The sequence below is a fragment of the Paraferrimonas haliotis genome, from assembly GCF_002282895.1.
GTDB lineage: Bacteria > Pseudomonadota > Gammaproteobacteria > Enterobacterales > Shewanellaceae > Paraferrimonas > Paraferrimonas haliotis.
This window is the reverse complement of record NZ_NRRB01000002.1, coordinates 57072-114742: the sequence shown is the minus strand read 5'-3', so window position 1 is coordinate 114742 and position 57671 is coordinate 57072. Positions and strand designations below refer to the sequence as shown.

At 47.2% G+C, this 57671-nt stretch carries 58 protein-coding genes (1 of these 58 only partly in view); 42 read left to right on the top strand and 16 right to left on the bottom strand.

Going from position 1 to position 57671, the window contains the following annotated elements; translation table 11 throughout:
• Positions 1 to 173: 173 nt before the first annotated feature.
• Entirely contained in the window at positions 174 to 1196 is a 1023-nt protein-coding gene (tsaD, locus tag CLC91_RS04415) for a tRNA (adenosine(37)-N6)-threonylcarbamoyltransferase complex transferase subunit TsaD (RefSeq protein ID WP_095498011.1), read from the top strand.
• Here the strand turns inward: tsaD and plsY are convergent.
• The gene (gene plsY / locus CLC91_RS04410; protein ID WP_095498012.1) at positions 1193 to 1783 is read right to left on the bottom strand and encodes a glycerol-3-phosphate 1-O-acyltransferase PlsY; all 591 of its coding nucleotides are present in this window, start codon (positions 1781 to 1783) and stop codon (positions 1193 to 1195) included. The two genes, tsaD and plsY, sit on opposite strands and share 4 nt — an antisense overlap.
• 130 nt (positions 1784 to 1913) lie before the next feature.
• Here plsY and folB point away from each other — a divergent pair, with 130 nt between their 5' ends.
• From folB to CLC91_RS04395, 3 genes are read left to right on the top strand one after another with little or no spacing between them, the layout of a single operon-like run.
• Entirely contained in the window at positions 1914 to 2273 is a 360-nt protein-coding gene (gene folB / locus CLC91_RS04405) for a dihydroneopterin aldolase (RefSeq protein WP_095498013.1), read from the top strand.
• A complete protein-coding gene (gene folK / locus CLC91_RS04400) occupies positions 2270 to 2773 on the top strand; it encodes a 2-amino-4-hydroxy-6-hydroxymethyldihydropteridine diphosphokinase (RefSeq protein ID WP_095498014.1) in 504 nt (167 codons plus the stop codon). Before folB ends, folK begins: the two co-directional genes overlap by 4 nt.
• A gap of 9 nt (positions 2774 to 2782) precedes the next feature.
• Positions 2783 to 3580, top strand: coding sequence for an undecaprenyl-diphosphate phosphatase (locus CLC91_RS04395; protein WP_095498015.1), 798 nt, complete (start codon positions 2783 to 2785; stop codon positions 3578 to 3580).
• Positions 3581 to 3722: 142 nt separating this feature from the next.
• Here the strand turns inward: CLC91_RS04395 and CLC91_RS04390 are convergent, their stop codons facing one another.
• On the bottom strand, positions 3723 to 4949 hold the full coding sequence (locus tag CLC91_RS04390; protein WP_095498016.1) for a multifunctional CCA addition/repair protein: 1227 nt from the start codon (positions 4947 to 4949) through the stop codon (positions 3723 to 3725).
• Between the two features lie 139 nt (positions 4950 to 5088).
• Here CLC91_RS04390 and CLC91_RS04385 point away from each other — a divergent pair, with 139 nt between their 5' ends.
• Both CLC91_RS04385 and CLC91_RS04380 read left to right on the top strand, forming a co-directional pair.
• Entirely contained in the window at positions 5089 to 6714 is a 1626-nt protein-coding gene (locus tag CLC91_RS04385) for an ExeA family protein (protein ID WP_095500056.1), read from the top strand.
• A 1-nt stretch (position 6715) separates the two neighbouring features.
• On the top strand, positions 6716 to 7630 hold the full coding sequence (locus CLC91_RS04380; protein ID WP_095500055.1) for a general secretion pathway protein GspB: 915 nt from the start codon (positions 6716 to 6718) through the stop codon (positions 7628 to 7630).
• 57 nt (positions 7631 to 7687) lie between these two features.
• Here the strand turns inward: CLC91_RS04380 and putA are convergent, their stop codons facing one another.
• Positions 7688 to 10858, bottom strand: a complete 3171-nt coding sequence (putA, locus tag CLC91_RS04375; RefSeq protein ID WP_095500054.1) for a bifunctional proline dehydrogenase/L-glutamate gamma-semialdehyde dehydrogenase PutA — start codon at positions 10856 to 10858, stop codon at positions 7688 to 7690.
• A 371-nt stretch (positions 10859 to 11229) separates the two neighbouring features.
• Between putA and CLC91_RS04370 the strand changes: the two genes are divergently transcribed.
• The 4 genes from CLC91_RS04370 to CLC91_RS04355 all read left to right on the top strand — a co-directional run bounded on the left by CLC91_RS04370 (position 11230) and on the right by CLC91_RS04355 (position 13183).
• Positions 11230 to 11523, top strand: a complete 294-nt coding sequence (locus CLC91_RS04370) for a hypothetical protein (protein WP_095498020.1) — start codon at positions 11230 to 11232, stop codon at positions 11521 to 11523.
• 103 nt (positions 11524 to 11626) lie between these two features.
• On the top strand, positions 11627 to 11839 hold the full coding sequence (locus CLC91_RS04365) for a PspC domain-containing protein (protein WP_095498021.1): 213 nt from the start codon (positions 11627 to 11629) through the stop codon (positions 11837 to 11839).
• Positions 11840 to 11912: 73 nt separating this feature from the next.
• Positions 11913 to 12383 carry a copper chaperone PCu(A)C gene (locus tag CLC91_RS04360; protein WP_095498022.1) on the top strand — a complete coding sequence of 157 codons (471 nt, stop codon included), beginning with the start codon at positions 11913 to 11915 and terminating at the stop codon, positions 12381 to 12383.
• A 59-nt stretch (positions 12384 to 12442) separates the two neighbouring features.
• The gene (locus tag CLC91_RS04355) at positions 12443 to 13183 is read left to right on the top strand and encodes a TIGR04219 family outer membrane beta-barrel protein (RefSeq protein WP_095500053.1); all 741 of its coding nucleotides are present in this window, start codon (positions 12443 to 12445) and stop codon (positions 13181 to 13183) included.
• Between the two features lie 81 nt (positions 13184 to 13264).
• On the opposite strand, the gene tolC is transcribed toward CLC91_RS04355, so the two are convergent.
• Positions 13265 to 14596 carry an outer membrane channel protein TolC gene (tolC, locus tag CLC91_RS04350; protein ID WP_095498024.1) on the bottom strand — a complete coding sequence of 444 codons (1332 nt, stop codon included), beginning with the start codon at positions 14594 to 14596 and terminating at the stop codon, positions 13265 to 13267.
• 278 nt (positions 14597 to 14874) lie between these two features.
• On the opposite strand from tolC, the gene CLC91_RS04345 reads away from it, so the two are divergent.
• From CLC91_RS04345 to CLC91_RS04300, 10 genes are all read left to right on the top strand, one after another.
• Positions 14875 to 15489, top strand: a complete 615-nt coding sequence (locus CLC91_RS04345; protein ID WP_233132577.1) for an NUDIX domain-containing protein — start codon at positions 14875 to 14877, stop codon at positions 15487 to 15489.
• Positions 15470 to 15904: a DUF1249 domain-containing protein gene (locus CLC91_RS04340; protein ID WP_095498025.1), complete on the top strand. Its 435-nt coding sequence runs from the start codon at positions 15470 to 15472 to the stop codon at positions 15902 to 15904. The genes CLC91_RS04345 and CLC91_RS04340 overlap by 20 nt, the downstream gene beginning before the upstream one ends.
• Positions 15905 to 15921: 17 nt before the next feature.
• Positions 15922 to 16743, top strand: a complete 822-nt coding sequence (cpdA, locus tag CLC91_RS04335) for a 3',5'-cyclic-AMP phosphodiesterase (protein WP_158220693.1) — start codon at positions 15922 to 15924, stop codon at positions 16741 to 16743.
• 34 nt (positions 16744 to 16777) lie between these two features.
• Entirely contained in the window at positions 16778 to 17362 is a 585-nt protein-coding gene (locus CLC91_RS04330) for a YqiA/YcfP family alpha/beta fold hydrolase (protein ID WP_095498027.1), read from the top strand.
• 74 nt (positions 17363 to 17436) lie between these two features.
• Positions 17437 to 19326, top strand: coding sequence for a DNA topoisomerase IV subunit B (gene parE / locus CLC91_RS04325; protein WP_095498028.1), 1890 nt, complete (start codon positions 17437 to 17439; stop codon positions 19324 to 19326).
• A 29-nt stretch (positions 19327 to 19355) separates the two neighbouring features.
• Complete coding sequence (parC, locus tag CLC91_RS04320) at positions 19356 to 21620, top strand: DNA topoisomerase IV subunit A (RefSeq protein ID WP_095498029.1); 2265 nt, start codon at positions 19356 to 19358, stop codon at positions 21618 to 21620.
• Positions 21621 to 21735: 115 nt separating this feature from the next.
• Positions 21736 to 22476 (top strand): 1-acylglycerol-3-phosphate O-acyltransferase, encoded by a 741-nt coding sequence (locus CLC91_RS04315; protein WP_095498030.1) that lies wholly within the window; start codon positions 21736 to 21738, stop codon positions 22474 to 22476.
• A 35-nt stretch (positions 22477 to 22511) separates the two neighbouring features.
• A complete protein-coding gene (rraB, locus tag CLC91_RS04310; RefSeq protein ID WP_095498031.1) occupies positions 22512 to 22889 on the top strand; it encodes a ribonuclease E inhibitor RraB in 378 nt (125 codons plus the stop codon).
• 121 nt (positions 22890 to 23010) lie between these two features.
• The gene (locus CLC91_RS04305; RefSeq protein WP_095498032.1) at positions 23011 to 23817 is read left to right on the top strand and encodes a crotonase/enoyl-CoA hydratase family protein; all 807 of its coding nucleotides are present in this window, start codon (positions 23011 to 23013) and stop codon (positions 23815 to 23817) included.
• A gap of 42 nt (positions 23818 to 23859) precedes the next feature.
• Positions 23860 to 24129 (top strand): DUF1289 domain-containing protein, encoded by a 270-nt coding sequence (locus tag CLC91_RS04300; protein ID WP_095498033.1) that lies wholly within the window; start codon positions 23860 to 23862, stop codon positions 24127 to 24129.
• Positions 24130 to 24145: 16 nt separating this feature from the next.
• Here CLC91_RS04300 and CLC91_RS04295 read toward each other — a convergent pair whose 3' ends face one another.
• The 8 genes from CLC91_RS04295 to gltB form a co-directional block, all read right to left on the bottom strand.
• Entirely contained in the window at positions 24146 to 24544 is a 399-nt protein-coding gene (locus tag CLC91_RS04295) for a DUF3019 domain-containing protein (protein ID WP_095498034.1), read from the bottom strand.
• A complete protein-coding gene (locus tag CLC91_RS04290; RefSeq protein ID WP_095498035.1) occupies positions 24544 to 25404 on the bottom strand; it encodes a MipA/OmpV family protein in 861 nt (286 codons plus the stop codon). Before CLC91_RS04290 ends, CLC91_RS04295 begins: the two co-directional genes overlap by 1 nt.
• Positions 25405 to 25595: 191 nt before the next feature.
• A complete protein-coding gene (locus CLC91_RS04285) occupies positions 25596 to 26030 on the bottom strand; it encodes an ester cyclase (RefSeq protein WP_095498144.1) in 435 nt (144 codons plus the stop codon).
• A gap of 52 nt (positions 26031 to 26082) precedes the next feature.
• Entirely contained in the window at positions 26083 to 26718 is a 636-nt protein-coding gene (locus CLC91_RS04280; RefSeq protein WP_233132576.1) for a trimeric intracellular cation channel family protein, read from the bottom strand.
• Positions 26719 to 26761: 43 nt separating this feature from the next.
• On the bottom strand, positions 26762 to 27463 hold the full coding sequence (mtnN, locus tag CLC91_RS04275; protein ID WP_095498036.1) for a 5'-methylthioadenosine/S-adenosylhomocysteine nucleosidase: 702 nt from the start codon (positions 27461 to 27463) through the stop codon (positions 26762 to 26764).
• A gap of 107 nt (positions 27464 to 27570) precedes the next feature.
• On the bottom strand, positions 27571 to 27819 hold the full coding sequence (locus tag CLC91_RS04270) for a GlsB/YeaQ/YmgE family stress response membrane protein (protein WP_095498037.1): 249 nt from the start codon (positions 27817 to 27819) through the stop codon (positions 27571 to 27573).
• Positions 27820 to 27859: 40 nt separating this feature from the next.
• Complete coding sequence (locus CLC91_RS04265; protein ID WP_095498038.1) at positions 27860 to 29275, bottom strand: FAD-dependent oxidoreductase; 1416 nt, start codon at positions 29273 to 29275, stop codon at positions 27860 to 27862.
• 4 nt (positions 29276 to 29279) lie between these two features.
• Positions 29280 to 33728 carry a glutamate synthase large subunit gene (gltB, locus tag CLC91_RS04260; RefSeq protein WP_095498039.1) on the bottom strand — a complete coding sequence of 1483 codons (4449 nt, stop codon included), beginning with the start codon at positions 33726 to 33728 and terminating at the stop codon, positions 29280 to 29282.
• Positions 33729 to 34170: 442 nt separating this feature from the next.
• Here gltB and CLC91_RS04255 point away from each other — a divergent pair, with 442 nt between their 5' ends.
• Complete coding sequence (locus CLC91_RS04255) at positions 34171 to 35163, top strand: TIGR01212 family radical SAM protein (RefSeq protein ID WP_095498040.1); 993 nt, start codon at positions 34171 to 34173, stop codon at positions 35161 to 35163.
• Here CLC91_RS04255 and folE2 read toward each other — a convergent pair.
• Entirely contained in the window at positions 35098 to 36024 is a 927-nt protein-coding gene (folE2, locus tag CLC91_RS04250; RefSeq protein WP_095498041.1) for a GTP cyclohydrolase FolE2, read from the bottom strand. The genes CLC91_RS04255 and folE2 overlap by 66 nt on opposite strands.
• Positions 36025 to 36264: 240 nt before the next feature.
• Between folE2 and CLC91_RS04245 the strand changes: the two genes are divergently transcribed.
• On the top strand, positions 36265 to 36630 hold the full coding sequence (locus CLC91_RS04245; RefSeq protein WP_095498042.1) for an Hpt domain-containing protein: 366 nt from the start codon (positions 36265 to 36267) through the stop codon (positions 36628 to 36630).
• A 17-nt stretch (positions 36631 to 36647) separates the two neighbouring features.
• Here CLC91_RS04245 and CLC91_RS04240 read toward each other — a convergent pair whose 3' ends face one another.
• Both CLC91_RS04240 and mutH read right to left on the bottom strand, forming a co-directional pair.
• Positions 36648 to 37652, bottom strand: coding sequence for an adenylate/guanylate cyclase domain-containing protein (locus CLC91_RS04240; RefSeq protein ID WP_095498145.1), 1005 nt, complete (start codon positions 37650 to 37652; stop codon positions 36648 to 36650).
• 177 nt (positions 37653 to 37829) lie between these two features.
• Positions 37830 to 38513, bottom strand: coding sequence for a DNA mismatch repair endonuclease MutH (gene mutH / locus CLC91_RS04235; RefSeq protein ID WP_095500052.1), 684 nt, complete (start codon positions 38511 to 38513; stop codon positions 37830 to 37832).
• A gap of 605 nt (positions 38514 to 39118) precedes the next feature.
• Here mutH and rppH point away from each other — a divergent pair.
• The 11 genes from rppH to CLC91_RS04180 all read left to right on the top strand — a co-directional run bounded on the left by rppH (position 39119) and on the right by CLC91_RS04180 (position 48504).
• Positions 39119 to 39637, top strand: a complete 519-nt coding sequence (gene rppH, locus CLC91_RS04230) for an RNA pyrophosphohydrolase (RefSeq protein ID WP_095500051.1) — start codon at positions 39119 to 39121, stop codon at positions 39635 to 39637.
• The gene (gene ptsP / locus CLC91_RS04225) at positions 39637 to 41871 is read left to right on the top strand and encodes a phosphoenolpyruvate--protein phosphotransferase (RefSeq protein WP_095498045.1); all 2235 of its coding nucleotides are present in this window, start codon (positions 39637 to 39639) and stop codon (positions 41869 to 41871) included. Before rppH ends, ptsP begins: the two co-directional genes overlap by 1 nt.
• Before the next feature lie 96 nt (positions 41872 to 41967).
• Entirely contained in the window at positions 41968 to 42768 is an 801-nt protein-coding gene (locus tag CLC91_RS04220) for a sulfite exporter TauE/SafE family protein (RefSeq protein WP_095500050.1), read from the top strand.
• A gap of 3 nt (positions 42769 to 42771) precedes the next feature.
• The gene (lgt, locus tag CLC91_RS04215; RefSeq protein WP_095498047.1) at positions 42772 to 43584 is read left to right on the top strand and encodes a prolipoprotein diacylglyceryl transferase; all 813 of its coding nucleotides are present in this window, start codon (positions 42772 to 42774) and stop codon (positions 43582 to 43584) included.
• Complete coding sequence (locus CLC91_RS04210; protein ID WP_095498048.1) at positions 43581 to 44432, top strand: thymidylate synthase; 852 nt, start codon at positions 43581 to 43583, stop codon at positions 44430 to 44432. Before lgt ends, CLC91_RS04210 begins: the two co-directional genes overlap by 4 nt.
• Positions 44433 to 44544: 112 nt before the next feature.
• On the top strand, positions 44545 to 45120 hold the full coding sequence (locus CLC91_RS04205; RefSeq protein ID WP_095498049.1) for an LON peptidase substrate-binding domain-containing protein: 576 nt from the start codon (positions 44545 to 44547) through the stop codon (positions 45118 to 45120).
• Positions 45121 to 45296: 176 nt separating this feature from the next.
• Positions 45297 to 46481 (top strand): Na+/H+ antiporter NhaA, encoded by a 1185-nt coding sequence (gene nhaA, locus CLC91_RS04200; RefSeq protein WP_095498050.1) that lies wholly within the window; start codon positions 45297 to 45299, stop codon positions 46479 to 46481.
• Entirely contained in the window at positions 46472 to 46855 is a 384-nt protein-coding gene (locus tag CLC91_RS04195) for a hypothetical protein (RefSeq protein ID WP_095498051.1), read from the top strand. The genes nhaA and CLC91_RS04195 overlap by 10 nt, the downstream gene beginning before the upstream one ends.
• Before the next feature lie 6 nt (positions 46856 to 46861).
• Positions 46862 to 47773 (top strand): transcriptional activator NhaR, encoded by a 912-nt coding sequence (gene nhaR / locus CLC91_RS04190; RefSeq protein WP_095498052.1) that lies wholly within the window; start codon positions 46862 to 46864, stop codon positions 47771 to 47773.
• A 79-nt stretch (positions 47774 to 47852) separates the two neighbouring features.
• Positions 47853 to 48110: an FAD assembly factor SdhE gene (locus tag CLC91_RS04185; RefSeq protein WP_095498053.1), complete on the top strand. Its 258-nt coding sequence runs from the start codon at positions 47853 to 47855 to the stop codon at positions 48108 to 48110.
• Between the two features lie 40 nt (positions 48111 to 48150).
• Entirely contained in the window at positions 48151 to 48504 is a 354-nt protein-coding gene (locus tag CLC91_RS04180; RefSeq protein ID WP_143812003.1) for a protein YgfX, read from the top strand.
• 1 nt (position 48505) lies between these two features.
• Here CLC91_RS04180 and nadB read toward each other — a convergent pair whose 3' ends face one another.
• Positions 48506 to 50107 (bottom strand): L-aspartate oxidase, encoded by a 1602-nt coding sequence (gene nadB, locus CLC91_RS04175; RefSeq protein WP_095498055.1) that lies wholly within the window; start codon positions 50105 to 50107, stop codon positions 48506 to 48508.
• A 220-nt stretch (positions 50108 to 50327) separates the two neighbouring features.
• On the opposite strand from nadB, the gene rpoE reads away from it, so the two are divergent.
• The 9 genes from rpoE to recO all read left to right on the top strand — a co-directional run.
• Positions 50328 to 50906, top strand: a complete 579-nt coding sequence (gene rpoE / locus CLC91_RS04170; protein ID WP_095498056.1) for an RNA polymerase sigma factor RpoE — start codon at positions 50328 to 50330, stop codon at positions 50904 to 50906.
• Positions 50907 to 50926: 20 nt separating this feature from the next.
• Positions 50927 to 51547 (top strand): sigma-E factor negative regulatory protein, encoded by a 621-nt coding sequence (locus CLC91_RS04165; RefSeq protein WP_095498057.1) that lies wholly within the window; start codon positions 50927 to 50929, stop codon positions 51545 to 51547.
• 17 nt (positions 51548 to 51564) lie between these two features.
• Entirely contained in the window at positions 51565 to 52527 is a 963-nt protein-coding gene (locus CLC91_RS04160) for a MucB/RseB C-terminal domain-containing protein (RefSeq protein WP_233132575.1), read from the top strand.
• Positions 52524 to 52985 (top strand): SoxR reducing system RseC family protein, encoded by a 462-nt coding sequence (locus CLC91_RS04155; protein ID WP_095498058.1) that lies wholly within the window; start codon positions 52524 to 52526, stop codon positions 52983 to 52985. Before CLC91_RS04160 ends, CLC91_RS04155 begins: the two co-directional genes overlap by 4 nt.
• A gap of 64 nt (positions 52986 to 53049) precedes the next feature.
• Entirely contained in the window at positions 53050 to 54840 is a 1791-nt protein-coding gene (gene lepA / locus CLC91_RS04150; RefSeq protein ID WP_095498059.1) for a translation elongation factor 4, read from the top strand.
• A 6-nt stretch (positions 54841 to 54846) separates the two neighbouring features.
• Positions 54847 to 55758 (top strand): signal peptidase I, encoded by a 912-nt coding sequence (gene lepB, locus CLC91_RS04145; protein WP_095498060.1) that lies wholly within the window; start codon positions 54847 to 54849, stop codon positions 55756 to 55758.
• Entirely contained in the window at positions 55758 to 56429 is a 672-nt protein-coding gene (rnc, locus tag CLC91_RS04140) for a ribonuclease III (protein ID WP_408634208.1), read from the top strand. Before lepB ends, rnc begins: the two co-directional genes overlap by 1 nt.
• Positions 56419 to 57360: a GTPase Era gene (era, locus tag CLC91_RS04135; RefSeq protein WP_095498062.1), complete on the top strand. Its 942-nt coding sequence runs from the start codon at positions 56419 to 56421 to the stop codon at positions 57358 to 57360. Before rnc ends, era begins: the two co-directional genes overlap by 11 nt.
• A 17-nt stretch (positions 57361 to 57377) precedes the next feature.
• On the top strand, positions 57378 to 57671 hold the 5' portion of the coding sequence (recO, locus tag CLC91_RS04130) for a DNA repair protein RecO (RefSeq protein WP_095498063.1). The gene runs 408 nt beyond the window's last position; 294 of the gene's 702 nt are visible here — the first part of the coding sequence; the start codon lies at positions 57378 to 57380; its stop codon lies beyond the right edge, outside the window.

Sequence of the window (57671 nt, the reverse complement as noted above, 5' to 3'; positions counted from 1 at the left end):
CCGTTGAGGTGACCAAACGAGTGGCCACACAGGGTTCAAAAAATGGTGCGGAATTCTAAACCGAATTTATGGCCTTTGTAAAGTGTAAAGTTAAACCAAGTTCTAAAAAACTAGCTTAAGCTATGATTGCAGAGTAGAATTGCGGCCTTTAATTTCAACGAGAGTGTCTGTTCATGCGAGTGTTAGGTATTGAAACCTCATGTGATGAAACCGGTGTTGCTATTTACGATGACCAACAAGGTTTGATGGCGCACAGCCTATACAGTCAGGTCAAATTGCACGCTGATTATGGCGGAGTGGTTCCAGAACTCGCGTCACGGGATCATGTGCGTAAAATTATTCCTTTGATTAATGAAACCATCACACAGGCCGGTCTTTCGGCAGACGATATCGATGCTGTTGCTTACACAAAAGGACCTGGCCTTATTGGCGCCGTTTTAGTGGGGGCCTGTGTAGGTCGAGCTTTAGCATTTGCATGGGATAAGCCCGCCCTCGGTGTTCATCATATGGAAGGCCACTTGTTAGCTCCCATGCTTGAAGACAATCCGCCTCAATTTCCTTTCCTAGCTTGCTTGGTTTCCGGCGGGCATACTCAACTGGTGGCCGTTGAAGGTATTGGACAATATCAATTGTTGGGTGAGTCGATTGACGATGCAGCGGGCGAAGCTTTTGACAAAACCGCAAAATTACTGGGGCTTGATTACCCCGGCGGACCTTTGCTGGCTCAATTAGCCACTCAAGGCGTGGATGGCCGCTTTAAATTTCCCCGTCCAATGACGGACCGCCCGGGTCTTGATTTTAGTTTCAGTGGTTTAAAAACGTTTGCGGCCAATACCATTGCCGCTCATAAGGACGACGTTGATGCGGACCAAACTCGCGCCGATATTGCGTTAGCGTTCGAACAAGCTGTGGTGGACACGCTTGCAATTAAATGCAAACGGGCGCTCAAGCAAACCGGCTATAAGCGTTTGGTTATCGCGGGTGGTGTTTCAGCTAACAAGCGCCTGCAACAAGGGCTTGGAGATCTGATGAAATCCATAGGCGGTAGCGTTTATTATCCCCGTAATGAGTTTTGTACCGATAACGGTGCCATGATTGCTTATGCTGGACTGCAACGTTTGAAAGCGGGTGAAAGAGAAGGGTTGGCAGTGCAAGGCAAGCCGCGTTGGCCTCTGACTGAGTTAGCGCCCCTTTAATTTCCCCTCTTGAACTTTCCCTCTTGACCCCGCATTAAGCGGGTAATGTTGGCGCGATGGCGAACAATGATGAGTGTTGAGAGCATCGCCATCGGGATGGTAAATCGGTCATCTAAAAAGTGGCTGTAAATCGGCGCTAACAATGACGTGATGATGGCGGCAAGGGATGAATATCGGCAAATTGCAAAGGTCACTATCCAGGTCACAATCAGCATTAACGCGAATGTTGGACTTATCGGAGCCACCGCACCAAAGGCAGTTGCTACGCCTTTACCGCCTTTGAAGTTGAAAAAGATGGGGTAAATGTGCCCGAGACAGGCGGCAATAGCAATGATACCTAACCACACCGGCTCGATTCCTAAAAAATAAGAACCGTATACTGGAATTGTCCCTTTTAGTACATCCACCAAAAGCACTTGAACCGCATGGAAGGGGCCGCCAAGTCTTAACACATTGGTGGCTCCGGGATTTTGAGAGCCCTGTGCTCGTGGATCCGGAAGGCCGTAGATTCGACAAATGATGATGGCACCAGACAGCGAGCCCATCAAATAAGCTGCTACGATTACAATCGCTATTAAAGGTGTCATGTTTCGTTTGTTGTCCTGTGCGTTTCTCGATATGATGCGCGCAACTTATTTTAATGCGGTTTTGCATTGCGAATTCTATCCCTAGTTAGGATACCCTAACCTAGCACATAAGTACCAGAGCGGAGGCACAGTGGATCGCGTAATCATCGAATCTTTACGAGTGGATACCATCATCGGTATTCTCGATTGGGAAAAAGAAGTCAAACAAACGCTGTTGTTGGACTTGGAAATGCTTTGGGATCAGTCTAAAGCGGCCGCCACTGATGATTACCAGTATGCTTTGTGCTACGCATCGGTGTCACAAGCCGTTTCCGATATGATTACGGCGCAACCAATTGGTTTAGTTGAAACGGTTGCTGAGCGGACCGCAGCTTTAGTTATGGAGCAGTTCAAGGTGTTAGGCATTAAAGTTCGCGTCCGTAAGTTAGCCGCCATTGCTAATGTAAATTCAGTGGGCGTAGAAATCGTAAGAGGACAGTGGAGTAAATGACGCAGCAAATATACATCTCTTTAGGCAGCAACATTGATGCTCGTTATCATCTAACACAAGCGCTTGATGCACTTGCGGCTGAATTTGGAGAGTTGACGTTATCGAGTGTATTTGAAAGCGAAGCAGTTGGCTTTAGGGGCGATAATTTCTTGAATATGGTGGTTGGTGCTAAAACCGACAGAAGCATCGAGCAAGTTGTTGCCTGTTTTAAAAGCATTGAAGCGGCTAATGGGCGCATTAAGCAAGCGCAAAAATTCAGTCCAAGAACCTTAGATCTGGATTTGCTTACTTATGGCGATACCGTTTGTCAGCACCCCATAGAGTTACCTCGGGATGAAATTACAAAGAATGCCTTTGTTTTGTGGCCATTAGCCGAGATTGCAGCGCTCGAATTGCACCCGATTCTTAATCAAGACTATCAAACGCTATGGAATGAGTACGATAAAGCTCAGAAGCTTTGGAAAATCGAATTTCAGTGGCCAAAAGACCCAACCAATTAGGACTTAATCATGGATATGTTTCAGCTCATCGTATTAGCGCTTGTTCAAGGGTTTACTGAATTTCTTCCCATTTCATCGTCAGCTCATCTCATTCTGCCGTCGGCACTGCTTGGTTGGCCTGACCAAGGCTTAGCCTTTGATGTATCGCTGCACGTAGGAAGCCTACTCGCAGTGATTTGGTATTTTAGAAAAGAAGTGGTGGAGTTGCTGCAATCTTGGTTTGCCTCTTTGACGGGAAAGCACACCCCTCAGTCGCGTTTGGCTTGGTTGATCATATTAGCAACCATACCGGCGGTTATTGCAGGGCTATTGCTTAACGATTTAGTCAGCACTGTTTTACGCGGACCTTGGGTCATTGCAGCGACCACCATAATTTTTGGCTTACTGCTGTGGTATGCCGATCGCAATCCGCCTCAACAACAAGATGAAATGTCATTGAGCTGGAAGCAAGCCTTGTTTGTAGGCATCGCCCAAGCCATCGCCATTGTTCCTGGAACCTCTCGTTCCGGTATCACAATTACCGCAGGCCTTATGCTCGGGCTTACCCGCACAGCCGCGGCTCGATTTTCATTTCTAATGTCTATTCCTACCATTCTTGGCGCGGGTACACTTATGACGGTCAAGCTGGTTGAATCTAAAGTGGATGTCATTTGGCATGAGCTGTTTTTGGGAGCGGTTATTAGTTTTGTCGCCGCTTACGTATGTATTTACTTCTTTATGAAGATCATACAGCGCATGGGTATGATGCCATTTGTTATTTACCGGCTAGCGCTTGGTATCGTTTTACTGTACGTGTTCGTTTTTTAGTATTCCTTAGGGGACGTACCCCGGCACCACGCAAATTCCGTCGGGGGGACGTACCCCAGCCTTATAATCGCTTAATTATTAAGCATTATCGAGAGTGGGGTACGTCCCCTATCGATTTTGGGGGAAATAGGGGGTACGTCCCCTATTGGTGCTGAGCTTTGTATTGCTTAAGCGCGTGGATGCGATTTTGGGTGAGCTGGGTGCGGATGTCGGCACCTTGGTATCCGGCGGCGATGATGTCCTGCACAGAGACCGCACTTGCGCACTCGAACGCTTGGTTTAAGTAGCTACGTTGGCCGTATTCGATGCGCTCAAATCCCAATCGGCCTTGGCTATCTGCTTGGCAAGCGTCCAGCAACTTCTCTAATCTGTGCGGCTTTCTCCAAAAATCGGCTTTGTCGAATATTTTCAGCAGTGTTTCAGGTCTTAACTCCGTGACCTTGTGAATATTTCCATGCTGATCCGATACCAATAACGCCAAATCGCGACAATCGTTAGGAACTCGTAACCGCTTGCACAGTTTTTTTATGGGCTTTAATCCTAACTGGCCATGACCGTGATGTTTGGGCCAGTTCGACGAAGGTGTTAGGGCTTTGCCAAGATCATGAGTTAATACCGCAAACCGAGTCGGCAAGTCTTGGGTTATCAAGGCACAAGCTTGCAAACACAATAGGGTATGTATGCCTGTGTCTATTTCTGGGTGCCATTTTTCTGGTTGTGGTACACCAAACAAGTTATCTACCTCGGGCAACACTTCAGCCAGCGCACCGCAATCACGTAATACTTGAAAAAATACATGAGGAGAGCGGGCCCGCAAGCCGCCTTCTAGTTCCTGCCAAACTCGCTCAGGGGTTAGGTGGCTTAATTCTCCCCGTGCTACCATCGATTGCATCAAGGTTTGAGTCTCGTCGGCGACGCTGAATCCTAAGTGATGGAGGCGGGCTGCGAAACGAGCTACTCGTAATACACGCAATGGATCTTCACTAAAGGCGGGAGACACGTGCCTAAGCAGTTTCAGCTGAAGGTCTTGTTGGCCATTAAAGGGGTCGTATAATGTTCCCGCTTGATCTTGAGCAATGGCATTTATGGTGAGATCGCGACGCTGTAGATCTTGTTCTAACGTAACGTCTGGGGCAAAGTGGCAGTCAAAGCCGGTATAGCCGACGCCTGACTTACGCTCGATGCGAGCCAATGCATATTCCTCACCACTCTCTGGGTGTAAAAAAACAGGGAAGTCTTTACCGACCGATTGAAAGCCTTGATTGATCATTTGTTCGGCGGTAGCCCCGACAACCAAATAGTCATTGTCTTTACTGGGAAGCCCGAGCAACTGATCTCTTACGGCGCCACCGACTAAATATACTTGCACTTGGAAAACCTTGTTTCTGGCGAATAGCGTCAGTCTACACAGGGCGTGCGCTTGAGCGCAAATCAGCGCTCGTTTTTTGACATAGTCCTATCAGCAGGATACTTTTATCTTTAGTCATTTATTTAGAGTTAACTACGCCATGTATCAGGCTTTTTATGGGTTATCGGAAGGACCATTCTCTATTGCCCCGAACCCCAAATATCTTTTTCAAAGTGCTCGTCATCGCGACGCGCTCACCCACTTAACCTACGGGCTCGGCGAAACCGGTGGTTTTGTTTTGTTGACCGGAGAAGTCGGTACGGGCAAGACAACCGTTTCGAGAACCTTGTTACAACAGTTGCCGGAAAACACGGATACGGCCTTTATTCTTAATCCCAGTCTGACCGAGTTGGAATTGTTGGCCACCTTGTGCGATGAACTAGGTATCAAGTACCCACAACAACCCAGCTTAAAGCAGTTAACGGATTGCATAAGCGAATTTTTGAGTAGCAATCACCAAGCTGGTCGCAATACGGTGCTCATCATCGATGAGGCTCAACATTTGCGAGCGGAAGTCTTAGAGCAACTGCGATTGCTCACTAATCTGGAAACGGATACCAAAAAACTCTTACAGGTGATTCTGATTGGTCAGCCTGAACTGCAACAGCTGTTGCGGCGCAAAGAGCTTAGGCAGCTCGCACAGCGCATTACGGCCCGTTATCACTTAATGCCACTAACCGAGAAAGAGGTGGCAAGCTATGTGGGGCATCGTTTGCAAGTGGGCGGGCGTGCGCAACCGCTGTTTGATGCCGGTGCTATTAAGGCACTTCATAAAGCCTCATCAGGCGTTCCACGGTTAATCAATTTGATAGCAGAACGCTCGTTACTGGCCGGCTTTGCAAATCAATTGGCCGTTATTGATAAGAAAACGGTTGCCGCGGCAGCTGTCGAAGTATTGGGTGTAGAGGAGCCTGCTGAGACAAGCTCTCAATCATGGGTACCCTGGGCCATCAGCGGTGTATTATTGGTGTTACTGATAACCTCATTTTTGTGGCGTCATGGTGACCTGTTTTTACCGGAAGAGCATCAGCAAAATCGCTTCCCTAAAAAGCAAGTTGTTAGCCCACAGCCTCAGTTGCCAGCTGCTACGCAGCCGCCGCAACAGACCAGCCTTACCACACCGAGTGAACCGGATTTAACGGCCATTATTGAGCAAGCTGAAGACATTGATTTATCGTTCGCAGCCTTATTTGATCTTTGGCAGCAACCACTCTACAAAGGCTTGACGCCATGCCAATCAGCTAAACGCAATGGTTTAAGCTGTTACCAACAACAAGGAAATTTTCGCACCATTGCTCGCATTGACTATCCGGCTGTGGTTTATATGCAGCAACAAAATCAACGCTTTTACGCGGCTCTGATCGCGGTTGATGGTGAGCAGCTGCTATTGCAACTCGCTGAACAACGGATTTGGGTATCACAGGCTTGGTTCGATCAGCGATTCAGCGGGACTTTTGAGATTTTATGGGTCAAGCCGGCAATGCCGTTGCAGGCAATAGGTCCAGGCTCGCAAGGCAAGCAAGTTCAGTGGTTGGAAGACAGTTTAGCTCGTGTTGCGGGTACCACCCCCAAATTGCGCCAGCAATTTGATCAAGAGTTGGCTAATCAAGTTGAAACATTTCAACAAGATAACGGCTTGATCGTCGATGGCATTGCAGGACGAGAAACCCTAATTCACCTTAATTTACGAGTCAGTAATACTGGCCCGCGCTTAGGGACTTTGTAATATGTCGATATTACAAGATGCACTGGATCGCAGTAACAACCGCTTGCCACGTCAACCGACCGCGACACCTAGGCGAACTGGGTTTTGGTTGTTAATTGCAGCAGTGGCATTGACGACTGCCGGTGTCAGCGTTGCTGTTACCTGGTGGATAATGCAGCCGTCTACGCAGTCAGCAGCGGAGCACTCGGGCTTACCTAAAATCCAAGAAAGCAACAGCCCAAGTCAACCCTTGAACGCCCAACAACAAATGCAAGCGCAACCCCAGCCTCAACCCCAACCTCAACCAAGGGTGCGTCTAGCCGGACGTGTTACATTGCCGGAGCAACAACCGCTGCGGGAGTCTAGACCACAGCCACCAACTCAAGCCGAGCAGGTAGAACAATCGCAACCTTATAGACAAAGCGAACCTGTTTCGCCTCAGTCCAACGGCTACACCTTGGCCGATGGCTCATTGGTTTTGGGGGCTAAGCCGAGTGAACAGCAGCAGCAACAGCTACAGCAAAGTGCAAATCAAGCGTCAGTGGGTACTAGTCAAAACCCGCAAGTGAACGATGAAACAGCGCTCATCGCTGCGCTTGAGGCGGCATTGGCGGATGTGGAAAAAGAACGAGCGTTGGAGAAACCTATGGTGGATCCCCAGTTAGACCCGCTTCCCAAAGACGCCCCACAGGCCACCGATATTCCAAAGCCCAGCCAACTGCCGCAAGCTTTCCAAGATCGGATCCCAAGATTTAATATAAGCGCTCACATCTACGCAGCCAAACCACAAGATCGCTGGCTAAGTGTTGATGGGGTTGAGTTGCAGCAAGGGGATCGCATTCAAGGAGCGCTTAGAGTGGTAGAAATTCGGCCACAAGATGTGGTGTTAGAACTGGATGGCACCGAATTTCGTGTCGACGCCTTAGCCGGGTGGTAAAAAAGCCAGCGATAATCGCTGGCTTATTTCTATTACAACACGCTAACTTGTTGGTCGTTAACCATCGCCTAAAATTAATAGACTTGCGTTACCACCAATGGCAGTAATGTTATTGGTAAAGGTTTTTTCGGTAATAAATCGAGTTAAATAGTGTGGTCCACCGGCTTTGGGCCCGGTACCACTTAACCCTTGCCCGCCAAAAGGTTGTACTCCAACCACAGCGCCTATTTGATTGCGGTTAATGTAAACATTGCCCACATTTATACGCTCTGCCAATTGTTGAGCATGGCCTTCGTTACGGCTATGAATGCCTAAAGTTAATCCATAACCAGTACCATTCACCTGTTCAATCACCTCGTCTAAAGCGCTGGCTTTATAGCGAATAAGGTGCAAAATTGGGCCGAACTGTTCCTTTTCCAGCACGCCAATGTGATCGATTTCAGCCGCCAGTGGGGCGACAAAAGTACCGTTTTCACAACATGGTGGTAAGGTCATTTCGCCAATTACTTTAGCGTGTTGCTTGAGCCATTCGCCGTGTTTCAGTAGGCCATCTCGAGCACTTTCATCAATAACAGGACCTACGTCGGTCTTGATGCTATTAGGGTCACCAATCGTCAATTGCTCCATAGCGCCCACCAACAGTTCACTGATGCGATCGGCGATATCTTCTTGAACAAATATCACTCGGCACGCTGAACAACGTTGACCGGCTGAGGTAAAGGATGAATCTACCACATCTTGTACAACCTGCTCCGGTAGTGAGGTGGAATCGACAATCATGGCGTTTTGACCGCCGGTTTCAGCAATTAACGGAATAATTGCGCCTTGGCGATTGGCGAGGGTTTGGTTGATCAGTCGCGCTGTGGCGGTCGAACCGGTAAAACACACACCGGCAATATTTTCGGCACTGGTTAGCCAGTGCCCAACCGTTGCACCGCTGCCCGGCAGAAGCTGCAACGCCGCTTTTGGAATGCCTGCTTGGTGGGCTAACTGCACCGCACGAAACGCCACCAAACTGGTTTGCTCGGCAGGTTTTGCAAGCACCGTGTTACCGGTAGCCAAAGCCGCCGCTACTTGCCCTAAGAAAATGGCGAGCGGGAAATTCCAGGGGCTGATGCAAACAAATGCACCGCGACCTTGTACATGCAGTTCGTTGCGTTCTCCCGTGGGCCCCGGCATAACTTGAGGTGCCATCAATTGTTGTGATTGCGCACCGTAGTAGCGAAGGAAGTCGACGGCTTCGCGAACTTCATCAATGCCATCTTGAACGCTTTTACCAGCTTCTCGAGAACATAAAGCAATGAGCTCTTCGCGATGTTGCTCGAGCAGATCCGCAAGGCGAGTCAAGCAGGCTGCACGCTCAGAAACTAAAGTCGCGTTCCATGCTGGAAAAGCTTGATTAGCCTTTTCAATGGCTCGATTAACCATGGCTTGATCAGCAAAACTCACACTTCCCACCGTTTGACGACGGTCGTATGGGCTCGTAACCGATGCGGCTTCTCCGGAGTAGATTTCACCGTCAATGAGCGGCCCGGCCTGCCATTGTTGTGTTGCAAACGTATTAAGCTCTTGTAAGAAAGGCAGTGATTCAGACTCAATGTTGAGATTCATCCCTTGCGAGTTCAATCGCTCCTCGCCGAAAATATGCGGCGGTAGCGGAATTTTGGTGTTACTCAGGCTTGGATACGCTTTTATGGTTGTCAGTGGGTGCTGAACCAAGCTATCGATGGATACACTTGGGTCTACCAACTTGTAGACAAAGGAGGTATTCGCCCCATTTTCCAGCAGTCTACGGACTAAATAGGGCAGTAAATCTTTATGAGCTCCCACGGGCGCATAAATTCTCACCCTTTGGTTAGGCTGATGTTTCAGTAGAGTGTCGTACAATTCCTGGCCCATGCCATGCAATCGTTGGAACTCGTATAAACGATCGCCAGCCATATCCTGAATTGCCGCCACGGTTTGAGCATTGTGGGAGGCAAACTGCGGATAAATCGCGCCTTTAGTGTGTTCGGATAACAGATAGCGAGCGCAGGCTAAATAGGAAATATCCGTACCCGCTTTGCGGGTGAAGACTGGGTAGCCATGTTCTCCCGCTACCTGACACCACTTAATTTCGCTGTCCCAATAGGCGCCTTTAACTAAGCGTACTGGAATTTCATCACCATGAAGTTTACCAAGTTGGGCGAGCCAAACCAGCACAGGCAAGCAGCGTTTCGAATAAGCTTGCACCACAATACCAAGTAAATCCCAGCCTTTGGCCGCATCACTTAAATATACTTTTTTGAAGAGTTTAAGTGACAGTTCTAATCGATCCGCTTCTTCGGCATCGATAGAAATGCCGACATTGAGGCTGCGAGCTAGGGTTACTAGCTCTATTAAACTGGCGTATAACTCGCTTAATACGCGATCTTCGTTGGCAACTTCATAGCGAGGATGCAAAGCCGATAGCTTAATTGAAATGGTTGGGCGAGGGGCTTTCGCTTCATCGTAACGTCCACTGCCTAAGGTTCGAATGGCATTGGCATAGTCGTTAAAATACTTATCGGCATCGGCTGCGGTCAGGGCTGCTTCACCGAGCATATCGTAGGAGTGGGTATAGCCGATGCTTCGATTTTTCTCGCTATTGGACATGGCTTCTGCAATGTCTCTCCCCAACACAAACTGTTTACCCATGATTTTCATGGCAGCGTACATGGCTTTACGAATAACCGGTTCGCCCATTTTGTTAACCAAACGGGAAAGCAAATGATTAGGAGAGCCATCAATCTTCTTATCTAGGGTAATGATTTTCCCCGTGAGCATTAATCCCCAGGTTGAGGCGTTAACCAAGGTGGAGTCACTTTGCTTGATGTGATCTTCCCAGTCGGCACCTTGCAGTTTGTCTTCAATAAGCGCGTTGGCGGTGGCGGCGTCGGGAATTCTAAGCAGTGCTTCGGCAAGGCACATTAAAATAATGCCTTCTTGAGTATCTAAACTGTACTCTTGCAGAAAGGCGTCAACGCCAACCATAATGCCTTTCTTCTCGTATTGGCGCACCTGCGCTACCAATTCATGCGCGCTGGTGGTTACTCGGCTTATGGTATTGCTATCGCCTGGCACCATTTCGATTAACTGAGCTAAATAGGCGTCTTCATCAACAGTATAATTGGCACTGATTTGAGCAAATAGTGAGTCGAGGTCTTCGGCTTGATAGTCAGCCGCTAATACATTCTTCGCGTTAAACATAAGCGCTGTTTCCAATTGATTTGATGGGGCTGCATTGCTTGTTTTTGTTTATGTTGTGTTGGGCAACGCAGTAATTCGCAGCGATTATAACTGCAAAATGTGAACTAGAGTAGAATTTTTGAGTTTTGGTGACGTCCGTAAGTATTAGGCGAAACTCAACGCACCAATGTTACCGATTTAAAAAGTAGTTAATTTAACCAAATAATGGTTAAAGCGCGTTTGTGAGTATTATTTGTACAAAATGCTCAGTACCCACCTGGCGATTAATTATGCAATTTAATCAATAGGTTAAGGTTTTCTGTAAAAGTTGGCACGAGGGTTGTAATAGCTTTGATAGCTAAATCATCAAACAACGAAAAAGGGTAGATATCATGAAAACACGTACTGCAACCACCATCGCCATCGGTTTTATCGCCGCCTTTACAGCCGCTGTAAGTGCCAATGCAGATGCCAGTGAATTGAACACTCAAGAAATTCAACGTCAGTTGTCATCTAACATTCAACAAGGCATTTCCGAGTTTGTTTCTCATTCACAACAAGAGTTGAAAAAGCAGATTCAAGTTCAGCTAGAACGCTTTCAAACTGAATCAGACTTACCACTGGCCAATACCAAAAAAGACGAGGCCAAAACCGATTCGCCAGTAAAGTACAGCGCTCGGTGGTAAACCATGATTTCAACAAGCTTTCTGATTGCACTTTTTATAGCGCCCGTTATCAGCTTTTTCATGTTGGCCAGCGTGGCGCATTTTTTAGAAACTTAGGAGAAGAATGATGAACAGCATACGTCGAGCAAGTCGAGATTCTTGGTTAGCTGGAGTGTTAAGCGGCTTTGCCAATCAGTGGGGCTGGTCTCGCTTTTGGGTTCGAGTGGTGTTTATGTGTGCGATGCTCGTTGAGCCGGTAAGCCTAACGCTTGGCTATTTAATACTGGCTGTACTTATGCCCTCAGAAAACCAGCAAAGTCACTATCGACACCGTTAAGATGGTTTAAGCTGCAATCGAATTAGGTTATGCTGCTATCGAAAAATAACGATAACAAAGAGCAACTAACCTAATGAAGAATAAACTACTGTCTACAGCATTTGGCTTACTATTTAGCTGCTTCGCAATCTCCGCCCAAGCAAAATTGATGATCACCAACGAGGTGGTAAGAGCGTTACCGCCGTCGGTACCCAATACGGCTGCTTATTTGGACATCATGAACCATTCAGAACGTCCGATAAGCCTAATTGGCGTTACTACTAAAGTCGCTGAAAAAGCCGAGCTGCATACCTTGGCAGAGCAAGACGGCGTGATAAAAATGACCCAAGTCGATCACATATTTATTCGCCCCATGGCTCGCGTTGAATTATCGCCAGGTGGCTTTCACATCATGCTGATTGGGTTAACGTCGCCCTTAAAACTTGGCGCTAAGGTACCAATGACACTAAGCTTTGATGATGGCTCGACTCGAGACATTGAAGCGGTAGTTACCGACTTGAATGATGCATCAGCTTCTCACGAGCATCATCACCATAATCATTAAACAGAATTGCTATTAAACAGAACTATCATTAAATAGAACTATCACGGAAAGAGTGTTACATGAAAAAACTAAGTTATGCCGCTTTAGCTGTCAGTCTTGGGCTCTCCTCAGCGTCAGCCAGTGCTGATGTTATTGGTTTTAAGGTCGGTGGCGACTATTGGAAAGCCGACTCAGAAATGGCGTTTGCCGACGCCGGAACACCGCGCCAGACCTTTGAAACAGATTCTGAATCACAAATGAGTCTATGGTTGGCGATAGAGCATCCGGTGCCGATATTGCCCAATGTCATGATTCGTGAAAACCGCATTGAAACCAAAGGCTATGCTGACAATGCAGACATGCGCTTCGACGGTCAAGATTTTACCGGTGGCGTTACTGCGGATGTCAATCTATCCAATACGGATTTCATTTTATACTACGAATTGCTTGATAACGATTTGATTGAATTGGATTTAGGTGGCGCCTACAAGCGTTTTCATTCGGATTTTGCAATCTTACCGGACGACGAAGTCGGACGGCGTTACAGTCGAGATCTGAGCAGTGGTGTTGCGATGGCCTATGCCCGCAGTCAAGTGAAAGTGCCTGGATTTGGTCTTTATGGTTTTGTTGATGTAATGACTGACGGTAGTAAAAACTACGATTATCAAGGCGGTGTTGGTTGGATTTTCGATACCATAGCGCTGGATTATAAACTTCGCGTTGGCTACCGAGAAATGGGCTTCGAAGACACCAGTTTCGACTCAGTCAATGCTAAGACTAATTTTAAAGGTGCCTTTGCAGGCATCGAGCTGCACTTCTAATTTGATTCTCGACGATTCGGGTTATTGATATAAAAAAGCCGCTTCATTTGAAGCGGCTTTTCTGTTGTCGTTCATAAAATATTACGGTTGCTGTTGCTGCAAAGGCTTAAGGCCATTGTTCACAGCGATTACGTCATCTTCATTGAGCGTGCCGGCAGCCGCTTTAAGCTGCAAGATACTGTTAATGTATGCATAACGGCTGTTGGACAGCTGAGTTTTCGAGTTATAAAGGTCTCGTGTACGGTTAAGTACTTCAACAATGGTACGAGTTCCTACTTCAAAGCCTGCTTGTGTTGCTTTAAGCGCACTTTCAGCTGAGATAACCGATTGCTCGTAAGCACGAATCGAGCTAACAGTAGCATTTACGGTATTAAAGTTTGAACGAATGCTTTTCACGACTTGGCGATGAGTCTGCTCTAACGCTTCGCTGGCAATCACATAGTTATATTGAGCTTGTTTAACTTGTGAACTTACCCGCATCCCTTCGAAAATCGGAATCGACATAGTAACCGCAATATTTTGGTCATTGTAATTGTCTGGACGAGGAATGGTGTTGTTGCCGTATTTACGCTCTTGACCTGTGGTCGCGTTGGCTTGGAAGTTCAAACTTGGTAAATGCCCGGATTTCGCCAAAGAAATAGATTGTTCTGCAATGTCTTTACCTAAACGGCGTTGCAACAAAGCGAGATTGGAATCTTCAGCAATTGTTAACCATTCAGCACTGCTGGATGGGGTGGTTTTACCCGCGGAGAACCGATCGGTATCGAGAACATTTAAGTTAGCGTGATCAATTCCGGTAATTTCACGAAGGGCTTCGTAGCTGTTTTCCAGTTGATTTTGCGCGGTAATTAAATCTGCGGTAGCCAAATCGAACTGGGCTTGAGCTTCATGTACACCGGTAATGGCCGTAAGCCCCACTGCAAAGCGTTGCTTGGTTTGCTCTAATTGTCTTTCAATCGCTCGTTTTTCCGCTTCCTTAAATTCCACCGTATCCTGTGCCGCTAGTACGTTAAAATAAGCCGTGGATACTCGGGTGATAAGGGTCTGAAGCGCTTCAGCGTATGTCGCATCCGCTTGTGAGGCGGTTTTTTCTGACAAACTCAGGTTTAACCAAGCTCCATGATCGTAAATGACCTGATTCAAACGTAATCCGCCGGTGAAACCAGAGTTTCCACCTTGATTGTCTCCCCATGCTTTGTCATAACCAATGTTTCCACTAATCGTAGGCAGCAAAGGTGATCGATTTTCAGTAATGCTCTCATACAAGCGGTCGCGATCGGCTTTGGCTTGAATGACAACCGGGTCACTGGCTAACGCTTGCTGATAGATTTGTAGAATGTCATCAGCGTTAGCTGTGCCAGCCACGGACAACAGTGCGATAGATGCGCATAGTGAGCGAATTTTGAATTTCATTAGCTATCCTTCGTAGATAGAAACGTCTATCTTGTGAGTCGATATGGAACAAGTTAACTATTATTATGAATTTACACTACTTGCTCGCCTAAGTTGACTACAAATGGCGTAAAACTGTGTAAATTAGCGTTGTTAGTTAGCTTACTCTAATTTCTTGAGTTAACAATTATTTGTTCAACTTACAATTGTAACAGGTTTTAATTTGCCTCTAAAGATCACAGTTTAACCATCAACTGGATAATGAACCGGCTTAATAAAAATATGAGAGGAGTGTCACGTTGAGGAATAAAAATTCCACATTTTTTGCTAATAAAAGCCTCTCTGTTCGTCATCAAGAAACCGTGTTTGACGGCTTTTTTAAGATGCGTCGTTATCGTTTTGTGCATCAGTTGTATCAAGGCGGTTGGAGTAATGAGGTTGAGCGTGAAGTTTTTGAGCGAGGCGATGCGGTAGTGGTGTTACCCTACGATCCAGTACGCGATGAAGTGGTGTTGATTGAACAACTCAGATTTCCGGCGCTAGATAAAGTATCGTCCCCTTGGTTGGTGGAACTGGTTGCCGGTATGATTGACACCGATGAACAGCCAGAGGATGTAGCTCACCGTGAATTGCACGAAGAAACCGGCTTGCTGGCTCAGCGTTTGCAGTTTATCTGCAAGTTCTTACCCAGCCCAGGTGGGTGCAGCGAGCTGCTTCATCTTTACTTCGCCAGCGTTGATGCGACCTCGATTCAACAGCACGCAGGCTTGGCTGAGGAGAATGAAGACATTCGGGTATTTGCGTTACCGCGGCAACAGGTTCTGCAGCAATTACAACAAGGCGAAATCACTAATGGCGCTACAATCATTGGTTTGCAATGGTTGGCATTGAATTATGACAAGCTCAAACTTTAAATATCAGCCTAATGTGTCGGGCTTTCTTACCTTATGTTCACGTAATTACTTGGATCTAATTCGGGTGCTGCCGGTGCAATGGAACGTAAAGGAAAGCGTTGATTGGCCGGAATCCGGTAAAGGGCTACGTTTCGAATTAGCTGAAGTTAGTCGTTATACCGAAACGGTTTTAGTCACACCGTTATTACCTAAAAGGAAGTATTTTACCGACTTTGTGATGAGGGTTCGGGTCTATCATGACGCCCAATTAGCAGAAGTGTTAAGTTGCCAACAGAATTCTCAGTTTAAGGCAGTGTATGATTATCCGAATGCTGCCATGCATCAACGAGACGAAAAGCTGCAGCAGAATATTTTCTTAGCAGAACTGCTTCGTCAACCGATGCATCGAACGGAGCAGGGCGCACAAGGTCGATAGGTTGGGTAGATAGGTACGTGAAAACGCCGTTAACAACAGTTTCAGTAAACCATCACAGCACAGTAAATGTGTTGCAGATTACTGATCCACATTTGTTTGCGGATAAAACCAGAGATCTGCTCGGTATTGTAACCTGGGATAGTTTTACTTCAGTCATTAATGCCGCAATTGGCAAGGTTTACGATTTTGTCGTAATCACAGGTGACATCAGTCAAGACTATTCAGTGGAATCCTACCAGCATTGCGCCGAGGCGTTGTCTGTATTCGATTGTCCGGTATTTTTACTGCCGGGTAATCACGATGAGCTAAGCATGTTAGAACGCCATGTTGTGGCTGATAACTTCTATCACCAAGCACGAGTGCAAGCGGGCAATTGGCAATTGCACATGCTGAACTCTACGTCCGGTACTCGACCTGGCGGAGAGTTTTGCCAACAGCGCTTGGAAATGATCGAGCAAAGGCTGCAATCGGGGCAAGACCATCACCAAATGCTACTGATGCACCATAATCCTGTACTCAGTGGGAGTCATTGGTTGGATCAACATTGCCTCAAAGACGGCCCTCAGTTTTTAGAGCGGTTAAGTGGCTACCCTCAGGTTAAGGCCATTCTTTGGGGGCATATCCATCAAGCCTTCGACCAGATCCAGAACGGCATTCGCCTATTAGCAAGCCCGTCAACCTGCGTGCAATTTTTGCCCAACAGCCACGACTTTGCTCTTGATACGCTGCAGCCGGGTTATCGTTTGCTGCAATTGCACACAGATGGTAGCATCGATACACAAGTTCACCGCCTTGAAGGGGCTCGATTTATCCCCGACAGTGCTGCACAAGGCTACTAATTAACACGCCAATTGCGAAGAAACTATCAGGACGATGCTGTTATATTTACACGGGTTCGCAAGTTCACCAGAGTCGTTAAAAGCCCAACAAACCTTGGCTTTCGTAACTCAACATTTTCCCAAGTTAAGGGTTCACATCCCACAGTTAGGCAGTGAGCCTTTGCAGGTTCAACAGCAACTGTGCGATATAGTGGAGTCGGAACTTGCTCGGGGTGAGCCACTGAGGTTTATTGGTTCATCGCTTGGTGGATACTTATCCAATTACCTTTGTCAGCGATACGGCGGTAAAGCGGTATTGGTAAATCCCGCCGTTCGTCCGTATGAATTGCTAGAAGATTATATTGGAACACAGGTCAACTCGTATTCAGGAGAAGCGTTTGAAGTGAAGCCTGAGCATATGCAACAGCTCAAGCAAATGGATACCGAAGTTGTCGAACAACCGGCTAATTATTTAGTTTTGCTGCAAAGTGCCGATGAGGTACTGGATTATCGACAAGCTCTGTGGAAATATCAATCAGCAGAGCTTATTGTAGAACCTGGCGGGGATCATAGTTTTCAAGGTTATGAACGCCATTTAAGCGCCATCGCCAAATTTTTAGAGCTTAACGCAATCGAATAATAACGCTCGATACACCATAAATTATAAAAGGCAGTCACAAAACTGCCGCATTATCACAAGCTAGAGTAGACCACATGAGCAATCAATATACCGCTGATGCAATTGAAGTATTAAACGGTTTAGAACCGGTCAAACGTCGTCCCGGCATGTACACCGATACCACGCGTCCGAATCACCTTGGGCAAGAGGTTATCGATAACAGTGTTGACGAAGCGTTAGCCGGACACGCCACAAAAATTGAAGTCATCTTGCATAAAGACAATTCTCTAGAAGTGATTGATGACGGGCGTGGGATGCCGGTGGATATCCACCCTGAAGAAGGGATCCCTGGGGTTGAGCTCATCTTAACTAAGCTGCATGCTGGTGGTAAATTTTCAAATAAGAACTACGAGTTTTCCGGTGGTTTGCACGGTGTTGGTATTTCAGTAGTGAACGCCCTGTCGACGCGAGTAGAAGTAAATGTTCGTCGCGACAGTCAGGTGTATCAAATGGCATTCGAAAACGGCGACCGCGTTGAAGAGTTAAGCGTTGTCGGCACTTGCGGTCGTCGCAATACCGGAACATCGGTGCACTTTTGGCCGGATTCAAGCTATTTCGATTCCGCGAACTTTTCACTGACGAAACTCACCTATCTGCTGCGTTCTAAAGCGGTTTTATGCCCCGGATTAGCGATTAAGTTCGTTAATAAACAAAATGGCGAGACTCAAGAATGGTTATTTAAAGAGGGATTGAAAGACTATCTTGTTGACCGTTTAGGGGCTTGGCAGCGATTACCTGAATCACCTTTTACCGGCAGTTTTGCCTCAAAACAGGAAGCCGTTGATTGGGCGGTAACTTGGTTGCCAGAAGGCGGTGAAAGCTTATCCGAAAGCTATGTTAACTTAATTCCTACCCCGCTTGGGGGGACGCACGTTAATGGCTTACGTCAGGGACTGTTAGAGTCGATTCGAGAATTCTGCGAGTTTCGTAACCTGTTGCCAAGAGGGGTGAAACTGACCCCGGACGACATCTGGGATAAATGCTCTTTCGTGTTGTCAGTGAAAATGCAAGACCCACAGTTTGCAGGACAAACGAAAGAAAAGTTATCGTCGCGACAGTGCGCTGCCTTTGTCTCTGGCGTAGTCAGAGACGCCTTTAGTTTGTGGCTGAATGAACACACAGATCAAGCGGAGTTAATTGCTGACTTGTGCATTAACAGCGCCCAAAAACGCTTGCGAAGTGCTAAGAAAGTGGCGCGTAAACGAGTCACTTCAGGACCGGCACTTCCGGGCAAACTCACCGATTGCACCTCAGGCGAACCCATGCGCTCCGAGCTGTTTTTGGTGGAAGGGGACTCAGCAGGGGGCAGTGCTAAGCAAGCGCGCGACCGAGAGTTTCAAGCCATCATGCCGTTGCGTGGAAAAATTCTGAACACGTGGGAAGTCGATGCATCGCAGGTGCTGGCGTCTCAAGAAGTTCATAACATCTCGGTCGCTATTGGCTGCGATCCAGACTCGGACGATTTTAGCGAACTGCGCTACGGCAAAATATGCATCTTAGCGGATGCGGATTCCGATGGGCTGCACATTGCAACCTTGTTATGCGCCTTATTCCTTAAGCATTTTAGTGCGTTAGTTGAAGCAGGTCACATTTACGTTGCGATGCCTCCCTTGTATCGAGTGGACATAGGTAAAGAGGTGTTTTATGCCCTCGATGAAGAAGAGAAGCAAGGCATTCTCGATAGAATTCAGGCGGAAAAGCGCAAAGGTAAAATTCAGGTCACTCGCTTTAAAGGATTGGGTGAAATGAACCCCGGCCAACTGCGGGAAACCACCATGGACCCCAATACCCGACGTTTAATTCAATTGACGGTAGACGATCAAGAACAAACCATGGCCATTATGGATATGCTTTTGGCTAAAAAGCGCAGTGGCGATCGCAAGACTTGGTTAGAGTCGAAAGGCGATATTGCCGAGCTGGCTTAACAACGAATTTAAGATAAAGGAACTGGATTATGAGTGATGCCATTGAGCTAAGTCTTGATGGGGTAGAACAACTGCCCATACGCCGCTTCACTGAAGACGCTTATTTGAACTACTCCATGTACGTTATTATGGACCGCGCCTTGCCTCACATCGGTGATGGTTTAAAGCCGGTACAGCGTCGTATTATTTATGCCATGAGCGAGCTGGGCTTGAACGCAGGCGCGAAAGCTAAGAAGTCAGCCCGAACGGTCGGCGACGTCTTAGGTAAGTATCATCCCCATGGCGATAGCGCCTGTTATGAGGCCATGGTACTCATGGCGCAACCATTCTCCTATCGTTACCCCTTGGTAAATGGCCAAGGAAACTGGGGCGCACCGGATGACCCGAAGAGTTTTGCGGCGATGCGTTATACCGAAGCTAAGTTGTCTAAATTTTCCGAAGTGTTGCTCTCTGAGCTGGGTCAAGGCACGGTCGAATGGGGCCCGAACTTTGACGGTACCCTAAAAGAGCCTTTACAGTTGCCGGCTCGCTTGCCGCATATTTTGCTGAACGGCATTACCGGTATTGCGGTTGGTATGGCGACGGATATCCCACCCCATAACGCTCGGGAAATTGCCGCGGCTTGTTGTGAGCTGTTAGAGCGACCTAGTACTGACTTGGATCAGTTAATGGAAATGGTGCCGGCGCCGGATTATCCGACTCGGGCCGAAATCATTACCCCTAAAAGCGATATCCGCAAAATTTACGAAACCGGTCGTGGCTCCATTAAAACGCGAGCGGTGTACGATGTAGAAGCGGGTGAAATTGTTATCACAGCGCTGCCTCATCAAGCCAGTGGGGCTAAAATTCTTGAGCAAATTGCCGCCCAAATGCAAGCCAAAAAGCTACCCATGGTGAGCGATTTAAGAGACGAATCTGATCATGAAAATCCGGTTCGCTTGGTGGTGGTTCCGCGTTCGAATCGGGTCGATTGCGATGCAGTTATGCAACACCTGTTTGCCACAACGGACCTTGAGAAAAGCTATCGAATTAACCTCAATATGATTGGCCTGAATGGTCGTCCCCAGGTTAAAGGGTTGAAAACCATTCTTACCGAGTGGAATCAATACCGAATCCAAACGGTAACCCGTCGTTTGCAATACCGTCTTGAGAAAGTGCTGGCGCGGCTCCATATTCTTGACGGCCTACTCATCGCCTTCTTGAATCTGGATGAGGTCATCGAGATCATTCGAAGCGAAGATCATCCGAAACAAGCCTTAATGGATCGCTTTAACCTTTCTGAGCGACAGGCGGAAGCGATTCTCGAAATCAAGTTGCGCCAGTTAGCCAAGCTCGAGGAAATCAAAATTCGTGGTGAGCAAGCCGAGTTGGCGGAAGAGCGGGATAAGCTAGAGCTAACACTAAGCTCTGAGCGTCGCTTAAAAACTCTCGTTCGTAAAGAGCTACAAAAAGATGCTGAAAGCTACGGAGATGAACGACGTTCACCCTTGGTGGAGCGAGTAGAGTCTAAAGCCTTAACAGAGAAAGAGCTTATTCCTAGCGAAGCGGTTACGGTTATTTTGTCGGAAAAAGGCTGGATACGTTGCGCTAAAGGCCATGATGTTGATGGCCAGAGCTTAAACTACAAAGCCGGCGACAGCTTCCTTGCACAGGCTAAAGGGCGCTCCAATCAACAGGCGGTGTTTATTGACTCCAGCGGGCGCGCTTTCGCCTTAGAAGCCCATGGATTGCCGTCCGCTCGCAGCCAAGGTGAGCCCATCACTGGGCGCTTCAATATTGCGCCAGGGGAGTCGGTTGAACAGTTAATTATGGGAACCGATGAGCAATTGTTTTTGCTGTGCAGCGATGCCGGTTATGGTTTTGTGGCGAAGTACAGCGACATGTTGTCCCGCAACAAGGCCGGCAAAGCGCTATTAAGCTTACCGAAAGGCGCCCGAGCTTTGACGCCGCAGTCTGTGTTGTCTGAGTCCGACGACTCCATACTGGCGGTAACCAGTGAAGGTCGAATGCTGGTATTTCCGCTGTCGGCCTTACCTCGCTTGGCAAAAGGCAAGGGCAACAAAATCATTGGCATTCCCGGAGCCGCAGCGGCCAGTCGTGAAGAGCTGATGACTCACATTGTGATTGTACCCAATGACTCGGCAGTTACGCTTTGGGCCGGCAAACGTAAGCTAACCCTTAAATCGTCCGATTTGGATCACTACCGAGGTGAGCGTGGACGCCGTGGAGCTAAACTGCCTCGAGGTTTACAGCGAGTGGATCAAGTGGTGGTTGGCGAGGGCGAATCGGCCTAGTTGTGTAGAGTGGGCGCAACCACCACACAAACCGCATACGTTTGTACCCTAAAAGGGCTTTTTGAGAAGCATTAGCACTGATATACTGGCCTCCGCCCTAACGTGGGAGGCTTTTATGTTGTTGCTAGTGCGCGCCATTTTACTTGGCGTTTTTTTGGTTTTAGGTTTCTTATTTACCTGTGTGTTGGTGTTGATTCGACCTCGTCATCGAAACAACGTACATAGGGTTGCGCGATTGTTTTCGTGGGTATCACCTGTTCTTGGTATCAAAGTTATTTTGCGGGGAATGGAGAATGTCAGTGGCTCGCCAACCATCTATACCGGCAATCATCAAAACAACTTCGACCTATTTACCCTGACTAAAGCGGTACCGCCAGCAACGGTGAGCTTAGGTAAAAAAAGCCTTGCTTGGATGCCTTTATTTGGTCAGTTGTACTATTTGACGGGTAACATTTTAATTGATCGGGGTAATCGCTCTAAGGCGGTAAAAACCATGGGCGCTACTGCGGATAAAATCACTAATAGCCGACTGTCGGTATGGATTTTTCCTGAGGGTACACGCTCCCGAGGGCGAGGTATTTTGCCTTTTAAAACCGGTGCCTTTCATACCGCTTTACAAGCTAAAGTTCCGGTTACCCCCGTGGTAGCCTCATGCCAAAGTCATATCAAGTTAAACCGCTGGAATAATGGCGTGGTTATCGTGGAAATGCTAAACCCCATTGCGACCGATGGTTATGGTCGTGAAGACGTGCGACAATTAGCACAAGACGTTAGAGAGCAAATGGTGAAGTCCTTTGAAGCTAACAGTGCAGAAGCTAAAGTGCTGATGAGCAGGTCATTAGAACAGCAGCAATAGTAGAGACAGCCGCCAATCGATAAGGAGAATGGCTCATGAGCTTAGAACAACTGTTGGCGGAACAACGCCAAGAGAATGCCGAAATTATCGAACTCTTACTGGAGGATGGTTCGGATCCTGATGCTCTGTACACGATAGAGCACCACTTTTCGAGTAACCAATTCAGCGTATTAGAAAAGGCGGCCGTAGAGTTGTTTAAGTTGGGTTTTGAAGTCACCGATGCTGAAGAGTTGGCATTGGATGATGGCGCACAATTGTTTTGCTTCGATGTCATCATTGAACAAAAACTGGAGTTAACCAAACTTAATCAAGATTGTGAAAAACTCATCGCGCTTGCCGACAAATTATCGATTAATTACGACAGCTGGGGCACCTACTATATGGATCCAGATGGCGAGGCAGATACTGAGTAATCGCTCAACATCTATTGAGAGTTCTGTAAGACTCTGAAACAATGGCACTTGGTGGTAACACCCAGTGCCTTTTTTAGGTTTGGCCTCGACTCAACAAACTCTTTTCATTGGATGAAAGCTTATGACCACTCAGTATCAGCGTTTAACCGTCTCCATTCGTGACCAAGTGGCTCACGTCAATTTAGCCCGCCCAGATAAGCGAAACGCCATCGACCTAACCATGTTTAAAGAGCTCGCGGGGGTGGCCAAGGAGTTAAAGCGTAATCGCGACATTCGAGCGGTCATTCTGGCTGGGGATGGACCGGATTTTTGTTCGGGACTGGATGTCGCCGGTGTCATGAAGCAAAAATCACAAATGTTTTCTCTACTCACCAAATGGTGGCCTGGACACGCGAACCTCGCTCAGCGGGCAGCGCATGCGTGGCGAAAAATCCCAGTGCCAGTGATTGTAGCCATACACGGTCGCTGTTGGGGCGGTGGCTTGCAAATCGCACTGGGCGGCGATTTTAGGCTTGCGAGCACAGAGGCAAGCTTAAGCATCATGGAGTCGAAATGGGGCTTAGTACCGGATATGAGTGGTTTAGTCGCCCTTCGCGGGATTATGCGGCAAGATCAAGCCATGAAAATAACCATGTCTTCTGAGCTCATCACTGCTCCGCAAGCCCTAGAGCTTGGTTTGGTCACTCAAGTGGTTGATGAGCCGCTTGAAGCAGCGCTGGCGCTTGCACAATCACTGGCTGACAAGTCGCCGGATTGCCTTGCAGCAATTAAAGGCTTATATCAAGGTCATTGGCACAGCAGCGAAGGTCGAATTTTGGCGTCGGAAACCTGGCGTCAATGGAAAATTCTAAGCGGGAGCAACTTTCGTCGCGCGGTTTCTAGAAATATGGGCAAAGAATGCGACTATCAACCTAGAAAGCGCTGGTAAGCAATTCTCGCTACTTTTAGCGACATCTGTTATACCTACTTTATGAATCAACTCGAGTTTTTCGACATACCCAGCCCATGCCGCGGAATTTGCAAAGTCAATAACCGCGGCTACTGCATTGGTTGCGCTCGCAGCCGAGACGAACGGTTTCGTTGGTTGGAGTTTACGGACTCAGAAAAGCGCCACGTAATTACTTTGTGTAAACAACGTTTTCAACGAGCGCGCGCACTTGCGGCACAAACTCAGCAGACAACCCAATCAGATTCCCAGGCGCAACTGACCATGTTTGACCAAGACATTGGTGACGCTTAAGCGTGATCCTTGCGGACTAAAATATTCCCCAGCCACTGCGATGACGTCGGCGTTTGTTAGAAGACTGAGCTTCCCCAATGGCTAACTGTGCGCCGGCTAATGCTCGTTGACTGCTTTGCTCAAAGAGCATAAAGGTAATCGGCTTGTCGGTTGTTACCGATAACGCAATGGAGCCATTGGGTTGAGCAACAAAGCAGTGCTTATCTAATTCTGGGTGATCATTCTCGATGCACACTTCAGTGGCTTTGTTTAAATTCCAAATCAGCTTGATATCTTGATGACAAGTTCCACCCATGGTTTTGGGCTGACATTGGGCAGGCTCTACATTGAGCCGAGCAAGCACTAAAGAGTTCTCTGCTGCCGGTGCTGGCGCAAAGGTTGTGATTAGGCTTATGATCGGCCAGGCGTAGTTCATTACAAGGCCCAGGAGGCGCCTAGAAAGAAGTTATTGGTATCACTGTCCACCACAATAGGACTATTTTTTATGGAGTCAGCGAGCAATTGATACTGATAGGCTAGTAGCAAGTGCCAGCTTTCGTTGAGACGATAGCGAGCGTTGAGGGTTGCTAAACCATTAATGGCGTCGTCCGCCTGATAAATAAAGTGAGCGCTAGTGGCTTCATCTGGACGAACCCCATAGTAGTAGCTGGCGAACTGTTTGTTTTTCCATTGGCCGGCGACACTAACATCGATTATCCAGTTCTGCCAAAAATGGTTGGTAGCCCATGCCAGTGTTGCTTGAGAGCCAGAGTGAACACCTAACGCGTCGGTGACAACTTGGGCTGAGAGGGTTTGCGATTGAGTGAGGTAATAATGACCTTCTAAGCCGGCCATGACGGTGAACTCTCGATCGGCCAAGCTTTCCGTATCCATTTTGGATAGGTCGTTTGAAGCGTTGGTCTTAGCAATGCTGCCGGCGGTCAAACTGTTAAAGGAAACAAAGATATTACTTGGATCCCAGCGTTGGAAATAGGCACGATCTTCAGGCAAGGCCGTAACAGCATTGATGCTGTAATCTTTTGCTTCTACAAGGGTGTAACCAAAGTCCAAATCTTCCACGAAAAAGCGTTTGCCATAATAAGCGAAGTTGGGCGTGGCATAGATGGGTATATCGTCTTTTGCGTTAATAGGGTTGGCTTTTTCCCCATAACCTAAATTAACCCCTATAAGCCATTGGTGAGTGTCAATGCAGGTATTTCTACTGTCGCAATAGCTGTTCGCATGTGCACTTACTGAGCAGGCAAGTAAGGTTCCAACAATGAGTGATCTCAGCATAGGAAAGTCTTAATAATATCGTTATTTTTATGCTGCAAAATATAACATTGGCGGCGCTGCAAATAACGGCTTATCGGATCTTTACCGCAAATAAAACCATTTCTTGCCGCTTATGTTATTAATTATTTAGCGCGATGTTTGCATTTGGTTAAATTTAAGGGTTTTTGTGGAGTGGGTATCAGAGGTGGTTATTATTGTGTTAACAACTGATCCGTCATGGTTTGATAATCCAGTAAATCGATGTGCTCTTTTACCTGATTCTCAGTCATGTCTAGAGTTAAGGTGGTGACCCCAGGAATTGCCAGCTCAATAATTTTTCCGGGTTTACCAAATTGCTCGCCTGGACCTCGATAATATTGGCTGCCAATGACGACCACTAAAGAGCCTGAATTAAACATATGGTCAATTTGGAAGCGAGATTCCAAAATGCCTGAACGAGCTCGTTTTAGAAAATTGATGATGCGATAACGGCCTTTGTATTTGCGTTTAGCCGTTTTGTCTTCGAAGATGGATTCGCGACTGTAATACTGCTCTACCTTTGAAAACTCATTTTTGCTGTAGGCATCTAAGTAGGCCAAAGCCAGCTTTTGCTCCGCTGGCATGTCGTCGGCGTATGCTTTGTTCATCAACAAGCCAAAAAGCAATATTAGTACAACGCCTAATCGCAACACACAGTCCTCATTTTAATTTACTGGTTAAGTCAAAAGCTGGCAGTGATAATTGCCATTTAATTGCAGCCAAACGCAAGGATAATGCGCTTAGCATAGCGATACATAGTGCCACGGTAGACGGCCATTGCAAGTGCATCAATAAAGTAAAGCTGACTCCTCCGACGATCGACGCCGAGGCATAGATTTCCTTTTGTAAGATCATAGGAACCCGTTGGCATAACAGATCCCGCACTAGGCCGCCACCTACGCCCGTAATAACGCCCATAATGACAGCACTTTCACCGGACATACCCATGGATAACGCTTTGTCAGCGCCAATGACCGTAAACAAGGCTAAACCACAGGCATCAGCTACCGGTAGAATCCAGCGAGGAAGGTTAGGAGGGCTTCGGGCCAAAATCAAGGTAAGAATGACGGTGCATACGATGGCTATTAGATAATTAGAATCGGTTAACCAGAAAACAGGGGCGCCTAAAATGACGTCGCGAATGGTGCCGCCACCAATCGCGGTTACCGCCGCCAGCACAAGTACACCAAAGTGGTCCATTCGATGTCGGCCAGCAGCGAGCGCACCGGTCAGTGCGAAAACGGCTACGCCGATTAAGTCGAACAAATAAACGAATTCGGCGAGTGTCCAATCCAAGAGCTTTTCCTACTAACAGTTTTAATTAACTTACCTGAGCCAACTAACGGGATGCAAGTCGCGCTAATAGCGACATCACCATAAGCGCAGAATGTTTGCCGGCTTTGATAATATAGCTGTCAAAGTCCACCGCTGAATCATCATTAGCGTTATCAGATAAAGAGCGAATAACAACAAATGGCTTGTTGAATTGATAGCAGGTTTGCGCAACCGCAGCAGCTTCCATCTCACAGGCTGCCATGCTTGGGAAGTTGGCCAACATTTGTTGGGTGCGTTTCGGATCACAGATAAAGCTGTCGCCGGTACAAATCAGCCCTTCGATGGCTTTTACTTCACCGAGCGAATCAATGACGTCCTTGGCGGTTTGCACCAACATTGGATCGGGAAGATAAGCGGCTGGGTGTTGTGGAACTTGGCCAACTTCATAGCCGAATGCGGTGACATCCACATCGTGGTGACGTACTTCGTTGGAAATAACAATATCGCCAATGGTTAACTCTTTCGCAAACCCTCCAGCAGAGCCGGTATTAATGACATAGTCTGGTTCGAACTGTTGAATAAGCAGAGTAGTCGCTACTGTGGCGGTTACTTTGCCAATACCGGAACGGGTGACTACTACGTCGCAGCCGTTAAGTTGACCGCTTACGAATTCGATGCCTGCAATGGTTTTTTTTACCGGATTTTGGACCGCTTCAACAAGCAGGACAACCTCTGGCTCCATAGCGCCAATAATGCCGATTTTCATAGTAAATCTCTCGTATTTGGGAAGGGGGATAGTCAGTGGCTAAGTCTATCAAATGAGCACGGCGGGAGGGAAATAGTTCAAGGGATCCGTGGGATCCCTTGCAAAGTTCAGCGAATAAGTTTGTTATACACGAGCAACAACACCAGAGCGCCAACCGTCGCCGTGACTATGGTGCCAAGATTGAAACCTGCAGTGCTGCCAAGCCCCACGAGCGACCCTAACCAGCCACCAACAAACGCACCGGCAATACCTAAAATGATGGTCATGATCCAACCACCGCCATCTTTCCCTGGCATTAACCATTTCGCTAATGCGCCAGCGATTAACCCCAGAACTACCCAAGATAAAAAGCCCATAGTATTTCCTTAAAATTGCTTAAGTATCAGTAACTATAGACTATTTTTTATCATCAAAGTAGTCGACGATAGCAGCTGCTGCTTTTCGCCCTTCATCAATGGCTGTGACGACTAAGTCGGAGCCTCTAACCATGTCACCGCCAGCGAACACTTTAGGGTTGCTGGTTTGGTAGGCGTAGTCACTGTCATTGGGGGCAATAACGAGTCCTTTTTTATCCAACTGCACGCCAATCGATTCTAGCCAAGGCGCAGGGCTCGGTTGGAAACCGAAGGCGATGATGACCGCATCAGCCTCAAGTAAATGCTCGCTGCCGTCTATCGCTTTACATCCTTGACGCCCAGACGCATCTGCTTCTGTCATCTCGGTGTTAACTACGTGGACCCCTTTAACACTGCCATCTTGAACTTCGAACGCGACGGGTTGTTGGTTAAAGTTAAATTGCACACCTTCTTCTTGCGCGTTGCTCACCTCTCGGCGGGAGCCAGGCATGTTAGCTTGGTCACGACGATAGGCACAGATAACGCGCTCAGCGCCTTGTCGAACCGCGGTTCTAACGCAATCCATCGCGGTATCGCCTCCCCCTAAAACCACCACCTTTTTGCCTTTGAGGCTAATGTAAGGATTGTCGGCATCGACACTGCCCATCACTTCATGGGTGTTGCCAATTAAGTAGGGTAGCGCTTGAATGATACCGTGAGCGTCTTCGCCTGCTAAGCCCGCGGTCATCGCTTTATAGGTGCCCATTCCAAGGAACACGGCCTGATGTTGAGTGGCTAACTCGTTAAAGCTAATGTCTGTTCCTACGTGAGTGTTTAGTACGAATTCAATGCCCATTCCTTCAAAAATTTTACGACGCGTTTGCATGACACCCTTGTCTAATTTGAAGGCTGGAATGCCATAGGTCAGTAAGCCACCAATTTCTTGGTAACTGTCATAAACTACCGCCTTAATACCATTGCGCGCCAAAACATCGGCGCAAGCAAGACCCGCCGGTCCGGCACCAATCACGGCGACGGTCTCGGGTCGCGATTCCACCTTAGATAAATCCGGTGTCCAGCCCATGCTGATGGCTTTATCGGTAATGTATTTTTCTACGTTTCCTATGGTTACGGCGCCGTATTCGTCATTAAGAGTGCAAGCCCCTTCGCAAAGACGATCTTGAGGGCACACTCGCCCACACACTTCCGGCAAGGAATTCGTTTGATGCGACAGCTCAACCGCTTCTATAATCCTTCCTTGTTTAGCCAGCTCTAGCCAGTTAGGTATGTAGTTGTGAACCGGACATTTCCACTCACAATATGGGTTTCCACAATCTAAGCAGCGGTCCGCTTGTTGGTGGACTTGCTCTTGTTGGAACTCCGTATATATTTCAATAAACTGAGTTTTTCGCTGCTGCACATCGACTTTAGCGGGGTCATGGCGTTCAACTTCGAGAAACTGGAAATCATTACTCATTGTTTTACCCTACCTTTACAGCGAGCTTTTGCTCATGTTCGATTTTAAGTAAATCTTGCATCACCATGTTTTTAGGTTTAACCACGACAAATCGGGGTAACCAGTTGTCAAAATCCATCAGTATTTGACGGCCATGTTCACTGTCGGTGGCATTAACGTGCTGCTCTATCAATTGACGCAAATGTTGTTCTTGAATCGGGGTGTCCACCGCCATGACATCTACCATTTCATGGTTGCAGCGACGAGAAAAGTTACCGAACTTGTCAAATACGTAGGCAAAGCCACCGGTCATGCCAGCACCAAAGTTGACGCCTGTGCGTCCGAGCACCAATACAATGCCGCCGGTCATGTATTCACAGGCGTTATCACCTACGCCCTCAACAACAGCAATAGCGCCAGAGTTGCGAACCGCGAAGCGCTCACCCGCACAGCCGGCCGCGTATAGTTTGCCTCCGGTCGCACCGTAGAGGCAGGTATTGCCAATAATAGCGGACTTGTTCGACGCAAATACGCTGTTTTGTGGCGGTCTGATAATCAGCTGTCCGCCGTTCATGCCTTTTCCAACATAGTCGTTAGCGTCGCCATTTAAGGTCAGGTTAACGCCTTTGCTATTCCACACACCAAAACTCTGTCCTGCGGAGCCGTCAAAGTGAAAATCCAATTCGTCAGGGTGGCCGTCTTTACCATGGACTTGAGCGATCAGCCCAGATAGACCGGCACCCACGGAACGATCGGTGTTTTGAATGGTTAAATGCCAACGACCACTGCTACCGGCAAGTACCGCCGGTTTAGCGATCGTTACCAGTTCTTTATTCATGACACCTTGGTCATCCGGTGGATTGCTGTCTGTACACACTAAGCCGCTTCCTTGAGGGACTTTTGGTTGATAAAGCAAATCATCTAACAATAACCCTTGCTGTTTAGCTGTTAATCCCGGCAGGGCCTGTAATAGATCGGAACGGCCAACCAAAGATTCAAAGCGCTCAATGCCTAGCTTAGCCATCCATTCTCGCACGTCTTGAGCCACAAAGTTAAAGTAGTTCATGACCTTTTCTGGAAGTCCGTGGAAGTGTTGCTGGCGCAACTTATTGTCTTGGGTAGCCACTCCAGTTGCGCAGTTATTTAAATGACAAATGCGTAAATATTTGCAGCCAAGTGCCACCATGGGAGCCGTACCAAAACCAAACGATTCAGCTCCTAAAAGGGCCGCTTTTATAACGTCCAGTCCGGTTTTTAAGCCGCCATCAACCTGAAGGCGAACTTTGTGACGCAAGCCATTAGCCACCAATGCTTGATGGACTTCTGCCAAGCCAAGTTCCCAAGGACTTCCGGCATACTTAACCGAGGTGATCGGGCTTGCGCCGGTTCCACCGTCGTACCCTGATACCGTAATTAAATCGGCGTAGGCCTTGGCGACACCGGTTGCAATGGTGCCGATTCCGGGCTCAGACACCAGTTTCACTGACACCAAAGCCTTGGGGTTAATTTGTTTAAGATCGAAAATTAACTGCGCTAAATCTTCGATGGAGTAAATGTCATGATGAGGCGGCGGCGAAATGAGCGTAACTCCTGGGCGAGAGTGTCGCAGCGCAGCAATTTCGGCACTGACCTTATGCCCTGGGAGCTGTCCCCCTTCGCCAGGCTTAGCGCCTTGAGCCACTTTGATTTGTAATACGTCGGCGTTCACTAGGTAGTGAGCAGTTACACCAAATCGACCAGAAGCAATTTGCTTAATGGCGGAATTGCGTTCGCTATTGAAGCGTTGCGGATCTTCACCGCCTTCACCCGAGTTAGAGCGCCCGCCAAGTCGGTTCATCGCGACGGCTAATGCTTCATGAGCTTCTGGACTCAAGGCGCCAATGCTCATGGCTGCTGAATCAAATCGTTTGTAGAGCTGTTTTGTAGCTTCAACCGCATCAATGGCGATGGGCTCTTTGGCTAGTTTAGGAGCCAGCATATCCCGTAGCGTAGCCACCGGTCGTTGGTCCACGGCCTTGGCAAACTTTTGATAAACCTGATAATTACCCTGATTTAAACTTTGCTGAAGGTAAGTAATAACATCTGGGTTGTAACAATGATATTCGCCTTCGTTGACGTACTTAAGCAAGCCACCTTGTTCGAGCCTTAAATGGGGTTTGTAAGCAAAGCGATGCTGTTTTATGAGATCACTTTGTAAGTGCTCAAAACTCGCTCCTTGAATACGACTCACAACCCCTTTAAAACACAGTTCCACCACCTCGTCATTAAGGCCAATTGCTTCAAACAACTGACTAGAGCGATAACTGGCGATGGTACTAATCCCCATCTTCGACATGATTTTTCGCAACCCTTTATTAATGCCGTTGCGATAGTTAATCAGTAAGTCGATCAGTTGATCTTCATTGGCGGATTGTTTGGCCATGGCGTCAATGCTTTCATACACAAGGTATGGATAGACCGCCGTTGCGCCAAAACCTAGTAATACGGCGAAATGATGAGGGTCACGCGCATTTGCCGTTTCAACAATAATATTGGCGTCGCAGCGTAACTGCGCATCGATTAAGCGTTGTTGAACGGCACCGGTTGCCATAACCGCTGGAATGGTCAGTTGATTGGCATTGATGCCTCGATCACTTAGTACCACCAAGGTAGTGCCTTGACGAGCCAAATCTTCAGCTTGATGGGCTACTCGAGTAATCGCTGCTTGCAAACCTTCAGCTGGGTCGTAATTGAGATTGATGGTATCAGCTCGGTAATAGCTATTGTCGAGCTCCATCAATTGCTTAAAATCAGAGTAAAGCAAAATTGGAGACTCAAACATGACTCGATGGGCGCCACCGGTGGTCTCATTGAGTAAGTTTTGCTCTTTACCAATACAGGTGGCCAACGACATAACGTGCTTTTCGCGAAGCGGGTCAATGGGTGGGTTGGTCACCTGAGCAAACATTTGCCTAAAGTAATCGCAAATATTTCGGTGTTTACGGCTAAGGACCGCCATGGGAGTATCGTCGCCCATGGAGCCAATCGCTTCTTCGCCATTCTTAGCAAGCACCCAAATCACTTGTTGCAGCTCTTCTTGGGTGTAGTTGAACATTTTCTGGTAGAAAGTCAGTTGTTCGGCGATCAGTTCGCTTGCCCCTTGTTGGTCGTTAGGGATTTGCGTCGCAGGGGTAAGTTGTAAGCTGTTTTTCTGCATCCACTCTTTGTATGGGTGGCGGCGCTTTAAATCATCATCAATTTCAAAGGAGGCTTTCAGTTGTCCATTGCTGGTATTTAACACCAGCAGTTCACCTGGGCCAACGCGACCTTTTTCCACCACATCTTCGCTGTTGTAATCCCATATACCCACCTCTGAGGCCAGTGTCAGAATGCGATCTTTTGTAATGACGTATCGCGATGGCCGCAAACCATTACGATCAACGGTGCAGGCTACGTGTTTACCGTTCGTAAACACGATTCCTGCTGGCCCATCCCACGGTTCCATATGCATGGAGTTGAAGTCATAAAACGCTTTAAGCTCATCATCCATTTCAGGGTTAGATTGCCAAGCGGGTGGAATGATCAAGCGCATGGCTCGATAAAGGTCCATTCCCGAAATCAATAACAGTTCTAGCATGTTATCTAGAGACGAAGAGTCTGACCCCGACTGATTAACGAAGGGGGCGGCCTGTTGCAAATCCGGCACTAACGGCGAGTTAAACTTATAGGCTCGGGCGCGTGCCCATTGGCGATTGGAAGTAATGGTGTTAATTTCACCGTTATGAGCTAAATAACGGAAGGGCTGAGCTAGGGGCCAACGGGGTTGAGTGTTGGTAGAAAAGCGTTGATGGAATAAACAAATGGCACTGCGTAATCGGTTATCGGCTAAATCCAAATAAAACTTGGGCAAATCGATGGGTAGCGTCAACCCTTTGTAAACCACAATGGTGGAAGACAAACTGGCAATGTAGAACTCACTATGTTGTTGTAGCTGTTTTTCGACACGGCGACGGGCCATATATAAGCGCCGCTCAAGATCCTGTTCACGCCATCCTACGGGCGCATTAATAAAGATTTGTTCAATGCGTGGCAGTGAACGTTTAGCCACATCACCGAGCACTTGGCTATCGATTGGTACTGTGCGCCACCCCACTACCGATAAGGTTTCTTGCTGCAGACTGTGTTCTAAGGTCTTGCGTTCTATGGCCGATTGCTCTGAATCTGGGGAAAGAAATATCATACCCACGGCGTATTTTTGGGCTAAATTCCAGTCGTTTTCTTGGGCTAACGTTTGAAAGAAACTGTCGGGTTTTTGCAAGAGTAATCCGCAGCCATCTCCGGTTTTACCGTCTGCTGATATACCACCGCGGTGTTTCATTCGATGTAAGGCATGAATGGCGGTTTTTACGATGCGATGACTTGGCTCTCCATCCATTTGTGCCATTAAGCCAAAGCCACAATTTTCTTTTTCAAACTGGGGTCGATTTAAGCCCATGCCGAGACCTCCCTAAAATCCTACAATCGTGTGGGAACATCCCAACCTCTAAATCAACGGGTAACTACCCGAATTTGACAAATTACTGACAATCCGAGAAAAGATCAATCTGAATAAATTGTAAATATTTCAAGTGGAATTCTTGCTTTCCGTTAAGGTAAAGCCAGTGTTTTATGGCAACCTGCAGATTGACGTCAACGTAAAGTTTTGGTGTAAGCTCTTGAAACGCAATACTTGTTAACGATGAGTGAGGGGGCGGTGATGGGCTTGTTAGAGGCGCTATAAGATAGAGTTAATACTCTATATGTAATCGCTTTTATTCAGTATCTATGCGTATTCATTCAGCCTGGTATGGCGGTTTTTTGTCGAATATTTGATCCCTAACCTAGAGCTTACTTGCATTAGGGTATAGCATGTCGCGTTTTTGTGATGGAGATAGCCGTTGGGACTCGAAGCGTACGTTAATACCTTAGGTCAATATTGCCAAAAGCATTTTGGGCAACGCTTGCAAAAGCTTACCATCGATGCCGGTTTTGATTGCCCTAATCGAGATGGCAGTTTAGGTGTTGGCGGATGTACCTTTTGTAATGTGCAATCTTTCAGTCATGAGCACGGTACTCAAGCCAGCATCAGTGAACAGTTGGCTAAAGGTAAGCAAAACCCAAAGCGCGGTGCGAAGCGATATCTTGCCTACTTCCAGGCTTATACGTCCACGTATGATGAGTTGCAGGTACTCAAACGCAAGTATCAAGAAGCCATTCATTCAGGCATGGTGGATGGTTTATGCATTGGCACCCGCCCAGATTGTGTGGCTGACAGTGTGCTGGATTTATTGCAGGATTATCAGAATCAAGGTTATGAAATCTGGCTCGAGCTTGGCTTGCAGACCAGCAATAATAAAACTTTGAAGCGCATTAATCGCGGTCACGATTTCGCCGCTTATGCCGATACCTTAAAGCGCGCCCAAGGTCGAAACATTAAGGTTTGTTGTCATTTAATATTGGGGCTTCCTGGTGAAACGCTCGCGGATTATCGACAGAGTCTAGATGATATTTTGCGACTGGGCGTTGACGGCATTAAACTGCATCCGCTTCATATTGTTGAAGGCAGTACCATGGCTAAAGCGTGGCGAGCAGGTCGACTTGAGACCATGACGCTCGATGAATACACCGACGCCGCTGTGGATTTGATTCGACGCACGCCGGCTCAGGTGGTGTTTCACCGGGTAACGGCTTATGCCAAGCCGCCGATGTTATTAGCGCCAGATTGGGCGGGGTTTCGTTGGCCTGGCAATAATATGATTGTGGAGAAATTGAGGAAACTGGGCCCCCAAGGCAGTGCCTTAAATGACCCAGAGCTCAAATTTGACTCAAGCCAGATAGCCGCCTTTGATGCCCTTAACCACGGTGCTCACAGCGTCGTGAGCGTGAAGTGATTCTAGGTGATTCACCATCAGCCAAAAATCACTAAACTGCGGGTGCTCATTAAGTGCGTACTTTAGACGTCGAGCCGCATCTTCAACAAACATCAAATTTTGACCATTTAAACGAGCAAATTCTTGTTCATCTTCTCTTTTAACCGCAGCTTGAACCGGTGTCTGGAGGGCGTTTTCTATTAAATCAATCAGCGCTACGAGGGGGATGTCTTTCGTGTCAGATGCCAATTTTACTTTAATATCGGCCACAGAGCGCTGCGAGTGAGGGGTGGCATTAATACCATCGGTAGTGCCTAACCAATCCACTACGGTTTGATAATCCAGTTGTTGGTGAGCGTCGAAGCGATTATTGAACGCTTCTTGAATCATTTGTCGAGCCAAAGCAGCAGAGCATGGGCAAGTGGACGAGTAAGGGATTTGCAGTTGCAGTTCAAAACTCAGAGTGCCTTCATCAATTCTCCCTAATAAACGAGTCGGGTAGGATTTCCAACCGGTTTTATCACTTTTAAGCGAAGCGCGGCGCAAATGATAATCGAACTGCAATTCCACCAAAGCATGGCTAGATAGACTTTCGTGACTGGCGATGAAGGTTTGTAGCAACCAGTGAAGCCGCTCTAAGGTAACCGTATCTTGATTAGACATTTCATCGAGTGCCAAATACAGGCGAGACATGTGAATGCCTTTGGCAGTGCTGTCTTCTAAATTAACGTAGGCTTTGCAACGGGCGCTCACTTGGCGAGCTTGGGTATCGTCCACCTTTATCATTAAAGGCAGCTCAATGTTGCTCATACCGACCCAATCTAAGGTGCCTTGCGTTGGTGCTATTGCACTGCTAGCAACATCAGGCATGGTGGTTGGCATAAATGCTCCATTAGGGTTAACGAGAAAAGGGTCGGGATTATAGCACGGCCATTATTAAAGTGAATGTGGCTGATTAACGCTATCGATAAGTTTCGCTAAACAAACGGTAAAATTTTACCGTTTCTCGGTTAATTTAGTGAGCCAAGGCTTAGATTGTAAAGTAAACTGTTGATCCGGTTTTGCTTGAGTAATATAAAGAGCACAAGATCAAATTTATCCGCTATTAGGAGAGCTGGCGTAATGGCCTCAGCAAAAATTGAAGACATACTCGATTTAACCACTCTTGACCAATACATTAGTGCAATTGGCGCTGCGACATTACTAAAAAGTGTGGAGTTGTTTCAAGAGTTATTGCCTGAATACTTGGACAATCTAAAAGCCGCATACCAAAATGGCGACAAAAAGGCCTTGTGTGAAGAAGCACACAAATATAAAGGTGCAGCGGGTTCCATTGGTTTGAAGCGAATTCAGCAATTGGCTCAAGCATTGCAACATGGCGAAGAGCCTATTTGGCAGTCGGCCCATCCACAATGGTTGGCGGACATTGTAAGCATGACCGCTAAAGATTTGGAACATTTGATAGAGTATTTACGCTCTAAATCTTAAGGCATCGGCAGTGTCGACTAATTAGAAGAAACTCCAAACACTTCGATAGGATTCTTCTTACCCTTAAGCATAATCGGCCCAAGCTCTTCTATATGAAGGTCTTGGGTTTTTTCTATTTGCTTTTCAAGGTCACCGGATATCAGCATTTTTTGCCCCAGAGGTCCGCATTGATCCTGCAGTCGCGCCAGTGTGTTCAGCACGTCGCTAAAATAGCTGATCTCTTGTTTATTTACTCCGACAACCGCCACCACAACTTGACCACAATGAGCGGCGGCTTTAAAGCGCGGTACAAATCCGTAATGGGATTCAAACGAGCGGCGGTGCCAATTCAATTGTTGAATGAAATCAAAATATAAACGCAGACAGCGTTGATCTTCTAAACCATCTTCTAGTGGCCAACTGATGATAGCTGCGTCGCCCATATAGCGATATATTTCAGCATCATGCTTGGCTGCAACCGAGGACAAAACCTCGAAACTGTCCTGAATGAGACGACTGAAGCGATAATCTCCCAAGGATTCTGCATGGGCTGTTGAGGCGGTCATATCCACAAATAAGAAAATGCGATTTTCATAACACGGGCGATGGTAATGGCCTAGACCAATGTTCAGTAATACCCGCCGGCCGACCAACAACACCATTTGCTCGATGAAGGCGATACCAATTCGAACAAACACCAAATACACAATTAAGCCCTGAAAGGAGGGGCTGTATATGATTTGCATAGTGAGCATTTGCCGTAACGACAGTACGTGGTTACTTAACGCCCACATGGTGAGCATTTGGCTCAAGTAGGCTATGAAGGTTGCCCCAATTAATAGGAAAATGCCTTTAAATAAGACAATAAAGACGTAGGGCATACGTCGTATAAAGGTCACCTCGGAAATTAAGTTGGAAAGCCAGTGCAAACAACCAAAAATTACGCCCATGATTATGGTTAGGGTGTACAGATCAGATTGACCTACAGCCCACTGTGGCAAGGTTAAACTTTGAGAGTATCTAAACGACACGTAGAGACTCATCGCCATGGTCCAGGCAAAGGTCACTATCAAAAGTTTTTTGAGTTGCTGCAGGCTAGTCACAGGGTAATTAATCGTCCAACAAATAAAGGCCGGCTATTCTATCTAAATTTCTTAGCAATTTGATGAATTTTTGCAACTAAAAGTATGATCGGGATCAAGAGATGATAGCTTTTTGAGCTAAGCATCATTAGCGAATGCTTGATTAAGGATTGCTTGAGTAAAACTCTTTTGCAGATAAAACCCCCGTGGCAGCGTCTTTATCGGCGAACCATCCTCGCCGATTGCATCGGTAAGTACTCGACCATTGGCGGCTTTTGGGCGTATGTGCAATGCATCTCCAAACTTTGCCGAAATCGAATTTATATTACCTAAAGCAACCATTTCCATTAACTCTTCCCAATCATTTCTTAACATTTGCAGCTGTTGCTGTGATGGCTGCCAAAGAAATGGAGTACCAATGATTCGATCTCCGACTGGAATTTCTCGCTCTCCTTGCACTGGAACCCACAACACCCTTTTCAATTTTTGATAGACGACTGAGTCAAACCAATTCAGCGCTCTAATGTTGGTTAAAGGAACCACAGTAACGTAGGTTGTTTCTAGGGGAGCAAGTGCATAACTGATGGGTAAGGTTTTCAGCTCTACATCGATTTCTGGGAAGTCCGGTTCGGCTTTATTGCCCGCACTTGCACCCAGCTGAAGCTCCATAAGTTGGCCTACCCAGCCTTTGTCTCTTCTTAGATCCGGCGGCACTTGAACTTGCCAGCGTTTGGCGAGTTCTGCCAACGTGAGCCCGGCCATTGCGTCAGCACGTTCCATGAGTTGATCGATGCTGGTTGGTGAAGAGAGTGCTTTTTTCATCGTGTCAGTGTATTGATTTTGCCATTGTATAGCTAGATCTGCTCAGCTATTTATTAGGTTACACACAGTTGTGTTATGGCTATACCTTGGTTGCACACAAGGTTATCCACAGATTCTTTGGATAACTTTCAGTAAACAGCGGGATCTCATCGGATCTTGTTGAAATGATGCTGAGTTGTTGAATGTTTACTCGTAACTTAGGCAGTTTAGCCATTTGGGATGTGAATAACTCACTAAGACTAACTCACAAATGGGTGGTTGTTGTAAATTTAACCAAACCCTATCTTTAATAGTGATCTTTTATACAGTTGGTGCAGTCTATCTTGTTGAATGTTAATGCTTAAATTGAATATTTCCAAGAGGCTTTCTTGGTTGGTTTTTGAGCGCCTATCAGTTAATTAAGAAGTTTACGGGAGTTGTATACAGAGATACCCACAGATTTTGTGGATAGCAGTGCTTAAGGTAAGAATGAAATGTTAATAACTTAAGTTGATCGCGATTAGTTATCCACCGGTGGCGATTTTCGGGTTAAAAGCAATCATTGCCGCGCCCCGCGCTTTGTGAAACAATCAACTTAGCAAAAATTAAGACGTTTTGGAGTCCAAGTGATCGATAGTGATGGATTTCGAGCGAACGTCGGCATTGTAATTTGTAATCAGCATGGGCAAGTGATGTGGGCGCGGCGACATGGTCAGCACTCATGGCAATTTCCCCAGGGTGGCGTGGACAGCGGTGAAACCGCTGAGCAAACCATGTATCGAGAGCTTTATGAAGAAGTGGGGCTTAAACCTCACGACGTCAAAATTCTCGCCAGCACCCGTTCGTGGTTGCGTTATCGTTTACCACGACGAATGATAAGGCAGGATTCAAACCCTGTTTGTATCGGGCAAAAACAAAAGTGGTTTTTGTTGCGGTTGATTTCTGATGAAAGTGCGATTTCGTTCGATGCGACTGGCCACCCAGAGTTTGACGACTTTCGGTGGGTTAGTTATTGGTATCCGGTACGACAGGTTGTATCGTTTAAGCGCGATGTTTATCGGAAAGTCATGAAAGAGTTCGCCAGTACCGCCATGCCTTTCAATAAGAAAAAAGAAGGGAAGCGGCGTCAGCGATATCGAGGCTGATGTTAGACAGTTTACGTGATATTACACAAACCGTTGTCAATGCGACGGATCTGAACAGTGCTATGGCCTCGTTGGTGGTAAAAACTAAACGAGCCATGGCCACCCAATGTTGCTCGGTATATATCGCGCAACAGCAACAACTCATTCTAAGCGCAACCGATGGTTTGTCTCCTGCAGCAGTCGGGCACGCCAGCCTCGCCTTTGGCGAAGGCGTAGTAGGATTAGTCGCTGAGCGTGCTGAACCCATTAATCTAGCCGATGCACAGCAACACCCAGCGTTCAAGCGAATTGAGTCCGTCAAAGAGGACATCTTTAGCGCCTTTTTAGCAGCGCCTATTATTCACCAAGGGCAGTTGCTCGGGGTTTTGGTGGTGCAGCAACAGCAAAAGAGAGAATTCGACGATAACGAGGAAGCCTTTCTGGTTACCTTAGCGGCTCAATTGGCGATGGCCATCAGCGGGCTAAACCATGAGCGACAAAGTCATGTAGCGCAAACGGATAGTCTAATAACCGGAGAATCGGCATCGCCCGGCATCGCGATTGCACCCGCATTATTAATTGATAAACCTCCGCAGATGGATGAGCCGGATAAGGTCAGTCGAGAACCATCCTTTGAAAAACAGCGACTCAGTGAGGCCATAGGTTACTGCCGAAGCCAGTTTTTCAATTGGAGTCAACGGTTTGATGCGGAAGTCGACAGCGAAGTCGCGCAGATATTCAGTGCTTACCAAAGCCTGTTGGAACCGGCTTCATTAGGTAATGAGTTGCTCGATGAAGTGGCGCTAGGTTGGACTGCAGAAACGGCGGTGCGGCGAGTGTGCAATCGCGTGGCTAAGCAATTTTTGTCGATGCAAGATCCCTATTTAAAGGAACGCAGCAGCGACGTCATCGATATTGGTCAACGCCTGTTGCATCAGCTTCAAAAACGCCGTCGTCTGCAACTTAACGACGGTGAAGCTAAGATCATTATCGCTAAGGAAGCCAGTGCGACCTTACTTGCTGAAATTCCTCAATCGAGCATTGCCGGTATCATCATTCAAGGCGGGGGCGCCAATTCTCATGTGGCAATACTCGCTCGAGCAATGAAAATTCCAGCGGTTATGGGGGTGGAAATCAACATCAATGACGTCGACCAAGGCCAGCAGCTCATTGTTAATGGTTTTCGAGGTCAGGTGGTGCTGTGTCCCAGTGTGGTGCTAATTGACGAATATCGTCGCTTAATCGCTCAAATTGAACAGCGTGAAACCCAGTTTACCGAAGAAATGGCTAAGCCTTGTTGCAGCTTTGATGGTCAGCGGGTCGGTTTGTTTGTCAATGCAGGGCTTAGCGGCGCATTGGCAGACGTGGCTAGCCCTAGTGTTGGGGGTATTGGCTTATATCGCAGCGAAATCCCGTTTATGTTGCACAGCCACTTTTTGACGGAGTCGGAACAATTAATACTGTACAAAAAGGTAATGCGCTCGGCGAAAGGCAAACCCGTGACCATGCGGACTTTGGATGTTGGAGGCGATAAACCGCTAGCTTACTTTCCCATTGTGGAGTCTAATCCGTTTTTGGGTTGGCGGGGAATTCGATTAACCTTAGATCACCCTGAAATGTTACTGATCCAACTGCGGGCCATGATAAAAGCCAGTGTTGGCAACGCGGCTTTGTCGATTTTACTGCCGATGGTGTCTAACCTTAAAGAGATTGAGCGTTCTCAAGGTTACATTGCTCAAGCGTTGCAAGAAATCGAACAGGAATTAGGGCGACCAGTAGTGCCCCCCAAAATTGGTATTATGCTAGAAATTCCGGCGATGATATTTCAACTGCCACAAATCAGCAGGTTAGTGGATTTCATTTCAGTGGGTTCAAACGACTTAACTCAATATTTACTAGCGGTGGATCGCAGTAATCCAGCGGTCAGCGAATTGTTTGACAGTTATCATCCCGCGGTTCTGACGGCCTTAGCGGAAATTGCTAGAATTAGTAATAGCCTCAACCTCGAATTTTCGATTTGCGGAGAACTTGCGGGAGAACCACTAGCGGTGATGTTATTAGTTGGAATGGGGTACCGTCAGCTAAGCATGAATCCCGGAAACTTAGGGCGAATTAATTATTTGATTCGTCGACTTAATACCCAAGAGATGGAACAATTGCTCGAGTCGGCTTTACTGTGTCAAAGCGCCTATCAAGTTCGTGGACTTTGCATAGAAAAGCTAGAAAGCCTTGGATTGAAATCATTACTTCATTAGTTTTTGTTTTTCCATAAGGCATCCCCTAAACTATCGGCAAGGTTAGGGACAAGCTTAACGTCGCTCTTTCGAGAGCCAATCACTTTGGTGGAATCTTTGGATAGTCTGTTAGTTATCGTTGTATTGTGCATGCTTGTAGGCGTCGTTCAAGGCTTCTTAGCGGGGCTTTTGGGCATTGGCGGCGGTATTGTGCTGGTTCCGGTTTTTCTGCTGTTGCTACCGCATTTAAACATTCCAACAGAAATGGCCATCCATATTGCGATTGGCACCAGCCTTGGGGCCATCATCTTGACGTCTTATTCAGCGGCTCTTGGCCATCGAAAGCGAGGCAATATTTCTTGGCCCGTGGCCAGGGCACTCTTGCCTGGGATTATAATTGGCTCAATATCCGGGGGCTTTATCGCGGATGGAATGTCTGCGGAAACGCTGACGCGAATCTTCGCCATATTCTTATTATTAATGGCCCTAAAAATGGTGTTGCCGGTCAACACGTCACGTGAACGCCCGTTACCATCACCCTCTATTTTATTCTTTTCAGCGATGGCCATTGGTGCTTTTTCGGCGTTAATGGGTATTGGTGGAGGCGTTATTTTGGTTCCCTTTTTAACCTTCTTCGGCTTAGAAATGCGCAAATCCATTGGCTGCGCTGCCGCTGCCGGTATTGCGGTGGCCTTGTTTGGTTGTTTAAGCTATGTCATTGCAGGTTGGAATGAGCCAGGATTGCCGCAATACGCGGTTGGTTATGTGTATTTACCGGCACTGTTTGGCGTTATTGCCACGGCAATCTTTACTGCCCGATTAGGGGTTAAAGCCGCGGCAATATTGCCCATTAAATTATTAAAACGAATTTTCGCAGCCTTCATGACCTTTATCGGGTTGCGACTTTTACTAGGATAGAACATGTTAACCTACCCCAAAATCGACCCGATTATTTTCTCGATTGGTCCCTTTGAGCTGTTTGGAGAAACTTTCGAACCCGCCATTCGTTGGTACGGGATGATGTACCTAGTCGGGTTTGTTGCAGCCATGTGGGTGCTCAATCGCATGGCGGACCGAAAAGACACTCAATGGAATCGTGATCAAGTTTCCGATTTATTATTTTACGCTTTTCTTGGGGTTATCCTCGGCGGGCGAATAGGCTACGTGCTGTTCTACAACTTTGGCGCATTTTTAGATAACCCTATGTACCTATTTGCCATTACCGACGGTGGCATGTCGTTTCATGGGGGATTGCTTGGGGTGCTAACAGCCTTTGCCTATATAGCCTACAGCCAAAAACGTCACTTCTTTGATGTCGCCGACGTGGTTGCTCCGGTCGTTCCAATTGGTCTAGGTGCTGGCCGTATTGGTAACTTTATTAATGGCGAATTGTGGGGGAGGACCAGCGATGTTCCGTGGGCAATGGTGTTCCCAGGAGCTGGTCCGGAGGCGCGTCACCCGTCGCAATTGTATCAATTTGCGCTAGAAGGGGTCGTTCTGTTTAGTTTGCTGTATTGGTTTAGCCGCAAACCAAGGCAGCGTGGTGCTATCTCTGGCATGTTCTTAGTCGGCTATGGCTGCTTTAGGTTCATCGTAGAGTTTGTCCGCGAACCGGATGTTCAATTGGGACTGTATTTGAATTTCTTTACTATGGGGCAGCTGCTCTCGATGCCAATGATAGCCTTTGGCTTATTTCTTATTTTGCGTAAGAGTGGATCCAAGGAAAGCAAATGAAACAATATTTAGAGCTTTGTCAGCGCATTGTCGATAAAGGCAGCTGGATAGAGAATAAGCGCACAGGAAAGCGCTGCTTAACGGTTATTAATGCCGATATGGTGCATGACGTAGGTGCCAATGAGTTCCCGCTTATCACCACTCGTAAAAGTTACTGGAAATCGGCCATTGCCGAATTACTGGGTTACATTCGAGGGTACGACAATGCGGCCGACTTTCGTGAACTCGGGACCAAGACGTGGGATGCCAATGCCAACTTGAATCAAGCATGGTTAGATAACCCTGCTAGGCGAGGCAACGACGATATGGGCCGAGTCTATGGAGTGCAAGGGCGGGCTTGGCAAGGCAGTGATGGCACGGTTGTCGACCAACTGCAGAAGCTAGTTAATAACCTAAAGCAAGGCATTGATGATCGCGGGGAAATTGTTAGTTTTTACAACCCTGGGGAATTTCATCTAGGCTGTTTACGTCCTTGTATGCATACCCACAACTTTTCACTGGTGGGAGACACCTTGCATCTCACCTCGTATCAACGTTCTTGCGATGTGCCCCTGGGACTCAATTTTAATCAAATTCAGGTGTTTACATTACTGGCGTTGGTGGCGCAGATTACTGGACATAAGCCAGGTACGGCTTACCATAAGATAGTTAATGCCCACATATATGAAGACCAACTGGCTCTGATGCGCGATGTGCAGCTTAAGCGCAAACCTTTTGCGAGTCCAAAGTTGTTCATAAACCCTGAGATTAAATCTCTTGAGGATCTGGAAACCTGGGTAACCATGGATGACTTTCGTGTGGAAGGGTATCAACACCATGAGCCCATTGCTTATCCCTTTTCAGTCTAACTCAGAGTCAGTCTAACTCAGTGGCTGATTGACACGGATTATTAACACAATAAAAGTGATCGAATTGCTCCTGTTTGCTATACAAAGGGTATGGTTGTAACAGGAGCGCCTTGTGAAAATAGCCGTTTTTCCATTGCCGATACTGCTTTTGCCTGGTGGCATTAGCAAGCTTCGTATTTTCGAGTCTCGCTATAAGCGCTTGGTGGCAGAAGCACACCATTGCGACAACAGCTTTGTGTTGTGTCCAGCCATTAACGAAGGCGAATCAACGCCTTTCAATATAGGTACTCGGGTAGAAATCATAGATTTTGACGTGTTAGAAGATGGTCTACTCGGGATCACGATAGAGGCTAAGGAACGAGTATCTCTGTTTGACTTTAGCCAAGATGATGATGGCCTTCATCGGGCCGCATATATTGCCATGGCTCCCTATACCACGGAGCGAAGTATTGATGAATTTCCGCTATTGGTGACTTCACTAAAACAGGTTTTACCGCATGATTTTGATATTGATGAAAGAAAACTCGAGCAAAACTTGTGTGATCTAGCTTGGATTTGTCAAAGATGGTTAGAGTGCATTCCGTTCGAAAATTCATCAATAAAACGAATTTTAGCCGAGCAAAAGTTAGATGATTTGCTAGAGGTTTTAACTCAGCTGGTTGATGAGTTTGTCTCTAAAAATGCCTAATATTCAGTTATTTGAAACATATTTTTGTTAGATTTTTCAAAATTTCCCTTTCCTAGATTTTCCGGCTATATTGAGTAAAGCTTCGGTTTTTCCGATGTTTGTGGAATGGATATTCGGTTTTACCGGAAAATTTTTGCTACCTATGATTTAGTCGATACTAATTTTGGGAGTTTTTAATGAGTCGTTTTATTCGTAATTTTTTAAGCCAAGAATCGGCAGGTGGTATTCTGCTGATGATCGCTGTTGCTTTGGCGATGCTTTTGGCTAACTCGCCTTTAGCGGGCCTGTATAACGGCTTCATCAATACACCGGTTCAGGTTCGAATCGGCTATTTGGATATTGATAAGTCAGCCTTACTGTGGATCAACGATGGTCTAATGGCATTGTTCTTCTTGCTGATTGGTTTGGAAGTTAAGCGTGAGCTTATGGAAGGGGCATTATCGAGCCCAGCGAAAGCAGCGTTACCAACATTCGCCGCAGTGGGCGGTATGATTTTCCCGGCCTTATTCTACCTTTACTTCAACTATGGTACCGAAACTCAGGTTGGTTGGGCGATTCCCGCGGCAACCGACATTGCTTTTGCGTTGGGTATTTTGGCATTGTTAGGCAATCGTGTACCGGTCAGTTTGAAAGTGTTCCTACTGGCATTGGCCATCATCGATGACTTAGGCGTCGTTATTATTATTGCTTTGTTCTATACCAGCGAACTTTCGATGATGAGCTTGGTTATCGCAGCCATAGCGCTGGTCGCCTTGTTTATATTGAACCGTCGCAACGTATCAAGCCTAGCACCGTACATGTTAATCGGTTTGGTGCTGTGGACGGCGGTACTAAAATCCGGCGTGCACGCAACGCTTGCGGGTGTGGCACTGGCACTGCTGATACCGCTTCAGGTGGGCGAAAAGCGTCCTTCTGAGAAGCTAGAGCATGCATTGCACCCATGGAGTACCTTTGCGATTTTGCCACTCTTCGCCTTCGCTAACGCTGGTGTCAACTTAGGAAATATGAGCCTGGATGCACTGTTAGCGCCTGTTCCTATGGGCATTGCCGCTGGTCTAGTTCTAGGTAAGCCAGTCGGCATTATGTTATTCAGCTGGCTATCGGTGAAATTGGGTTGGGCGCAGCTGCCAGAAGGTCTTGGCTGGAAACACATAGCACCGGTTTCACTTATGTGTGGTATTGGCTTTACTATGGCTATGTTCATCGCGTCGCTCGCCTTCCAACACGGTGGCATGCTGTATGGTGATATGGCAAGAATGGGCATTCTAATTGGCTCTGGTATTGCTGCGATAGTTGGTTACTTCTGGTTATCAGCCGTTCTTAAAGAGCCGGTTGAAGAGAGTGAACAAAAATGCGCTTAGTTATTACAGTGGCTGCATTGGTTGCGCTGAGTGCTCCGGCACAAGCGCAACTGCTTCACTGCAGCGAAGACGTTAAAGGCAGCGTTTGCCAAGCTTACCTTGAAGGTAAAGTGGCCGGCGCGCTGGCCTACAAAGATAAGTTTGGCAAGAAAAAAGCGGACGCCAGTACAGATTTTAGTAATCGAGCTCTAAGCTATCGCGCTGGTAATCGCTTTAAACAGGCGAATCAGCAATATTGCCAAGATCGGATACCGCAACCACAGGTGTTAGTTGATGGACTGACTGATGCAATTCTTGCAAAAGAAATTCAGACTGAAGAGGAATTGACGCTGGGCTTAAGAGGTTTGCTGGACTGCCAACGTTTGTCTCAGTAATTAGCTATGTCTCATTTAAATTACAATCACCTGTACTATTTTTGGATGGTAAAATCTAAAGGCTCAGTTGCTAAAGCAGCCGAAGCTCTTTATGTAACACCGCAAACCATCACTGGGCAAATCCGACAGCTCGAGCATCGCCTAGGCGATCGTCTCTTTGAACGAGATGGTCGGCGCTTGAAAGCGACTGAGTTGGGAGAGCTGGTCTTTCGCTACGCTGACAAAATGTTTGGCTTAAGCTATGAAATGATGGATCTGTTGAATTACCAAAAAGATGGCAACATTTTATTTGAAGTTGGCATTGCCGACGCACTGTCTAAAACCTTGTCCAGTCGTGTGCTACTGGAGGTGGTGCCATCAGATGGCTCTATTCACCTGTGTTGTTACGAATCGAGCCACACGGATTTAGTCGACCGACTTAAACAGCACAAACTGGATATGATTTTATCGGACTGCCCTGGTGAGTCATTAAAGCATCCGGATATTCTCTCAAAGAAACTGGGAGAGACCGGGGTGAGCTTTTACAGTGCATCACCGGTTAAGGGAAGCTTTCCTGAATGCCTTGAGCGCTGTCAATTGCTGATTCCTGGACGTCAAACGTCTTTAGGTCAGCAGCTTTGGCGCTGGTTCGATGAGCGCGGATTAAGCGTTAAAATCAAAGCTGAGTTTGATGATGTTGCTATGATGAAGTCCTTTGGCTTTTTGCAGCAAGGTGTTTTCGTTGTGCCAACGGTGTACAGTGACGAGTACATTGAACGAGGCATGCACTTAGTTGGACAAACCAACGAAGTGAAAGATGAGTACCACGTGATGTTTGCCGAACGTATGATTCAACACCCAGCGGTTAAAAGACTACTTTCGACGGATTTTAGTGATCTATTTAAAGGTCACGACTCTCAAGTTCTAAAGTTCGGCTAAACTTCGAATTTGAGCTGGAATCACCGCTAGAGCGCTGCCATAATCAGCGCTCTTATTATTTTAGGCCAAGGATTTCTACATGACTGCAACTAAGGACAACAACAAAGCTCGCCTTACCTGGGCTTGTCGACGGGGCATGCTAGAGTTGGATGTATTGTTTACTCCTTTCGTTGAAACACACTATGACCACTTGTCTGAAGAAGAGCAGCAGACCTTTGAGCGCCTGCTAGAATGCGACGATCCAGAGTTGTTTGCTTGGTTTATGGGGCACGAACAATGCGACGATCCTAAGTTTGCAGAAATGATCATTAAAGTTCGTGGTCGAGATAAGCCATAGTTTTCATATTAAACCGCATCGGTCGCGGACGGCTATCAGTGTGCTGTGGCACCTGAGCCTTATCGGTATATTATTAAAGCAGTGTGTGGGACTCGCCATCACTGCTTTTTTTATACCAGTGCTTGTTGCCGCCGCTGTTGTTGCCGTTATCGCGGCTCATGCTTGGTTAGACTATCAACGCCTGAGCAAGGCCCATTGGCGCTTACAATTAACCGAGCAAGGTCAAGGTTGTTGGTATGGCTCGGAGGCGTTTACTGTGTCTCAGGTTGTTGTGCGGCAACCCTATTTAGTTCTTTTCGCGCTGCGAACCGGCCAGCACAAACAATGGTTTTTGGTGACCAAAGGACAGTTAAGTGAGCGCCAACATAGGAATCTGTGTCGGCTGCTCGGTTAACCTATTTGACACTTGGAGAGAGGCGACTTGGTTTTGAGTCGTCGGCAAGATTTGGGTAGTCGATGTTGTAGTGCAATCCTCGACTTTCTTGACGTTGCATTGCACATCGAATAATAAGTTCGGACACTAACACTAAGTTTCTTAGCTCTAATAAATTATTGCTGACTTTGAAATTACTGTAATAGTCGTGAATTTCTTGCTGCAGCATTTCGGCACGTCTCAGGGCGCGCTGAAGTCGTTTATCCGAGCGCACAATGCCTACATAATCCCACATAAAGAGCCGTAATTCGTGCCAATTATGGGCAATGACAACCTCTTCATCTGAGTTGTCCACTTGACTCTCGTCCCATGGCGGCAAATTGGCAGGCATGGCGATTTTAGAGAGTTGAGGTAACAGGTTCTCCGCGGTCGCTCGGGCAAATACCAAGCACTCGAGTAAACTGTTGGACGCCATTCGATTGGCACCGTGAAGGCCTGTATAGGCCACTTCTCCGATGGCGTAAAGGCCACCCACTTGAGTTTGACCGTCCATGTCAGTCACCACACCACCGCAGGTATAATGGGCGGCCGGTACCACAGGAATGGCCTCTTGGGTGATGTCGATACCGAGCGTTAAACACCGTTCATATATGGTTGGAAAGTGCTTAACGATAAAGTCGCTGTCTTTATGGCTGATGTCTAAATAAACGCAATCCGCTCCCAAACGCTTCATTTCATAGTCTATGGCCCGTGCAACCACGTCTCTAGGAGCCAGTTCCGCTCGCTCATCAAATTCTGGCATGAAGCGAGAGCCATCGGGGCGCAGAAGGTAAGCGCCTTCGCCGCGCAATGCTTCGGTCAACAGAAAGTTACGAGCTTTTTCGTGGAACAAACAGGTTGGGTGGAATTGATTGAATTCCAAATTGGCAACCTCACAGCCGGCGCGCCAAGCCATGGCAATGCCATCACCACTAGCGATGTCTGGGTTGGACGTGTACTGATAGACATTAGAAGCACCACCGGTTGCAAGGGATATGAATTTGCTCGCTATCACTTCCACTTGCTCGGTCTCGCGATTCCAGACGTACGCGCCCATGACTCGGTTACCGGGTAAACCTAATTTGTTGGTGGTGATCAAGTCGATGGCGTTGAATCGCTCGAGCACGCAGATATTGGGATGTCGTTTTACTTGTTCTTGCAGGGTTAATTGGACTTCTTTACCGGTTGCGTCGGCGGCATGAAGAATGCGTCGATGACTGTGGCCGCCTTCACGTGTGAGATGGTACTTATTAGCGTCGTTGCCGCTTTTATCGAAACGCACGCCTTTTTTAATCAGCCATTCCAATGATGCCTTGGCATTCGAGGCGGTAAATTGCACCACCGACTTGTCACATAAGCCTGCGCCGGCTTTAAGGGTGTCGTCGACATGGGCCTCGATTGAATCGTTTTCGTCAAAAACGGCGGCTATGCCACCTTGAGCATAGTAAGTGGAGCCTTCGTTTAACAGGCTTTTACTGAGCAAAATGACATTGGCATTGTCGGCTACCGATAACGCCAAGGTCATTCCGGCTGCACCGCTACCAATAATTAACAGGTCGCATTGTCGTTGCTGGCTTTGACTCATAATTGGGTGAGATTATTGTTGAATGTCGCCATGTTAGCTAAAAACAGTCATAATGGATACGATAATTACCAGACAAAACTTGCGCTTTAGCAATGAAATGCAAAAAAGCTAAAAAAATCGCAAATAGTTACGAACTTTTTCAAAAAGGGTAAGTCTATACCATTGCAATCGATTCGGCCGTGATGATGTAAGACAGACCGTTAGGAGTGAAACGGCTCGGATGAGTAGCCAGGATAGTGATCAACAACTAGTTGAGCGAGTACAGCAAGGAGACAAGCAAGCCTTTAATCTGTTGGTGCAAAAGTACCAGCATAAAGTGATTAACTTGATATCTCGTTATGTAAAGAATCAAGGGGATGTGGCGGATGTTTCGCAAGAAGCTTTTATTAAAGCTTATCGAGCGTTACCGAACTTCCGAGGTGATAGTGCTTTTTATACGTGGCTGTACCGAATAGCGGTTAATACTGCGAAGAATTATTTAGTATCTCAAGGGCGACGCCCACCCGCTAACGACGTAGCGGTAGAAGATGCTGAGTTTTATGAGGCAGGCGACGCACTGCGTGAAGTTGCTTCACCAGAGCGGATGATGCTCTCAAACGAAATTAAAAAGGTTGTGTTCGATACCATCGAACAACTGCCTGAAGAATTACGAATGGCAATAACCCTTCGAGAAATCGAAGGGATGAGTTACGAAGAAATTGCCACCGTTATGGAATGCCCTGTTGGCACGGTTCGTTCTCGAATCTTCCGCGCCCGGGAAGCCGTAGATAAGCGTTTGCAGCCTTTGCTGCAAGGTTAACTTTTAAGTACAGGTGTACAATGACAATTGAACGCAATGAATGGATATCCGCTGCCGTTGATGGTGAAAATTCGAATAAGGTGTTAAGCCACCTTGATACCGAAACACCAGAAGCCAACAAGTGGCAGAGCTATCATCTGATTGGCGATGCCATGCGAGATGATTTAGCGCCGAGGCAAACATTCGATATTTCTGCGTCAATCGCTGCTGCAATTGACAAGGAGCCTGCGATATTGGCTCCGGCAGCAGCCCATTCGAAGCAAGAGCAGGTTGCTGAGCCGAAAAAAGGCAAAGTGGTGCAGCTATTGCGTCAATTTGGGCAGTACGCCATTGCCGCCAGTGTGGCGGTTGTTGCGGTTGTGGGAATTCAAGGGCAAAGCCCATCGTCACCTGACAACCTAGCTCCTTTGCCAGTGCTGCAAACAAGCCCATTAGTGGGTAGCGCTAGCCCGGTCAGCCTGCAAGCTCCGGTCACCAATGATCGCGAATTAGCGAACGCGAGCATTGAAGAGCAGCGTATGAAAGAGCAACGGCATCGACTTAATGCGTACTTGCAGGATCACTTATTGCAACAGCGCTTGAATAATGGTGTGATTGAAGCAACATCGATTCAAGAGCCAACTACTGAATCCCACGACTAACTTAGTTAGGAGTTTTTTTGCAACGCATTTTAACCGTTTTACTTGCTCTGCTTACGTTTTCTGTGAGCGCAGAGCAAGCTTCAGGTAACGCCGATGCTTGGCTAGAACGTATGAGCCAAGCCCTCAATGAGAAGCAATTCAAGGCTTCAATGGTGCACCTACAAACCAATCAGGTGCGTCCGCTTATCTACCTACACGGTCATCAAGACGGCGAACACTTAGCGTTTATGGATCACTTAAACGGTCCATTTAAAAGCGCGGTTCGCATCGACAATGTGGTGACTTACCTAGAGCAAGATCAACCTCCTTACAGCGTTAAATCCAGTCGCATACCTGGCTTGTTCCCTCCGATTTTTGCCGGCGACATTCACCGCCTTGATGACGGTTATCAGTTTGTGTTGGGCGGCCGCTCTCGCATTGCCGCACGCATGGCGCAATTAGTGCGAATTGTTGCTCGCGATGAAAATCGCTTCAGCTACATGGTGTGGTTAGACACCGAAACAGCCCTGCCGCTGCGCATTGATATGCTGGCGGGAGAGCAACTGCTAGACCGCCTAATGGTGATAGAGCTCACCTTGACCGATGAGCCTCCGGTGTTGCTCTTGGAAGCGGCCCGTCGCGAATGGCCAGCAACCATTGAGACCCCAAGCGTAGCCACCGAAGCCAACTGGCACTTCGGCTGGTTGCCGGATGGCTTTAAAGAAACCGTACGGGATCAGCACAGATTGTTTGGTGCTAATGAGGCGGTAGAATACGTATCCGTTTCCGATGGTATGGTGCAAATTTCGGTGTACTTGGCGGTTGCTGGGCAGGTGGAATTACCTGAACACATTACTCACAACAATGGCACTGCAATCGCTACTGCTCGCCATGGCGAACTTGAAGTCGTTGCCATTGGTAAGGTCCCCGCTGATACCTTGCATCAAATTGCATTGAACATTCGTCCTGGCGATAAAACTGAGGCGCAAAGTCAGCCATGATGGAAGAAATCGGCCGAGTTCTACTTCAAGATGGTCAGCAAGTGGTCATTGAAGTAGAGCGAAAGTCAGCGTGTAACCATTGCGACTCTAAAGACAATTGCGGTGTGTCTTCAGTATCGAAGGCGTTCAGTAATAAAAAGCAGCTCATCGAACTGACCACAAGCGAAGTGTTTGAAACCGGTGATATGGTGAAACTTGGAATCCCCGAGCGTACTTTCTTGCGGTCAGCGGCGATGGTTTATCTTGTTCCTTTGATGGGCTTTATCGCTGGCGCATTGCTTGGCGGCAGCTTATCGCAAGTCCTGCAAAGCAACCACGACCTAACCAGTCTGGTGACCGCCTTAGCGTTTGGCGTTGGCAGTTGGTGGGTAGCTAAACGCCATTGTGGTGACCTAGCTCGCAAGAATCAGCCCCAGATACTCCTAAACTTAGGCAAACAAACCTTATATCGCGGTTAGAAATCGGGTACAATTCTCCCCCAGTTTTTTTACTAATTTTGTATGCCGGATCTAACGCCAACTCATGAAACATATACGTAATTTCTCCATTATTGCTCACATTGACCACGGGAAGTCGACACTTTCGGATCGACTCATTCAATTCTGTGGCGGATTATCTGATCGTGAAATGGAGGCTCAAGTATTAGATTCCATGGATTTGGAGCGCGAACGCGGCATTACCATTAAAGCGCAAAGCGTCACTTTAGACTATAAAGCGGACGATGGTGAGACCTATCAACTTAACTTTATTGATACGCCAGGACACGTGGATTTTACCTACGAGGTGTCTCGCTCTTTGGCGGCTTGTGAAGGCGCATTGTTGGTGGTTGATGCGGGCCAAGGCGTAGAAGCGCAAACCTTAGCTAACTGCTATACCGCCATTGATATGGACTTAGAAGTGGTTCCAATCCTTAATAAGATTGACCTACCGCAAGCGGATCCGGATCGGGTGGCTGAAGAAATCGAAGATATTGTGGGTATTGATGCCACCGAAGCGGTTCGCTGTTCAGCTAAGACCGGCGTCGGTATTAAAGATGTTTTAGAAGAAATTGTAAGTAAGGTGCCGGCCCCAGAAGGTGATATTGAGGCACCATTGCAAGCCCTGATTATCGACTCGTGGTTCGACAATTATCAGGGGGTTGTGTCGCTGGTTCGAATTAAGCACGGCGTGTTGCGCAAAGGCGATAAGTTCAAGGTGATGTCGACCGGGCAGATCCATCAAGTGGACCACATTGGTATTTTTACGCCCAAACAAACCAATACCGGTGAATTGAAAAGTGGTGAGGTAGGCTTTGTTATTGCCGGCATTAAAGACATCTTAGGTGCGCCGGTAGGGGACACCTTAACCTTAGCCAAAAATGGCGCAGAAACACCGCTGCCTGGTTTCCAAAAGGTGAAACCACAGGTGTATGCGGGTTTATTCCCAATTTCGTCTGATGACTATGAGAACTTTAGAGACGCCCTTGGAAAGTTAAGCCTAAATGACGCGTCTTTGTTCTACGAGCCAGAGACGTCCTCAGCACTTGGCTTTGGTTTTCGTTGTGGTTTCTTAGGAATGCTGCATATGGAAATTATCCAAGAGCGGTTGGAGCGTGAGTACAATCTTGATCTCATCACAACCGCACCTACGGTAATTTACGAAGTTGAAAAAACCAATGGCGAAACGATTTACGTTGATAACCCGTCGGACTTACCAGCGATTAATGAAATTGAAACCTTGGCTGAGCCCATTGTGGAGGCCAATATTTTAGTGCCAAAAGAGTACCTAGGTAACGTTATCACTCTTTGCATTGAAAAGCGCGGTGTGCAAACCGATATGAGCTACCATGGAAATCAGGTGGCCATCAGTTACGAACTGCCAATGGCGGAAGTGGTGCTTGATTTCTTTGATCGACTCAAGTCCACCTCGCGAGGCTATGCGTCACTGGACTACAATTTTAAACACTTCCAAGCGGCTGAAATGGTTCGTCTTGATGTGCTGATTAATGGCGAACGAGTGGATGCACTGGCCATCATTACTCACAAGGCTAATGCCCAATATCGTGGCCGAGCCTTGGTAGAAAAAATGAAAGAGTTGATCCCTCGACAAATGTTCGACATTGCCATTCAAGCAGCGATTGGTAGTCAAATTGTGGCTCGCTGTACCGTGAAAGCGTTACGTAAAGATGTTACTGCTAAGTGTTATGGTGGTGATGTCTCACGTAAGAAGAAATTGCTGCAAAAGCAAAAAGAAGGTAAGAAACGAATGAAGTCATTAGGCAATGTGGATGTTCCGCAAGAAGCCTTCTTAGCCGTACTGAAAGTAGGAGATTAATCCACTATGGCAGCTCACTTTTCACTGATTTTAGTGTTAGTAACTTTAGCCACAGGCCTTATTTGGCTATTGGACGTTCGCGTATTAAAGCCAAAGCGAATGGCCAAATTGGAAGCCGCTAAGGCGCAAGGAGAAGTGAGCGAAGAAGCAGCGCTTAAACTTACCCAAGAACCGTCGATAGTGGAAACGTCCCGCTCAATTTTTCCAGTGATTGCTTTTGTACTGGTTTTGCGCTCGTTTTTATGGGAACCCTTCCAAATTCCATCGGGCTCTATGATGCCTACTTTGTTAGTGGGCGATTTCATCTTGGTAGAGAAGTTTTCGTACGGGGTTAAAGATCCCGTATTCAGACATAAATTTATTAAAACGGGTGAGCCGGAGCGAGGTGACATCGCGGTATTTAAGTACCCTGTGGATACACGCATCGATTATATTAAACGCATTGTCGGGCTACCGGGTGACACCATTCGCTATCGCAATAAACAATTGTGGATCAAGCCCGCTTGTAGTGACGGCGAAAACTGCCCTGATTTTCAGTTGATTACTCGAGCGGAAGTTAACCGCGATGAGTTTTTTCAAGGTCCTTACCCGTTAACGCGTTATACCGAACAATTAGGCGACATTGAACACGACATTCTGGTGAATACCCATCGTCCGGATCCAGTTAGCATGTACTACCAAGTCGATGGCATTCCTCGCGGTGATTTTGTGGTTCCTCAAGGCTATTACTTTGGCATCGGGGATAATCGCGATAACAGCACTGACAGCCGCTTCTGGGGTTTCATTAGCGACGACAACTTGGTGGGCAAAGCCGTGGCCATTTGGATTAGTTTTGAATTTGCTCGCGACGAGCAAGACTGGTTGCCAACATGGGTTCCAACCGGTGTTCGTTTTGAACGTGTAGGTGGATTAACCTAGTGGCAGACCTAAAAAAGCTCACCAAAACCATTGACTATCAATTCAACGATATTGAGCATCTTAAGTTAGCGCTTACTCACCGTAGTGCGTCGAGCCGGCATAATGAGCGCCTTGAGTTTTTGGGTGACTCGATTCTATCCATCATCATTTCCGAGGCGTTATACCAAAAGTTTCCCAAGGTGGATGAAGGCGCCCTTACACGGATGCGAAGCAGCCTGGTTAAAGGGGACACCTTAGCGGAAATCGGTGTAGAGTTTGGCTTGGGAGAGTTCATCAACCTCGGCGCCGGTGAACTTAAAAGTGGCGGCTTTAGACGTTCATCGATTTTAGCGGATGCGGTGGAAGCAATTATTGGCGCCATTTATCTTGATTCCGACTTTGACACCATCCGCAGAATTCTACTGAGTTGGTATCAACAACGGCTGGCTAGCATTCAACCGGTATTGCAAAAAGACCCTAAAACCTTGTTGCAAGAGTATTTACAAGGTCGCGGCAAGGCACTACCGATTTATCGAGTCGTGGAAGTTACGGGTGAGTCGCATAAACAACAATTTAAGGTTGAATGTGAAGTGACCGAAATTAATTCACCGGTAATTGCTACCGGTAGCTCTCGACGCAAGGCTGAGCAAATCGCGGCCGCAAAGGTAATGGAGCAAATCAATGGACACTAATCAAGAATCGACTGAAAATCTTGGCCAAGGTGATGAACAACGAATTGGTATGATTGCCATTGTCGGACGGCCGAACGTTGGTAAATCGACCTTGCTGAACTGCATTCTTGGGCAGAAGGTATCCATCACTTCTCGGAAACCGCAGACGACTCGTCACCGCATTATGGGGATCCATACCGAGGGTAACAATCAACTAATTTTTGTCGACACGCCAGGGCTTCATGGTGAAGAGAAACGAGCAATAAACCGCTATATGAACAGAGCGGCCGCCAGCTCTATTGGCGACGTAGAGATGGTATTGTTTGTGGTGGACGGCATGAACTGGACCGCCGATGATGAAATGGTGCTGAACAAGGTCAAAAAGGGATCCGGTGATCGACGTACTGTTTTGGTCATTAATAAAATTGATCAAATCAAAGACAAAGATTTGCTGCTGCCTTATTTACAAGAGCTACAAGCCAAATTTGCGTTTGATGACATTGTGCCGTTGGCGGCCAAAAATGGTTATAACGTTAATCGTGTGCTGGAGTTAGCTCAGCAAGCCACGTACGAGGGCGCCCATTTTTTCCCGGAAGAATACGTCACCGATCGCAGTTCCCGTTTTATGGCGGCCGAGATCATTCGTGAGAAGCTGATTCGTTATACCGGTGATGAGTTGCCTTATTCGGTGACCGTAGAAATCGAGCAGTTTAAATTATTGGATAACGGCGTTTATCAGATCAACGGCCTCATTTTGGTTGAACGCAGTGGTCAAAAGAAAATGATCATTGGCAATAAAGGCGAAAAAATAAAAACCGTTGGTCGAGAAGCGAGACTCGATATGGAGCGAATGTTCGACAATAAAGTCTTTTTAGAGCTTTGGGTTAAAGTCAAATCCGGTTGGGCTGACGACGAACGCGCTTTACGCAGCCTCGGCTATGGTGAAGACTAAGCGTCTTAACACAACCCATGCAACGCGCTTATTTACTGCACGCTCGCCCTTACCAAGAATCTAAGCTGCTCGTCCAGTTGTTGAGCGAGCACGATGGCTTAATCGGCGCGGTAGTGCGAGTGGGTACCAGTAAAGCTCAGCGAGCTAATCGCGCCATTTTGCAGCCTTTTCAACCCTTGTTGGTTGAATTGAGCGGCCGCAGTCAGCTCAAGACTTTAAGACGCTTTGAAAGCGCGGCTGCGGCTATTCCGCTCTTGGGAAAACCCCAATATGCTGGCCTCTACATCAATGAGATTTGCGTTCGGTTATTA

Coding starts and splice junctions, on each gene's coding strand:
- lepB (WP_095498060.1), top strand. CDS start 54,847: ATGGCAGCTCACTTTTCACTGATTTTAGTGTTAGTAACTTTAGCCACA.
- lepA (WP_095498059.1), top strand. CDS start 53,050: ATGAAACATATACGTAATTTCTCCATTATTGCTCACATTGACCACGGG.
- CLC91_RS04300 (WP_095498033.1), top strand. CDS start 23,860: ATGAATCAACTCGAGTTTTTCGACATACCCAGCCCATGCCGCGGAATT.
- CLC91_RS04210 (WP_095498048.1), top strand. CDS start 43,581: ATGAAACAATATTTAGAGCTTTGTCAGCGCATTGTCGATAAAGGCAGC.
- folE2 (WP_095498041.1), bottom strand. CDS start 36,024: ATGCCAACCACCATGCCTGATGTTGCTAGCAGTGCAATAGCACCAACG.
- mutH (WP_095500052.1), bottom strand. CDS start 38,513: ATGAAAAAAGCACTCTCTTCACCAACCAGCATCGATCAACTCATGGAA.
- nhaR (WP_095498052.1), top strand. CDS start 46,862: ATGTCTCATTTAAATTACAATCACCTGTACTATTTTTGGATGGTAAAA.
- CLC91_RS04195 (WP_095498051.1), top strand. CDS start 46,472: ATGCGCTTAGTTATTACAGTGGCTGCATTGGTTGCGCTGAGTGCTCCG.
- rpoE (WP_095498056.1), top strand. CDS start 50,328: ATGAGTAGCCAGGATAGTGATCAACAACTAGTTGAGCGAGTACAGCAA.
- CLC91_RS04330 (WP_095498027.1), top strand. CDS start 16,778: ATGCTGTTATATTTACACGGGTTCGCAAGTTCACCAGAGTCGTTAAAA.
- CLC91_RS04370 (WP_095498020.1), top strand. CDS start 11,230: ATGAAAACACGTACTGCAACCACCATCGCCATCGGTTTTATCGCCGCC.
- CLC91_RS04185 (WP_095498053.1), top strand. CDS start 47,853: ATGACTGCAACTAAGGACAACAACAAAGCTCGCCTTACCTGGGCTTGT.
- era (WP_095498062.1), top strand. CDS start 56,419: ATGGACACTAATCAAGAATCGACTGAAAATCTTGGCCAAGGTGATGAA.
- CLC91_RS04290 (WP_095498035.1), bottom strand. CDS start 25,404: ATGCTGAGATCACTCATTGTTGGAACCTTACTTGCCTGCTCAGTAAGT.
- CLC91_RS04385 (WP_095500056.1), top strand. CDS start 5,089: ATGTATCAGGCTTTTTATGGGTTATCGGAAGGACCATTCTCTATTGCC.
- tolC (WP_095498024.1), bottom strand. CDS start 14,596: ATGAAATTCAAAATTCGCTCACTATGCGCATCTATCGCACTGTTGTCC.
- gltB (WP_095498039.1), bottom strand. CDS start 33,728: ATGGGCTTAAATCGACCCCAGTTTGAAAAAGAAAATTGTGGCTTTGGC.
- CLC91_RS04365 (WP_095498021.1), top strand. CDS start 11,627: ATGATGAACAGCATACGTCGAGCAAGTCGAGATTCTTGGTTAGCTGGA.
- plsY (WP_095498012.1), bottom strand. CDS start 1,783: ATGACACCTTTAATAGCGATTGTAATCGTAGCAGCTTATTTGATGGGC.
- CLC91_RS04285 (WP_095498144.1), bottom strand. CDS start 26,030: ATGAACAAAGCATACGCCGACGACATGCCAGCGGAGCAAAAGCTGGCT.
- CLC91_RS04395 (WP_095498015.1), top strand. CDS start 2,783: ATGGATATGTTTCAGCTCATCGTATTAGCGCTTGTTCAAGGGTTTACT.
- folK (WP_095498014.1), top strand. CDS start 2,270: ATGACGCAGCAAATATACATCTCTTTAGGCAGCAACATTGATGCTCGT.
- putA (WP_095500054.1), bottom strand. CDS start 10,858: ATGTTTAACGCGAAGAATGTATTAGCGGCTGACTATCAAGCCGAAGAC.
- CLC91_RS04270 (WP_095498037.1), bottom strand. CDS start 27,819: ATGGGCTTTTTATCTTGGGTAGTTCTGGGGTTAATCGCTGGCGCATTA.
- CLC91_RS04165 (WP_095498057.1), top strand. CDS start 50,927: ATGACAATTGAACGCAATGAATGGATATCCGCTGCCGTTGATGGTGAA.
- CLC91_RS04155 (WP_095498058.1), top strand. CDS start 52,524: ATGATGGAAGAAATCGGCCGAGTTCTACTTCAAGATGGTCAGCAAGTG.
- CLC91_RS04340 (WP_095498025.1), top strand. CDS start 15,470: ATGACAAGCTCAAACTTTAAATATCAGCCTAATGTGTCGGGCTTTCTT.
- CLC91_RS04315 (WP_095498030.1), top strand. CDS start 21,736: ATGTTGTTGCTAGTGCGCGCCATTTTACTTGGCGTTTTTTTGGTTTTA.
- CLC91_RS04295 (WP_095498034.1), bottom strand. CDS start 24,544: ATGAACTACGCCTGGCCGATCATAAGCCTAATCACAACCTTTGCGCCA.
- CLC91_RS04265 (WP_095498038.1), bottom strand. CDS start 29,275: ATGAGTAATGATTTCCAGTTTCTCGAAGTTGAACGCCATGACCCCGCT.
- nadB (WP_095498055.1), bottom strand. CDS start 50,107: ATGAGTCAAAGCCAGCAACGACAATGCGACCTGTTAATTATTGGTAGC.
- CLC91_RS04240 (WP_095498145.1), bottom strand. CDS start 37,652: ATGAGTCTCTACGTGTCGTTTAGATACTCTCAAAGTTTAACCTTGCCA.
- parE (WP_095498028.1), top strand. CDS start 17,437: ATGAGCAATCAATATACCGCTGATGCAATTGAAGTATTAAACGGTTTA.
- tsaD (WP_095498011.1), top strand. CDS start 174: ATGCGAGTGTTAGGTATTGAAACCTCATGTGATGAAACCGGTGTTGCT.
- mtnN (WP_095498036.1), bottom strand. CDS start 27,463: ATGAAAATCGGCATTATTGGCGCTATGGAGCCAGAGGTTGTCCTGCTT.
- CLC91_RS04245 (WP_095498042.1), top strand. CDS start 36,265: ATGGCCTCAGCAAAAATTGAAGACATACTCGATTTAACCACTCTTGAC.
- CLC91_RS04380 (WP_095500055.1), top strand. CDS start 6,716: ATGTCGATATTACAAGATGCACTGGATCGCAGTAACAACCGCTTGCCA.
- CLC91_RS04360 (WP_095498022.1), top strand. CDS start 11,913: ATGAAGAATAAACTACTGTCTACAGCATTTGGCTTACTATTTAGCTGC.
- nhaA (WP_095498050.1), top strand. CDS start 45,297: ATGAGTCGTTTTATTCGTAATTTTTTAAGCCAAGAATCGGCAGGTGGT.
- CLC91_RS04305 (WP_095498032.1), top strand. CDS start 23,011: ATGACCACTCAGTATCAGCGTTTAACCGTCTCCATTCGTGACCAAGTG.
- rraB (WP_095498031.1), top strand. CDS start 22,512: ATGAGCTTAGAACAACTGTTGGCGGAACAACGCCAAGAGAATGCCGAA.
- ptsP (WP_095498045.1), top strand. CDS start 39,637: ATGTTAGACAGTTTACGTGATATTACACAAACCGTTGTCAATGCGACG.
- CLC91_RS04355 (WP_095500053.1), top strand. CDS start 12,443: ATGAAAAAACTAAGTTATGCCGCTTTAGCTGTCAGTCTTGGGCTCTCC.
- parC (WP_095498029.1), top strand. CDS start 19,356: ATGAGTGATGCCATTGAGCTAAGTCTTGATGGGGTAGAACAACTGCCC.
- lgt (WP_095498047.1), top strand. CDS start 42,772: ATGTTAACCTACCCCAAAATCGACCCGATTATTTTCTCGATTGGTCCC.